At 30.7% G+C, this 57671-nt stretch carries 45 protein-coding genes (2 of these 45 cut by a window edge); 17 read left to right on the forward strand and 28 right to left on the reverse strand.

The window, feature by feature from the left end:
• Window positions 1–2058, reverse strand: partial view of a SusC/RagA family TonB-linked outer membrane protein gene (locus HXZ74_RS07240; RefSeq protein ID WP_084106867.1) — the 5' portion only. 744 nt of this gene lie to the left of the window's left edge; 2058 of the gene's 2802 nt are visible here — the first part of the coding sequence; the start codon lies at window positions 2056–2058; the stop codon falls past the left edge of the window.
• A 229-nt stretch (window positions 2059–2287) separates the two neighbouring features.
• Here HXZ74_RS07240 and susR point away from each other — a divergent pair, with 229 nt between their 5' ends.
• Window positions 2288–3931, forward strand: a complete 1644-nt coding sequence (gene susR, locus HXZ74_RS07245) for a SusR family glycan utilization regulator (RefSeq protein WP_286474627.1) — start codon at window positions 2288–2290, stop codon at window positions 3929–3931.
• Between the two features lie 24 nt (window positions 3932–3955).
• Here the strand turns inward: susR and bglX are convergent, their stop codons facing one another.
• The 4 genes from bglX to HXZ74_RS07265 form a co-directional block, all read right to left on the reverse strand.
• The gene (gene bglX / locus HXZ74_RS07250) at window positions 3956–6241 is read right to left on the reverse strand and encodes a beta-glucosidase BglX (protein ID WP_115002320.1); all 2286 of its coding nucleotides are present in this window, start codon (window positions 6239–6241) and stop codon (window positions 3956–3958) included.
• Between the two features lie 132 nt (window positions 6242–6373).
• Window positions 6374–6874: a YkgJ family cysteine cluster protein gene (locus HXZ74_RS07255; RefSeq protein ID WP_280061877.1), complete on the reverse strand. Its 501-nt coding sequence runs from the start codon at window positions 6872–6874 to the stop codon at window positions 6374–6376.
• Entirely contained in the window at window positions 6856–7287 is a 432-nt protein-coding gene (locus HXZ74_RS07260; protein ID WP_280061876.1) for a pyrimidine dimer DNA glycosylase/endonuclease V, read from the reverse strand. Before HXZ74_RS07260 ends, HXZ74_RS07255 begins: the two co-directional genes overlap by 19 nt.
• Before the next feature lie 8 nt (window positions 7288–7295).
• Entirely contained in the window at window positions 7296–8651 is a 1356-nt protein-coding gene (locus tag HXZ74_RS07265) for a hydroxymethylglutaryl-CoA reductase (protein WP_286474630.1), read from the reverse strand.
• A gap of 357 nt (window positions 8652–9008) precedes the next feature.
• Here HXZ74_RS07265 and HXZ74_RS07270 point away from each other — a divergent pair, with 357 nt between their 5' ends.
• From HXZ74_RS07270 to HXZ74_RS07280, 3 genes are all read left to right on the forward strand, one after another.
• The gene (locus tag HXZ74_RS07270; RefSeq protein ID WP_280052017.1) at window positions 9009–9224 is read left to right on the forward strand and encodes a hypothetical protein; all 216 of its coding nucleotides are present in this window, start codon (window positions 9009–9011) and stop codon (window positions 9222–9224) included.
• A gap of 74 nt (window positions 9225–9298) precedes the next feature.
• Window positions 9299–10072: a GLPGLI family protein gene (locus tag HXZ74_RS07275; protein WP_286474633.1), complete on the forward strand. Its 774-nt coding sequence runs from the start codon at window positions 9299–9301 to the stop codon at window positions 10070–10072.
• 50 nt (window positions 10073–10122) lie between these two features.
• Window positions 10123–10839: a GLPGLI family protein gene (locus HXZ74_RS07280; RefSeq protein WP_115002331.1), complete on the forward strand. Its 717-nt coding sequence runs from the start codon at window positions 10123–10125 to the stop codon at window positions 10837–10839.
• A 68-nt stretch (window positions 10840–10907) separates the two neighbouring features.
• Here HXZ74_RS07280 and HXZ74_RS07285 read toward each other — a convergent pair whose 3' ends face one another.
• On the reverse strand, window positions 10908–12113 hold the full coding sequence (locus tag HXZ74_RS07285) for an IS256 family transposase (RefSeq protein WP_286474635.1): 1206 nt from the start codon (window positions 12111–12113) through the stop codon (window positions 10908–10910).
• Between the two features lie 1076 nt (window positions 12114–13189).
• Here HXZ74_RS07285 and HXZ74_RS07290 point away from each other — a divergent pair.
• From HXZ74_RS07290 to HXZ74_RS07305, 4 genes are all read left to right on the forward strand, one after another.
• Entirely contained in the window at window positions 13190–15349 is a 2160-nt protein-coding gene (locus tag HXZ74_RS07290; RefSeq protein ID WP_286474638.1) for a S9 family peptidase, read from the forward strand.
• A 171-nt stretch (window positions 15350–15520) separates the two neighbouring features.
• Window positions 15521–17005, forward strand: coding sequence for a peptide MFS transporter (locus tag HXZ74_RS07295; protein ID WP_286474640.1), 1485 nt, complete (start codon window positions 15521–15523; stop codon window positions 17003–17005).
• Window positions 17006–17034: 29 nt separating this feature from the next.
• The gene (locus tag HXZ74_RS07300; RefSeq protein ID WP_115002336.1) at window positions 17035–19119 is read left to right on the forward strand and encodes a peptide MFS transporter; all 2085 of its coding nucleotides are present in this window, start codon (window positions 17035–17037) and stop codon (window positions 19117–19119) included.
• A gap of 15 nt (window positions 19120–19134) precedes the next feature.
• Window positions 19135–19578, forward strand: coding sequence for a thioredoxin family protein (locus HXZ74_RS07305; RefSeq protein WP_125348917.1), 444 nt, complete (start codon window positions 19135–19137; stop codon window positions 19576–19578).
• Here HXZ74_RS07305 and HXZ74_RS07310 read toward each other — a convergent pair.
• Window positions 19568–21532 (reverse strand): ComEC/Rec2 family competence protein, encoded by a 1965-nt coding sequence (locus tag HXZ74_RS07310; RefSeq protein ID WP_280061872.1) that lies wholly within the window; start codon window positions 21530–21532, stop codon window positions 19568–19570. The genes HXZ74_RS07305 and HXZ74_RS07310 overlap by 11 nt on opposite strands.
• A 75-nt stretch (window positions 21533–21607) precedes the next feature.
• Between HXZ74_RS07310 and HXZ74_RS07315 the strand changes: the two genes are divergently transcribed.
• Entirely contained in the window at window positions 21608–22045 is a 438-nt protein-coding gene (locus HXZ74_RS07315; RefSeq protein ID WP_280061871.1) for a DUF2141 domain-containing protein, read from the forward strand.
• A gap of 16 nt (window positions 22046–22061) precedes the next feature.
• Here HXZ74_RS07315 and HXZ74_RS07320 read toward each other — a convergent pair whose 3' ends face one another.
• The 4 genes from HXZ74_RS07320 to lpxB all read right to left on the reverse strand — a co-directional run bounded on the left by HXZ74_RS07320 (window position 22062) and on the right by lpxB (window position 25778).
• Window positions 22062–23417 carry a porin family protein gene (locus HXZ74_RS07320; protein WP_115002342.1) on the reverse strand — a complete coding sequence of 452 codons (1356 nt, stop codon included), beginning with the start codon at window positions 23415–23417 and terminating at the stop codon, window positions 22062–22064.
• Window positions 23404–23961: an RNA polymerase sigma factor gene (locus tag HXZ74_RS07325; protein ID WP_115002344.1), complete on the reverse strand. Its 558-nt coding sequence runs from the start codon at window positions 23959–23961 to the stop codon at window positions 23404–23406. The genes HXZ74_RS07320 and HXZ74_RS07325 overlap by 14 nt, the downstream gene beginning before the upstream one ends.
• A 13-nt stretch (window positions 23962–23974) precedes the next feature.
• Window positions 23975–24418 (reverse strand): hypothetical protein, encoded by a 444-nt coding sequence (locus HXZ74_RS07330; protein WP_280061869.1) that lies wholly within the window; start codon window positions 24416–24418, stop codon window positions 23975–23977.
• Between the two features lie 247 nt (window positions 24419–24665).
• Window positions 24666–25778 (reverse strand): lipid-A-disaccharide synthase, encoded by a 1113-nt coding sequence (lpxB, locus tag HXZ74_RS07335; protein WP_286474641.1) that lies wholly within the window; start codon window positions 25776–25778, stop codon window positions 24666–24668.
• A 100-nt stretch (window positions 25779–25878) separates the two neighbouring features.
• Here lpxB and HXZ74_RS07340 point away from each other — a divergent pair, with 100 nt between their 5' ends.
• A complete protein-coding gene (locus HXZ74_RS07340) occupies window positions 25879–26388 on the forward strand; it encodes a DUF2480 family protein (protein ID WP_221855726.1) in 510 nt (169 codons plus the stop codon).
• Window positions 26389–26442: 54 nt separating this feature from the next.
• Here HXZ74_RS07340 and clpB read toward each other — a convergent pair whose 3' ends face one another.
• From clpB to epsC, 3 genes are all read right to left on the reverse strand, one after another.
• A complete protein-coding gene (gene clpB, locus HXZ74_RS07345) occupies window positions 26443–29055 on the reverse strand; it encodes an ATP-dependent chaperone ClpB (protein WP_286474643.1) in 2613 nt (870 codons plus the stop codon).
• Between the two features lie 157 nt (window positions 29056–29212).
• Complete coding sequence (cysK, locus tag HXZ74_RS07350; RefSeq protein ID WP_115002351.1) at window positions 29213–30121, reverse strand: cysteine synthase A; 909 nt, start codon at window positions 30119–30121, stop codon at window positions 29213–29215.
• Between the two features lie 12 nt (window positions 30122–30133).
• Window positions 30134–30907, reverse strand: coding sequence for a serine O-acetyltransferase EpsC (gene epsC / locus HXZ74_RS07355; protein WP_115002353.1), 774 nt, complete (start codon window positions 30905–30907; stop codon window positions 30134–30136).
• Between the two features lie 332 nt (window positions 30908–31239).
• On the opposite strand from epsC, the gene HXZ74_RS07360 reads away from it, so the two are divergent.
• Both HXZ74_RS07360 and HXZ74_RS07365 read left to right on the forward strand, forming a co-directional pair.
• Window positions 31240–31665 carry a DUF2147 domain-containing protein gene (locus HXZ74_RS07360; RefSeq protein ID WP_038333244.1) on the forward strand — a complete coding sequence of 142 codons (426 nt, stop codon included), beginning with the start codon at window positions 31240–31242 and terminating at the stop codon, window positions 31663–31665.
• Window positions 31666–31817: 152 nt separating this feature from the next.
• Window positions 31818–33653 (forward strand): ABC transporter ATP-binding protein, encoded by a 1836-nt coding sequence (locus tag HXZ74_RS07365; protein WP_286474645.1) that lies wholly within the window; start codon window positions 31818–31820, stop codon window positions 33651–33653.
• 58 nt (window positions 33654–33711) lie between these two features.
• Here HXZ74_RS07365 and HXZ74_RS07370 read toward each other — a convergent pair whose 3' ends face one another.
• The 11 genes from HXZ74_RS07370 to HXZ74_RS07420 form a co-directional block, all read right to left on the reverse strand.
• Window positions 33712–34941 carry a 3-phosphoshikimate 1-carboxyvinyltransferase gene (locus HXZ74_RS07370; RefSeq protein ID WP_286474647.1) on the reverse strand — a complete coding sequence of 410 codons (1230 nt, stop codon included), beginning with the start codon at window positions 34939–34941 and terminating at the stop codon, window positions 33712–33714.
• Window positions 34942–34943: 2 nt separating this feature from the next.
• On the reverse strand, window positions 34944–35270 hold the full coding sequence (locus tag HXZ74_RS07375) for a nucleotide pyrophosphohydrolase (RefSeq protein WP_038333238.1): 327 nt from the start codon (window positions 35268–35270) through the stop codon (window positions 34944–34946).
• Window positions 35271–35358: 88 nt separating this feature from the next.
• The gene (locus tag HXZ74_RS07380; RefSeq protein ID WP_286474650.1) at window positions 35359–37374 is read right to left on the reverse strand and encodes a transglutaminase family protein; all 2016 of its coding nucleotides are present in this window, start codon (window positions 37372–37374) and stop codon (window positions 35359–35361) included.
• A 7-nt stretch (window positions 37375–37381) separates the two neighbouring features.
• Entirely contained in the window at window positions 37382–39274 is a 1893-nt protein-coding gene (locus HXZ74_RS07385) for a DUF3857 domain-containing protein (RefSeq protein ID WP_038333234.1), read from the reverse strand.
• A gap of 19 nt (window positions 39275–39293) precedes the next feature.
• On the reverse strand, window positions 39294–39743 hold the full coding sequence (gene dtd, locus HXZ74_RS07390) for a D-aminoacyl-tRNA deacylase (RefSeq protein WP_286474653.1): 450 nt from the start codon (window positions 39741–39743) through the stop codon (window positions 39294–39296).
• Window positions 39744–39878: 135 nt separating this feature from the next.
• The gene (locus HXZ74_RS07395) at window positions 39879–40151 is read right to left on the reverse strand and encodes a hypothetical protein (protein ID WP_280061855.1); all 273 of its coding nucleotides are present in this window, start codon (window positions 40149–40151) and stop codon (window positions 39879–39881) included.
• 103 nt (window positions 40152–40254) lie between these two features.
• Complete coding sequence (gene rsgA / locus HXZ74_RS07400) at window positions 40255–41175, reverse strand: ribosome small subunit-dependent GTPase A (protein WP_280061854.1); 921 nt, start codon at window positions 41173–41175, stop codon at window positions 40255–40257.
• A gap of 6 nt (window positions 41176–41181) precedes the next feature.
• Window positions 41182–42261: a bifunctional 3-deoxy-7-phosphoheptulonate synthase/chorismate mutase type II gene (locus tag HXZ74_RS07405; protein ID WP_038333224.1), complete on the reverse strand. Its 1080-nt coding sequence runs from the start codon at window positions 42259–42261 to the stop codon at window positions 41182–41184.
• Window positions 42262–42307: 46 nt separating this feature from the next.
• Window positions 42308–43156, reverse strand: coding sequence for a prephenate dehydrogenase (locus HXZ74_RS07410; protein WP_286474656.1), 849 nt, complete (start codon window positions 43154–43156; stop codon window positions 42308–42310).
• Window positions 43153–44295 (reverse strand): pyridoxal phosphate-dependent aminotransferase, encoded by a 1143-nt coding sequence (locus HXZ74_RS07415; RefSeq protein WP_280061852.1) that lies wholly within the window; start codon window positions 44293–44295, stop codon window positions 43153–43155. Before HXZ74_RS07415 ends, HXZ74_RS07410 begins: the two co-directional genes overlap by 4 nt.
• Complete coding sequence (locus tag HXZ74_RS07420; RefSeq protein ID WP_038333218.1) at window positions 44292–45113, reverse strand: prephenate dehydratase; 822 nt, start codon at window positions 45111–45113, stop codon at window positions 44292–44294. The genes HXZ74_RS07415 and HXZ74_RS07420 overlap by 4 nt, the downstream gene beginning before the upstream one ends.
• A gap of 243 nt (window positions 45114–45356) precedes the next feature.
• Here HXZ74_RS07420 and HXZ74_RS07425 point away from each other — a divergent pair, with 243 nt between their 5' ends.
• A complete protein-coding gene (locus HXZ74_RS07425; protein WP_125348933.1) occupies window positions 45357–46052 on the forward strand; it encodes an ABC transporter ATP-binding protein in 696 nt (231 codons plus the stop codon).
• 912 nt (window positions 46053–46964) lie between these two features.
• On the opposite strand, the gene HXZ74_RS07430 is transcribed toward HXZ74_RS07425, so the two are convergent.
• Both HXZ74_RS07430 and HXZ74_RS07435 read right to left on the reverse strand, forming a co-directional pair.
• Window positions 46965–47408: a lipocalin-like domain-containing protein gene (locus HXZ74_RS07430; RefSeq protein ID WP_038333191.1), complete on the reverse strand. Its 444-nt coding sequence runs from the start codon at window positions 47406–47408 to the stop codon at window positions 46965–46967.
• A gap of 78 nt (window positions 47409–47486) precedes the next feature.
• Window positions 47487–49625, reverse strand: a complete 2139-nt coding sequence (locus HXZ74_RS07435; protein WP_280061851.1) for a TonB-dependent receptor — start codon at window positions 49623–49625, stop codon at window positions 47487–47489.
• A gap of 690 nt (window positions 49626–50315) precedes the next feature.
• Here HXZ74_RS07435 and HXZ74_RS07440 point away from each other — a divergent pair.
• From HXZ74_RS07440 to HXZ74_RS07450, 3 genes are read left to right on the forward strand one after another with little or no spacing between them, the layout of a single operon-like run.
• The gene (locus HXZ74_RS07440) at window positions 50316–51968 is read left to right on the forward strand and encodes a hypothetical protein (RefSeq protein WP_286474658.1); all 1653 of its coding nucleotides are present in this window, start codon (window positions 50316–50318) and stop codon (window positions 51966–51968) included.
• Between the two features lie 24 nt (window positions 51969–51992).
• On the forward strand, window positions 51993–53771 hold the full coding sequence (locus tag HXZ74_RS07445; protein WP_286474661.1) for a transcriptional regulator: 1779 nt from the start codon (window positions 51993–51995) through the stop codon (window positions 53769–53771).
• A 9-nt stretch (window positions 53772–53780) separates the two neighbouring features.
• Complete coding sequence (locus tag HXZ74_RS07450; RefSeq protein WP_286474663.1) at window positions 53781–55589, forward strand: tetratricopeptide repeat protein; 1809 nt, start codon at window positions 53781–53783, stop codon at window positions 55587–55589.
• A gap of 37 nt (window positions 55590–55626) precedes the next feature.
• On the opposite strand, the gene HXZ74_RS07455 is transcribed toward HXZ74_RS07450, so the two are convergent.
• Complete coding sequence (locus HXZ74_RS07455; protein WP_115002165.1) at window positions 55627–56568, reverse strand: endonuclease/exonuclease/phosphatase family protein; 942 nt, start codon at window positions 56566–56568, stop codon at window positions 55627–55629.
• A gap of 62 nt (window positions 56569–56630) precedes the next feature.
• Between HXZ74_RS07455 and HXZ74_RS07460 the strand changes: the two genes are divergently transcribed.
• Window positions 56631–57671 carry the 5' portion of a 5-(carboxyamino)imidazole ribonucleotide synthase gene (locus HXZ74_RS07460; RefSeq protein WP_115002166.1) on the forward strand. It continues 90 nt past the right edge of the window, so 1041 of the gene's 1131 nt are visible here — the first part of the coding sequence; the start codon lies at window positions 56631–56633; its stop codon lies beyond the right edge, outside the window.

Here is a 57671-nt window from a genome sequence, read left to right on the forward strand (position 1 = left end):
ATTGATGTTGATAGTACTTAAAGAGAATTCGAATCCTTTGTTAGTCATTTCTCCACCATTATATTGGTACGGGACTGGAATACCAGAGAATGATAAACTCATCAATAAATCTTTAGTATTTCTGTGGTAGTAATCTGCAGAAAATCTAATACGATCTTTTAAGAATCCAAAATCAATTCCGATGTTTTTATCCTCTGTTGTTTCCCATGTTAAATCAGAATTTTCTGTTTGTACAGGGTTTAAAACATCACTTCCTATATTAGCTTCTTTTCTTAAAGACCAATAAGAATATGCCGGAATTCCAGAAACATTTCCTGTAATACCCCATCCAGCTCTTAATTTTAAGTAATTGAATGCCTTACTTCCTTTAAGGAATTCTTCGTTAGAGATAACCCAAGCAGCAGAAACTCCAGGAAAATAACCCCATTTATTTCCTGGTGCTAATGATGAAGCTCCTGAAGCACGAATAACAGCCATTAATGAGTATTTATCGTTGTATGTATAATTTGCTTGTCCGAAGTAAGAAACATACCTTGTAATAGATTCGTCACGAGATTGTGTTCTACTATCTTCTCTAGCTAAATTATAATCAAATGAACGTACATCAACAGGGAAATTTCTACCCCAATATCCATGACGTTTATATTTATTTTCTTGTATCGAATTTCCAACTATAAAACCAAAGTCATGCTCATCTTGGTTTAATTTATAGTTCAATGTATTTTCGATATTATAGTTTTGATATAAGTAGTTGTCTAAACTTCCTGTTCCGCTTTCTTGTCTACCATAACTAGTTCTATATGGATCAATGAATTTTTCATTTTTCATGTTCATATAATCCAAAGTAAAAGCAGGTTTCCAAACTAAATTTTTTAATAAATTAACTTCAAAATTTAAGCTTGAAAGAAAACGATCAGTTACATTTTCATCTTTTTGAGATTGATAAGCGACTGGATTTTCCCAAGATGATTGATAAGGATTTTGAGCAAATTGCCCGTCTTTGTATCCATCAATGTATTGTCCTGTAGCAGGATCTGTTTCTCTAACTTTTAATTGTTCAGCATAAATAGGTAAAAAAGCAGGTGTATTTAAAGCAGCAAGTACAATTCCTCCTCTTGCAACACTCTTATTATCACTACTATTGTACATATTAGTTCTTGTATAACTAAAAGCACCGTTTACTTTAAGCCATTTTGCAATATCAGCATCAAAATTTACACGTGATGAAAAACGATTGTTTCGTGCTGGTTTAATGATTCCTTCAATACCTTGATAACCAAATGAACTATAAATTCTGAAGTTTTCTTCACCAAAACCATAGTTAACATTATAGTTTTGATCAATTCCAGTTTGAAATACTTCATTTCTCCAATTAGTATTAATTCCAGCATATTTTTCTGAATTTGCAGTTGCTAAATAACCAGGATTAATCTCATTCAATAACGTTTTGTATTGATCAAGGTTTAAAACATCAATGTTATCAGCGACTTTAGAAAAACCAGCATAAGCATTAAATCCGAAAGTTGTTTTGTTCTTTTTAGCTTTTTTAGTAGTTACGATAATAACACCACTACTTCCGTTAACACCATAAATTGCTGTAGAAGAGGCATCTTTTAAGACAACCATATCTACCACATCATCTGGGTTTATACTTGAAATATCATAGGTTTGTATACCATCAATAACATAAAGTGGTCGTGTACTTGAATTGATAGAGTTTATACCACGAATTCTAACTTCTAATCCAGAACCTGGTTTCCCAGAAGGTTGTACTACGTTAACACCTGCAGCATTTCCTTGTAAACCTTGTTCTAAATTATATATAGGACGATCTTCAAAAACGTCAGCTTTAACTTGCTCTACAGCACTTGTCAAATTTTGTTTTTTTACAGATCCATATCCAATAACTACAACTTCTTGTAAACTTCTCGCAAAATTATCATTGTTTTCTAAAACCAAAGAATCTTTTCTGTTTTTAGAAATGGTGTCTTCTTGAGAATAAGCTTTACTTAATAGTAATGTACCTACTATTCCAAGCAGGAAAAGTTTTAGCCTCATATTGTCTCATTTTTTTGTTTAACACAAATTTAACTTTAAGTTGGTGTAAATTCTACAATTAAGGGCTTAGTGAAATAAAAATGTAGAATATTAAAAACTTAAATTCTTTTATTTCAGTCAGATATTTGATTAAGTGGATATTAAAAAGTAGGTCTGTTTATGAACTATTTTCTATAATTTATGTTAATTTATTATCATTGTCTTAAGTTTTTTTTCATATTTTCGAAAGATGAATAAAGTACTTTTTTTAATCATTCTTTTGTCGCAAATTTCTCAATTTGCATTTGGAAATACTGTTGATTCCCTTCTTACAGAGTTGGATAGAACAATGCACAACCGTGTAGAATATGATTTAAAAAAAGAAAAAGCTTTATCAAATTTTAAAAAAGAGCTTTCATCTGAAAAAAATGAGTTAAAAAAATATTTTTTGATGAATGAGATTATCAAAGAATATATTCCTTATCAATTGGATTCTGCTTTGTTTTACATGAACAAGAATATTTATCTATCGTCTAAGTTTTCTGATAAAAAATACATAGATAAAGTAAAAATTGACTTAGCAGGGGTTTTATCTTCTACAGGAAATTACAAAGAATCAGTAGATATGTTAAATTCTATTGATGAAAGTAATTTGGATGAGGTAACAAAAAATCAATTCTACCATGAGTCAATGTGGACTTATTACCGCTTATTTTTTTACAGTCCTTTACCTGATTCTAAAAAAATATATGGTCAGTTGTATAATGATTATATGAATAAACTTTTAGCAAGGCTGGATAAAAATAGTACATTTTATTTATCAATTATTGAGAGAGTTTATAGAGAAAAAAATGATATTAAGAATAGTATAGCGACCAACAATGAGCTGCTAAAGCGTAATGGTATTGGAACTCGTGAATTTTCAATGATTGCTTTTTCTCAAGCCCTTAATTATAGAAATTTAGGTGATAGAGAGTCTGAGAAGAAATATTTAATTTTATCTTCTATTTCTGATATCAAAGCCTCTGTTAAGGATAATGCGGCTACAACCGAATTGGCCTTGATGTTATTCAGACAAGGTGATTTAGAAAGGGCACATCATAATATCAATTTTGCTTTTGAAGATGCTGCTTTTTTCAATTCAAAATTACGATTTGTATCGATTTCAAATATTTTACCTATTATCGATAAGGCCTACGAAACAGAAATTCATAAGAAGAATAGAAAACTTCAAATTAGCTTGATTGTTATTAGTATCCTTAGTTTGGTAGTTCTGTTTACCTTATTTTATATCTATAAACAATATCGAAACTTAGTAATAGCTCGAAAAAAATTAGAAGAAGTTAATAATAAACTAAAGCAGATTAATAAAGAATTGTCAGATTCTTACGATAAGATATCTGAAATTAATCAAGTTAAAGAGCATTACATTGTTAATTTATTGATCAATAATTCCGAAAACATTGATACTTTGGATGTATATGGAAAAACGGTTGTTAAATTGATTATTTCGAAGAAAACGGAAGAGTTATTAAAATTAACAAAGAGTAAAGATTTTCTAGATAAAGAATTAGCCAAGTTTTATTATAATTTTGACAATATTTTCTTGAATATCTATCCTGATTTTGTAGAAAAGTTTAACAATTTATTAAGTGATGAAGAACGAATAATATTGAAACGAGATGAATTATTAAATACAGAATTACGAATTTTTGCTTTAATTCGATTAGGAATAAATGACAGTTCTAAGATTGCAAAAATTCTTCGATATTCTGTTACAACAATCTACAATTATCGTGTTAAAACAAAAAATAAAACCAAGATTAATCGAGATGAGTTTGAGAAAGAAGTGATGAAGATTGGATCTTTAACAAACAAAACCCAAGTAGAATAATTCGACTTGGGTTTTTTGATATGATTAGTTCAAAGTAAATTTTGAGGTCAAATCAGCATTCGAAGAATTACCAACATACACTTCAAAATCTCCTGGTTCTGAAACAAATTTTAGTTCAGAATTATAAAACTTTAAATCGTCAGGTTTTATCGTAAAAGTAACTTGTTTAGATTCGCCTTTTTTCAAGAATATTTTTTGAAAACCTTTTAATTCTCTAACCGGTCTTACAGTACTTCCGAAAACATCTTTAATATATAATTGCACAACTTCTGCGCCGTCATAATCTCCATTGTTTTTTAGTTGAACTGTAGCTGTTAGCGATTCATTTTGGTTGATAGAAACTTTGTTTAACTTAAGATCAGAGATAGTAAATGTTGTATATGATAGTCCATAGCCAAATGGATAAAGAGGTGTATTACATTGATCTAAATAATTAGAACGATATTTTTCGAATTTACAATTATCATTTGCATCTTTACTAATCGGACGACCTGTGTTGTAATGTGCGTAATAAATTGGGATTTGACCAACACTACGAGGAAATGTAATAGGCAATTTTCCGCTTGGATTAACATCACCAAATAAAACATCCGCAATTGCATCTCCAGCTTCAGTACCACCAAACCAAGTGTTTAATATGGCTGTTGCTTTCTCGTTTTCTTCTCCAATAGTCATTGCTCGACCTGTGAAAAGAACTACGACGACAGGTTTTCCTGTATCATACAAAGCTTGTAGTAATTTTTTTTGAGTTGAAGAGATGTCTAAGTTTGTTTTACTACTACTTTCACCGCTCATTTCAGATGATTCTCCAACAGCAGCTACAATTACATCTGATTTTTTAGCAGCTTCAACAGCTTCTTTTATTAAGACGTCTGCATTTCTTTCGTCCCATTTTGGCTTTTTTCCAAAGATTGTGGCATTGTCAAAATCAACTTTATTTTCAACTAAATTAGCTCCTTGTGCGTAAATGATATTTTTATTTGATAACGCTTTTTTCAAAGAAATTGCATCATTGTATCTTGCTGCGATTGCCCAAGTTCCAGGCATATTATCAGATGCATCCGCCATAGGTCCAACTAACGCAATTTTAGTATCTTTTTTTAGTGGTAAAACTTGTTTGTCATTTTTCAATAAAACCATAGATCCAGCAGCTACTTTTCTTGCTTCTGATCTATTCTCTTTTGTAAATATTTCTGTCTTTGCACGTTTAGGATCTGTATAACGATATGGATCTTCAAATAAACCTAGTTTATATTTCGCTTCTAAAACTCGCTTTACAGCTTGATCAATTGTTCCAATTTTTACTTTACCTTCATCTAATGATTTTTTGGTTGTAGTTAAAAATCCTTCACCAACCATGTCCATATCTGATCCTGCATTTAAAGACATTGCCGAAACTGTTTGTAAATCTCCAATTCCGTGATTAATCATTTCATTAATCGCTGTATAATCCGTTACAACTAATCCTTTGAAACCCCATTGATTTCTCAAAACTTCTGTCATTAACCATTTATTCCCAGAGGCAGGTATCCCATCAACCACGTTAAAAGAGGTCATTACAGAGCCTACTCCTGCATCAACTGCGGCTTTATATGGAGGAAAATATGTGTTGTACATTGCCCAACGACTCATATCTACATGATTGTAATCTCTTCCAGCTTCAGATGCTCCGTATAAAGCAAAATGTTTTACTGTAGCCATCATAGTGTTTTTAAGAGAAAGATCATTTCCTTGATAACCTTTAATCATTGCTTCACCTGATCTACTTGCTAAATATGGATCTTCACCTGCGCTTTCCGCAATTCGTCCCCAACGCGGATCACGACTAACATCTACCATTGGCGAAAAAGTCCATTGTATTCCGTCAGCAGTTCCTTCTTTAGCAGATATTCGAGCAGACTTTTCAATTGCGTTCATATCAAATGTAGCAGATAAAGCAAGTGGAATAGGGAAAACGGTTTCATATCCATGAATAATATCCATTCCAAATAATAAAGGAATTCCTAAACGACTTTTCTCAATAGCGATGCGTTGCATCTCTTTTATTTTATCAACGCCTTTTATATTAAATAGTCCTCCAACTAAACTAGATTCAATTTTTTTTCCAACATCAGTACTCTGTGCTGATCCTGTTATAAAATCATTAGAAGTGGGGAAATTTAGTTGTCCCAATTTTTCTTCTAAAGTCATTTGACTCATGATTTCAGAAATAAACTGATCTTGAGTTTTTTTTGAATCAAATTTAATTTTTTGACCAAATGAAAAAGACATTCCTAAAGCAGTCACCAATAAGATGAAGTTTTTTCTCATAATGTAATTTTTGTTTTTTTGTGGTAATGTGCTTAATAAAAAGCAAAGAATAGAAAAATAGAATTTCTATTGTTGAGGTAAATTCACTTAACGTGAAAAACCAAATAAGATTCTAATTTAAAAAAAAGAATCTTATTTGATGTTAATTTCTTTCTGCATTTGTTCCACAACTTCATAAGTTGCAGGACAAATTAGCGTATTTTTTAGGGTAAGATGATTAATTTGATAAAACTTTTTGCGATCTGTATGTGGATATTCACGGCAAGCTTTCGGGCGATCTTCGTAAACCAAACAATAATTTTCACTATCCAAAAATGGACAAGGAACTTGTTGCAAAACGTAATCATTGTCCTCATCAATTCGTAAATATTTATCAATAAATTGACTTGGTTTGATGCGAAAAACATGCGCTAAACGCTCAATATCTTTTTGCGTAAAAAGCGGACCAGTTGTTTTGCAACAATTCGCGCAAGAAAGACAATCGATGCGATTGAAAACATCTTCGTGAATTTCTTCCATTTTTTGATCCAAGTTTTTTGGTGGTTTCTTTTTCAACTTTTCCAAAAACTTTTTGTGCTCACGTTGTTTTTCTTTTGCTTTCGCAAAATATTCTTCTAAGAAATGATCTCCCATTTTTCTATTTCTCCTTCTTTTACTTCGAAAATCTCCGCGCAATCAACCATTTTGAGGTTTTCAAATTGTTTGAATCGCTCTGGATCTCTTTGTTCTAACTTCTTTAATAAATGGTTGAATTCATATTGCATTTGACCTATTGTGACCTCAATTTTAATCTTTTTGAAATCAAAATCAATTTTATTTCGGTCAAAGCTATAACCTCGTCTTGTGGCTTCGTCCCAAACTTCTGCCAAATATTGATTAATCGCTTCAAGCGGCTTTTTGACAGCTTTGAAGCGAATTAATTGCGGATGATTTTTATAACCTTTAGTATTGCCTTCCAAAACATTTTTTGCCAAAAGCGTTTCGCGCCAAAGCGCTACAATTCCTTTTGCATCGAGATATTTTGGATGAACAGACCAAATTCGCATTTGTTAGTTTATTTATCTTTTTTGATGTCTTCTACATTTTTTACACCACGTAATCTGCAAAACTCCTCGATAACATTGTGATGTGAAACCGTTTTATCTTTGAAATAATTGACAAAATATTTCTTTTCTTCTTCGGTTGCTTCTAACTGATTTAAGATATTCATTAAGTGCATCTTCATGTGACCTTTCTGAATTCCAGTTGTAACCAAAGAACGCAATGCACCAAAGTTTTGCGCTAATCCAGCAACAGCAACAAATCCCATCAATTCTTTAGCATTCGGTTTTCCAAGAATTCCCATCGCTAATTTTACTAAAGGATGTAAAGCTGTCAATCCACCAATTGTTCCAAGCGCAGTTGGTAAATCAATCCAAAAACGGAAAATTCCATCTTTTACTTCGCAATGTGTTAATGAAGAATATTGACCATCTTTTGCGGCATACGTATGCGCACAAGCCTCTACAGCACGAAAATCGTTGCCTGTTGCAATGACAACAGCATCAATTCCGTTCATAATTCCTTTGTTGTGCGTTGTTGCACGATAAGGCTCTATTTCTGCAATTCGAACAGCGCGAGAAAATTTCTCCACAAACTCTTCTGATGTTACATTTCCTTCTGCTAATTGCTCAACTGGACAAGAAACTTCTGCACGAACAATACAATCTGGCGTATAATTCGATAAAATACACATCACGATTTGAATTGAATCTTTTTCATCATCTGTAAAAGTAGAATCAGCTTCGATTTCGTTTCGTAATGTTTTGGCGAATTGCTCTAAACATGAATTGATGAAGTTAGCACCCATCGAATCCATCGTTTCGAAAGAAGCTTTTATTTGATAATAGTTCTCTAAATTAGCAGTTTTATCAATTAGTTCTAAAGCCAAAATACCACCACCACGCGCACGCATGTTTTTTGTGATATCATTTGTCGTTTCGATTAATTGATTTTTAATCGTTGTTTCAAACGCATTTTGCAATTTTTCTTTATCACCCTCGTACATAAAATGAACGTGACCTAATTTTGTTGTAGATAAAATAGTTGTTTTGAAACCACCACGAGTTTGCCAAAACTTCGCAGCCTTAGAAGCCGCAGCAACAACAGACGACTCTTCAACTGCCATTGGAATAGCATATAATTCGTCGTTGATTAAAAAGTTTGGCGCTAAACCAAACGGCATATAGAAATTAGAAACTGTATTTTCTGAAAATTCGTCGTGCAGTTTTTGTAAATCTGCATCATCATTCCAATATTGTTTCATGATTTGAATTGCTTTTTCATCGCCATTCAAATATTCATTGACAACCCATTCAATTTTTCCTTCTTTCGATAATTTCGAAAAACCTTCTACTGCTTGATGCTTCATATTGGATATTTTTTTATAAGACAAAAGTACAAACGTTTTGAATGTTATAAGATACTTCTTCTGTTTTTTGATTAATTTTTAACGATTTAGTAGAATAGCAAATTAAGGGAGTGCAATAAATAGAGGCTTGTTGTGTGGATTCAATCCTTTTTTTGAAGGCAAATAGCTACGAAATAAGATTGATATTTTTAAACACGTTAAAACACCTTTTACTTAACATAAAAGGTGTTATAGAGTTTGATTAAATCACAATTCTAATGTAAAAATGTTTCATTCTAATAATTAAGTACTTAAAATTTGATTATATAAATATTAATATTTAGTTTAGTAAAGATTAACAAATTAAACTAAGTAAAAATGAAGAAAATTTTATTATTAGGAGCTTTTGCTTTATTAGGAGCATCTTCTGCATTCGCTGGAACAGGGAATTTTACAAAAATTGTTAAAACTGATTTTGGATCTTGCGAAATTAGTGTTTATAAAAATGGTAAATTAGTAGGGTACACTATTGTATATGCTTCTTCTGAATCAGATTGTAATAATAAAGCTAGAGAATACGCTTCTCAATTTTAATAAAAAAAATTGCATCAAAAAAAATCAATGTATACGTATACATTGATTTTTTTTGATGCAATTGGTCATAAAAAATGAATACAAAACAACATAAAATGAAGAACTTTTTAATTGTTATTTTAGTAACTTTAATAAATACGAATTTATTTGGGCAGGTTTATAAATTGGAATATAAATTTGGTGATAATATGCCAATGGTAGGATATTCTAGTTATAATGCTATTTTAGAGTATAATACAAAAACAAAAGAAAGTGTATACACTGTTTTAAAAAAAGGTATAAAAACAGAAAATTCAACGGATGATAATATGATAATGTTAGGAGATGATATAATAGATGATATAGTTATTTATAACAATTTTAAAGACTCATTAACTTTGACACAAGATCAAATAGATATAGAGATGATGATATTTAAAGAAAAAACACCCAAAATAAAATGGCTTCTAACTGATGAAACAAAAATAAAAAATAATCTTAATTTAAAAAAAGCAACATCAAATTTTAGAGGACGAAACTATGAAGTTTGGTACACTTTAGATATACCTGTTAGTATAGGTCCATGGAAACTTAATGGATTACCTGGAGCTATTGTAGAAGCAAAAGAAAATATTAATAGATACTCTTGGGAATTAGTAAAATTTAGTAAATTAAAAGAAGATGAATTTAAAAAATTTTATAAAAATCCAAAATACAAAGAATACGATATAAAGTTTTATCCTAAATATAAATTTTCGACACCAGAAAGAATAAAAGAAAAATTAAGAAAAATAGATAGTAATTTTCAGTTTCCAGAACCAGAAAGAGATGATATTGAACTGAAATTTGAATGGGAAAATAATTTATGATTCAATTAACTATCCAAAGCCACAGAAATTAGAAAAAAATAAGAATCTATATGAAAAATATACTTTCATTTGTAATGTTATTGTGTTTTGTAAATACATTTTGTCAAGAAAAAATACAAATAGAATACGAATTTCGAAATGAATTTGATATTGAAAATGCAAAAGATGCTGTTGTCAAAGAACGATTAAAAAACAGTAACGAAAATAGATTGTATTTTGAGTTTTTAAGTTCTGATAAAGAATCGCTTTTCCAAAGAATAGATAGAATTGATAACTCTCAGGGTAGATCAGGAGTCTCAATTTCCTTTATAAGTGGACCAGGAGGAATTTATTATAAAAATTTAGTTGACAAATCAACTCTTTCTGAAGTGAACTATAACGGAAAAAAAATGTTAATAACCGATTCTATAACAACCAAAAATTGGATATTAGCAAAAGATAAAGATAAAATTTTAGGGTTCGATGTTAAAAAAGCAACTTTACAAGTTTCTGAAAATTCATTTGTTGAAGCTTGGTATGCGTCAACAATTAAAATAAAAAATGGACCTTCTAATTATGAAGGATTACCAGGAATTATTCTAAAATTAATTTTGACGAATAAAGAAGAAAATTCCGTAAACAAACAAATTTATTTAGCAACAAAAGTTGAAGTGAGTGATAAATTAAAAATAAATAAACCAACAAAAGGTAAATCGATAACTCAAGTAGAATTTGATGAAATGATGAAAGAGGAGGAGAGAAAATTTAATGAATTATTTAAACAATAATTAAAAAACATATAAAAAGACACTGTCCAAAATTTTGTGTAAATATATTTCAGGTGGGTTTGACTTTTTTATAGTTGAACCCTTTTTTCAAATATAGTTAAAAATTGATTTAAAATTATTCCCCAATTATGAATTGGTTGTGTCCATTTTTTTGAGATTTGCATTAACGATAGATAAACTGACTTTTTGAGCGCGTCATCTGTTGGGAATACTAGTTTATTTTTGGTATATTTTCGGACTTTTCCATTCAAATTTTCGATAAGGTTGGTGGTGTAAATAATTTTTCTGATTTCAATAGGAAAGTCAAAAAATACAGTTAATTCGTCCCAATTATTTCTCCAAGATTGCATTGCGTAGGGATATTTTTGAATCCATTTTTCTGCAAAACGATCTAATTCTAAAGCAGCCATCTCTCTGTTTGGCGCATTGTAAATGAGTTTCATGTCTGAGGTAAATTCTTTTTTATCCTTCCAGACTACGTATCGAGCAGAGTTTCTAATCTGGTGAACCACGCAAATTTGTGTGTTCGCTTGAGGGAAAATATTGGTTATAGATTGTGTAAATCCGTTTAAATTATCAGTTACTGTAACCAAAATATCTTCTACGCCACGCGCTTTTAAATCCGTCATCACACCTTGCCAAAAAGCAGCAGATTCGTTCTCTTCAAGCCACATTCCAAGGATTTCTTTGTGACCTTCACGGTTTAAACCAACAGCTAGATAAATCGTTTTATTGATTACTTTTCCGCCTTGATGAACTTTAAACACAATGCCATCCATCCAAACAATGCAATAAATAGATTCTAGAGGACGATTTTGCCAATCCAAAACTTGACTATTTACTTTATCAGTAATGATGGATATTGCTGATGTAGAGAGTTTATAGCCGTATAATTCGTAAAGTTCCTGCTCAATATCCGAAACACTTAGACCTTTAGCGTATAACGAAATAACCATATTTTCAACAGAAACTGATTTGGATTGATGTTTTGGGACAATAATTGGATCAAAACTTCCTTCTCGATCTCGAGGAACCTCTATTGTAGATTCCCCATATTCGCTTTTTAAACGTTTTGAAGTTGTGCCATTACGTGCATTGGAATTGTCACTTTTCTCATTTTTTGAGTAACCTAAATGGGCTTCAAGTTCGCCTTGTAGCATGGCTTCTAATAAATCAGAATGCAATTCTTTTAATAATTTACTTAGATCTTCTTGGGTTTTGATCCCTTCTAAATGACCTTGATCTTGGATGAATTGGGCTACAGATTTTTTCATAATAAACTGTGTTTTATAAATTTAATAAAATAAATAAGGTGAGTTACTAAACCCACCTTAATTTATGTTTACACAGTTTTTTGGATATTGCCTATAAAAAGGATTTTGTTTTAAAAATCCTTTTTTTATATCTATCAAATTGATAAAATTAGTTTATTAATCGACCCTATTACGTGTTGAATAAAAGTATTGGCAACTGTGTTCGTTTGTCAATTCATTCTTCTTCCATCATTTGTTTCATCTTGATTTGGAAATCCTAAAAAAAATACAGTATAAGAAAAGGTATAAGACTTATTTATCTTAACATGATGAAAGGAATAAGAAATCATTTTTCAAATAGAAAATAAACAATATTTACATTATTAAGGTCTATTAAACATAATCATTATTATACACCTAAGATTTTTAGGTTAAAACACTGATTGCGTGAGAGTGCAGTTTTGAATAAACAAATTTGTAATTTAAAATGCTCTGAAAGACGCATTTTATCGTTGAGTGAAGGTATTCATATCAGACAAAATTATTTTTCTTTCGTACTAATTTTTTACTGCAACATTATTATTTTTTTTTATAAATCTCTACAGAGTTTATTCGTGTTTTCTTCGACCGTTCTTCGACCATTGTCCTCGCAAAGGTGCATTTTTCCGCAAGTTTGTCGAACGATGGTCGAACAAGAGTAAAATGAGCTATTTTTCGAGATGATGTGAAACATAGATATACAGAGGTTTGTATAGGAGTTTCAATTAACTAAAACATATTGTTGATAAAAATACTGGAGGACAGAAGTGGACAAAACCGGACATTTGTGGTCACTTTTTGTAAAAAATGTAATTTGTATTGTTTAAATGATTAAATTACAAATATTTGATTAATTTAAGTATTTTTTTTTTGAATAAAAAATATTTTTGATAAGAATGATGAAATACGATTATCTGTAAATTGTTTAAAATATAAAATAGTGAAGAGTTTTTCGTTTATATGAACGATTATAATGGATTATTCGAGGAAATGTGTTATTTGAGAAAATAGAATTGTTTATATTTGATTGTTTGAACTCACATGATTAGAAAATTAATATGAAAAAATTTATTTTAAGTTTGGCTGTCCTTGCGATGGGCGCTTATTCTTATGCACAACAAATAACCATTGAAGGGATATATGGCGGAAAATACCGCGAAAATTCATTGTACGGTGTGAACTCATTGAACGATGGAGAAAATTATACTATTCTGACAAAAGACGGATTGGTAAAACGTTCGTACGAATCGACATTGAAAAAAGGTCAGACTTCTGATATTGTTGTCGTTCCAGGAAAGTTTGAAGGTTATGAATTTAGTTCTGATGAGCGTTACGTTTTATTGCAAACTAATCCGCACCAAATTTATCGTCATTCGTTTACAGCAAAGTTTGAGGTGTATGATACGCAAACAAAATCGAAAGTATTGTTATTTGATGGAAAAGGAATTCAAGAGCCTTTGTTTTCGCCAGATGCTTCTAAGGTAGCTTTTGCTTTTGAGAATAATTTATACATTCAAGACTTAAAATCGAACAAGGTAACGCAAGTTACGACTGATGGTAAAAAGAATAATATTATCAACGGGATTAATGATTGGGTTTATGAAGAAGAATTTGGTTTCGTAAGAAATTTTGATTGGAATGCTGATGGAACATCTTTGGCTTATGTTCGTTTTGACGAATCGAAAGTGAAAGAAATTAATATTCCGATTTACCACAACAATCTTTATCCACAAGAATTACGTTACAAATATCCAAAGGCAGGGCAAGATAATTCGGAAGTTTCGTTACATGTTTTTGATACGAAGAATAACTCAACTGCAAATGTTAATTTAGGCGGAGTTCAGAATTATTATATTCCTAAAATTAAGTTCTCTACAAAAGCGAATTTATTAACGGTTGTAACGTCTAACCGTCATCAAAATAATGTAGATGTTTCGTTTTATGATATCAACACGAAAAAAGTAAATAAATTATTTACTGAAACAAATAAAGCGTGGATAGAAACGGATAATTTAACGTTAGAGTTTTTAGCAGATAATTCGTTCTTATGGACTTCTGAGCGCGATGGAAATAACCATATTTACCATTATGCAGATAACGGAAAGCTAATTAACCAAGTGACGAAAGGAGATTGGGAGGTAACGAATTACTATGGGTATAATCCTGGTAATAAAACACTTTATTATCAATCTAACTCGAATAATGGAAAACGTATTTCGACAGAAAGACAAATTTCTTCGGTTAGTTTAGATGGTAAGAAAACTACAATGTTGACGAAAAATAATGGAACAAATTCGGCTGCTTTCAGTAAGAATTTTACTTATTTCATTAATACTTTTTCGAATACAACGACTCCAAAAACAATTAGTTTAGTAGAATCTAAATCTGGTAAAGATTTGGGTGTTATTGTTGAGAATACTTCTTTAAAAGATAAATTGAATACAGATAATATTGGAACAAAAGAATTATTTGTGTTGAAAACTGCGGCTGGAAATGAGTTGAATGCTTATGTAATCAAACCAAAGAACTTTGATCCAACTAAAAAATACCCAGTTTTGATGTATCAATATTCTGGACCGGGTTCTCAGAATGTAAACAATGCGTATTTCAACTCAAATGATTATTGGCACATGATGTTGGCCCAAGAAGGTTACATTGTTTTCTGTGTTGACGGTCGTGGAACGGGATACAAAGGAGAAGCTTTCAAGAAACAAACATATTTACAATTAGGAAAATATGAGGTAGAGGATCAAATTGCTGCGGCGAAAGAGATTGGTAATTTACCTTATGTAGATAAATCTCGTATCGGAATTTGGGGGTGGTCTTACGGAGGTTTCATGGCTTCGAATGTATTATTCAAAGGGAATGATGTGTTCAAAGCGGCAATTGCTGTTGCTCCTGTAACAAACTGGCGTTATTATGATTCTGTTTATACAGAGCGTTTTATGCGTACACCAGAAGAAAATGCAGCTGGTTATGATGACAATTCACCAATTAATTATGCAAACGAGTTGAAAGGTAATTTCTTATTAATTTCTGGTTCTGCTGATGATAATGTACATCCACAAAACACATTCGAATTATCGGAAGCGTTGGTACAAGCGAATAAAGATTTTGATATGGCAATTTATACCGATAAAGATCATGGGATTTATGGTGGAAACACGCGTATTCAGCTTTACCGTAAAATGACAAACTTTATCAAGAAGAATTTGTAAGAAAAAAGCTGTATTTATTAGAATACGCCAATGAATAAGATGAAACATTATTCAAATTGACAAAAATCATACATTAAACAAAAAAAACCTCTGCATTGTCGGAGGTTTTTTTTATTTTCGTTGATTGCTAATAAAATCTAAATGATATATTAGCGCTTAGTTAAAGAAATTATGAGTCAAAAATTAACTTTAGAGCAAATTCAAAACTTTGAAGGGAAATACCCAAAACAGCTTTGGCATTTGTTTATGGTAGAAATGTGGGAGCGTTTCTGCTTCTATGGAATGAGAGGAGTTCTTGCCATTTTTATGGTAGATATGTTGGGATTAACGGATGCAGAATCAAATTTAAAATATGGAGCAATCCAAGCCTTTGTTTACGCATTTACTTTTATCGGAGGTATTTTTGCAGATAGAATCTTAGGGTTCAAAAAATCATTAGTCTTCGGAGGGTTGGTAATGGTTGCAGGAAACTTATTAATTGCAACAGATCCTCATCAATTTTTCTATTACGGAATTACATTAAGTATTATTGGAACAGGTTTTTTCAAACCAAATATTTCTTCGATGGTTGGAGAACTGTACAAAGCAGATGATCCAAGACGTGATGCCGGATTCGGTTTATTTTATTCAGGAATCAACATTGGTGCTTTTTTAGGAGGTATCGTTTGTGTTTATTTAGGTAAACAAGTTGGTTGGAATTATGCTTTCTTAGCAGCTGGTATCGTAATGATAATTGGAGTTGTTTTATTCTTATTTATCCGTAACGAGCTGGGACCAATCGGAGATTCTCCATTAGAAAAGATGGATCCTAAGAAAAGATTAATTAGAGAAGTCGCAGTATATGTAGGAGCATTGGTTTGTATTCCTTTAATTTTTATCATGATTCATAATACAGCATATACAGATATGTTTATGTTTACTGTAGGACCATTGGCTATTATTTATTATTTAATTCAATTATATAAAATACCAAGTTCTAAAGAAAAAAGTAAGTTTATTGCTGCTTTTATCATGATTACGTTCTCTATTTTATTCTTTGCAATTTTTGAGCAAGCAGGAGGTTCTTTAGCTTTGTTTGCAAACAAAAACTTACATTCAACTTTATTTAGCGTCCCATTAGATCCAAACATTGTGAATAATAGTGCAAACTCATTGTATGTTATTATTTTCTCACCTTTATTGGGATTAGTTTGGTTATGGATGGCGAAAAAGAAAATTGAGCCAAACACAGTTGTAAAATTTGGTTTAGCTTTCTTGATGTTAGCAGGGGCTTATTATATCTTCTATTCATTAAGATTCTTTGCTGACGAAAATGGATTATCATCATTAGAAATATTTGCATTAGCATATTTTGCAGTTACAATTGCAGAGTTGTGTTTATCACCAATTGGATTATCAATGGTAACAAAATTATCTCCAAAACACTTAGGAGGAATGATGATGGGATTATGGTTCTTAGCATCTGCTTACGGGCAATATTTAGCAGGAATCTTAGGAGCTGGAATGTCAGATCCTAGTCCAACAGCATCTTTAACAGATAAATTAATGGCTTACACAGATGGTTATCAACAATTGGCAATTTACTCTTTAGTTGCAGGTGTTATTGTCATCGTATTGTCTCCATTTATTCGCAAATTAATGCAAGACGTAAAATAACTTTTAAGATATACTTTTAACAAACAAACATGAGTTCAAAATCGGAAAATTTCTTTGATTCAAAAGTACTAGGACATCCGTCGGGATTGTTCGTGCTTTTCTTTACAGAGATGTGGGAGCGTTTTTCATTCTACGGAATGCGCGTTTTATTAATTCAGTTTTTAACAGCTGCAGTTATTGGGTTAAATCCAGGTTGGGAATGGTCTATAGAAAAAGCAACCGCTTTATATGGAACATACGCAATGTTACTTTACATTACGCCCATCTTTGGAGGTATTATTGCTGATAAATACATAGGCTATCGTTGGGCAGTTGTAATTGGTGCGATTATTATGACTCTTGGTCACGCATTCATGGCTTTTGATACACCTATCTTTTTATATTTAGGATTGGCGTGTTTGGTTATCGGAACAGGATTCTTTAAACCAAATATGACATCTATCTTATCAGAAATGTACAAAGATTTTCCTGAGAAAAAGGATGGTGCTTATACAATATTCTACATGGGAGTTAACGCTGGTGCATTCTTCGGAATGATGTTGTGTGGATTCTTAGCAGAAAAAGTAGGATGGCACTGGGGATTCGGTTTAGCTGGAATCTTCATGTTATTGGGTACATTACAGTTCTGGTTAGCAAAACCATTATTTGGGCATATCGGTGAGGTTCCTTCAAAAACAGGAAATCAAATTACGGCTGACGATGATACACCAAAATACGAACCAGGAGAAAAACCAAATCCATTTACAGTTTTAGATCAAATCTTAATCGTTATTATGACGCTTTTAGGATTAGGCTATGCGTTCAATGATCCGTTAAATGCAATTGGTGGAATTAACTTATTCCCATTCTCTATCGGAGGTTTATCAGGACAAAATGTTGTTATTTTAGTAGCATTATTCTTGTTCTTCTTTGTGGTAATTCGTCGTTTGGCAAATTACACAAAAGTGGTTCGCGACCGTATGATTGCGGTAATTATCTTTGCATTCTTCGTTATCTTCTTCTGGATGTCTTTCGAGCAAGGAGCTACATCATTGGTAATCTTTGCGCGTGATAATACAGAACGTAACTTGATTGGAGGTGCTGCAATGGCATTCAATGTTTTCAATACATTATTAACAGTTGTTCCATTATTGTTTATCTCGTATGTATTGATTTTATTAGCAAAACAAACATTCAAAAAAGCGGCTGCATCTAATATTGTTTTAGCATTTACTTTCTTAGGAATTTGGGCTGCTGCAATTTGGATGTTAAACTATAACTGGACTTCTCACTCTTACGATGTTTCTTACCAAGCAATTGAAACGGCTAAATTAGACGATGCTGGTAAACAAGTTATGAACGAAGAAGGTCAACCTGTTTTTGATAAAACACCAGTTACGGCTTCTTATGTGGCAAACTCTACAGATAAAATTGTTACTGAAACAATTAATTTAGCTTCTCAAGACGCTTTAACAAAAGGATCTGATATTAATATTCACAAAGAAGGGGACAAATTTGTATTAGTTTCTCCAGAAAGTTTAGTGAAATTAGATACTGAATATAAAAATCAAAATAAACCATCTGAAGTTGTTCCTGCGAAAGTAGCAGAGATTAAAGATTCTCAAGTAGAAATTACCGTTTCTTGGTTCTCTACATTAAACTCATTCTTCATCATTGCATTAGCATCATTAGTTTCTCGTGTTTGGGATTCTAAATATAATCCATCAGCTTCTGTAAAATATGGTTTAGGATTAATTATTATGGCAATCGGATTCGGATTCTTAGCTTTCGGTTCTTACGGAATTTCAGAAGGCGTGCGCGTTTCTATCATCTGGTTAGTTTTAGCTTATTTATTCCACACATTGGGCGAGCTCTGCTTATCTCCAGTTGGACTTTCGTACGTATCGAAATTAGTTCCAGCTCGTATGATTGCATTTATGTTCGGAATGTGGTACCTTGCAATTGCAATTGGTAACAAATTGGCAGCCATTTTAGGAGGTCAAATCGAAAATATTACAAAAGAATATTCGTTATCAACTTTCTTCTTAATTTTTACAATTGTACCAATTGTAGCAGGTTTAATCGTTATCGCATTAAATCCAATCATGAAGAAATTGATGCACGGAGTTAAATAATAAAGATTGAAATTTATGAAATCAAGCTTAGCAATCGCTGCCCTAATTTTATCATCATTTCTTTTCGGACAAGAAATTAAATGGTTATCATTAGACGAAGCAACAAAGGAAATAAAAGCACATCCAGAAAAACCTGTATTGATTAATTTCTACACAACTTGGTGTGGATTCTGTAAGCGTTTGGACAAAGAAACTTTTACAGATAATAAAGTCGCAGATTATGTGAACAAAAATTACATTGCGGTAAAATTTGATGCAGAGACAAAGGATATGGTAAAATTTATGGGAATTCAGTACACGTACATTGCGCCTGCTAAAGCGAATTACATGGCGTATGCCTTTACAAACGGACAATTGAGCTATCCTGCAACTGTTTTGATGAACGGAAAAGGAGATATCAACAAAGTTGTTTTGGGTTATCGCAGTTCGACAGATTTCATAAACGATATCAAAATTTAATCGAGAAATAACCTTGTTGAGAGGTTTTCCATAAAACAGAATCAGAAGTTTCTTCAAGTTCTGTAACAATAGAAGGGTAGTTGCTGGCATCAGCAATTACCCTTTTTAATTTGTTATTATTTTCGAAAGGATAAAGCTTTGATTGATGAATTAACACATAAAAAGGAAGTGTTGAATCTTCTTCATTTAATAAGAGTTTAAATGACTTCGTTTCGATAGAATTTGGATGTTTGATAAAATGTTGATGTTTAAAGTCTGAATCATAAGAGTAGAAACTAACATTTTTTATTCGATCATGGATTTTATAGGGTTTAATCGTAAAATTATAAGTTTTTTCATCCAAAGGATTTTCGCTTAAAATTGCTAAACTTCGTTGATTTCTTATCCCGATAATACTATTCTTATATTGATTAAAAACGATTAATTCATTCGAATGATTGAGTTCATAAATTTGATAATATCGTTCAGATTCAATTAGAAATAAAGATATTAGACAAACGAATAAGGCTAGTTTAGATTTTTTCAAGAATAATGGTTTCGACATATATAAAATAACGCCAATCAAAATAGCAGTGAACAAACTGATATAAACATCTTTCGCAATAAACTTGAAACTTGCTAACCAATAAATATATTGATTTGAATAATAGATAAAATGATTGAAAAGCCACGTATAAATTGGAATATTAAGATCAAAAATGATGAGAAGAATACTAATTATTCCACCGCAAATCATCAAAAAAGAAGCTGGAATCAAGACTAAATTTCCGAATAAAAACAATCCAGAAAATTGATTAAAATACAAGACCGAAATTGGTAAAGTACCCAATTGAGCAGATAAACTTGTTTCAATCATAATCTTGATTTTCTTCAGAAAACTATTTTTTACTTTCCAATAATGCTCGAAAATTGGATTGAGCCAAACAATGAAAAAGACTGCTGAAAAACTTAGTTGAAAGCCAACATCAAACAAATAATTAGGTTGAAAAACTAGAATGATAAAAGCAGAAAGCGAAAGTGTATGAAAAATATTTTTTGGACGATTGAGTAATTCACTGATATAATAAATGGTAATCATCAACGCAGAACGAAAAACTGGCGGTTCCAATTCGACATAAAAAGCAAAAATCCAGATAAATATTAAGCTAATAATTATTCTAATTTTTCGACCATGTTTTAACTTCAATAATGGTTGTAAAACGAATTGTAAAATCATGTAAATCATCATCACATGCAAACCAGAAATAGATAAAATATGAACAACTCCGGTCGCCACATAACTTTGATTTAGTTCTTGAGAAAGCTCTGTTCTATCCCCCAAAAGCATAGACGAAATAATTGCTCTACTTTCGAGCGAATAACCTTGTTCTGTTAACTTTTCTCGAATTTTCACTTTCGATTTTGCAACCCAATTCCTAAAACCATTTCCTTCTTTGTGAATAGAAATAATTTCATCTGTAAAGATTTGAGAATAAATTCTTTTTCTGTTTAAGAAACGTTTGTAATCAAATTGATATGGATTAAATGGTTCTTGAATTTCTCTTTTTTCTCCGAAAATGATGATTTCATCATTAGGATATAAAGTTTGTTGTTGAGATTTTATATGAAGTAATATTTGCTCATTCGTTTCGATATCTTTTACAACGTAATTGGTATATTTTTCAGTTGAATTAGAACTATAAACGACTTTTAGCAAATGAATTTTTGAAACAGATTCGAAGTCAATTCTTGAATGTCGATTATAATTTTGATGAATATAGTAGCCTAAAATCATCGAAATGCCTAAAAAAGCGATGATATTTTGACGATAATTATTTTTTAACAAAGAGATAAAAAGTAGAATAATTAGTAAAAAAAATATAATTCGTAAATTTGTAGCAGGAATTAATAATTCGGATAAAATTATTCCGATTGAGAAACAAATTGTTAGGGTAAAAAAGAGATACTTTTTCATCCTAATAATTTATAATTTTATTTACAAATAGTTGGTTTTAATTATTTGTAAATGAATTAATTTAAAAATAGAGAAATGAAGAAGATTCTTATATTAGTTGTGTTGTTTTTTACGCAAATGGCAATGGCTCAAATTGATGTAAAACTATCAATCACAAACCTTAAGAAAATGAAAGGAAATTTGGCTATAGAGTTTTATAGAAATGTAGAAAATTATACAAAAGGTCAAAATGCATTCAAGAAATTGTACGTTCCAGTTGCTGATATAGATAAGTATGAAACGGTATTTAAAGATATTGAACCAACATTTTATGCGGTAAAAGTATTTTTGGATACGAACAATAATAAACAGCTTGATAAAAGTTTTTTGGGTGTGCGTAAAGAACCGTATGGTTTTTCTAAGAATTTAGATCCTATTTTGCGTGAGCCAACTTTTGAGGAAGCTAAAGTGGAAATGACTGAAGAAAATAATACAATTCTAATCAAACTAAACAATAACAAAGGCGAAGAATAATCTTCGTCTTTTTTTGTTAAAATTTAATTGAAAAACCTAAATTCAATCCTAATAAAGAAGGATTTTTAGCATCTACATTTTTCAATGGATTTAGCATATATCTATAATTTGGTTCCAAATTTATACTTGATTTATTTGATAAATTATATTCTAACTTAACCCCAGCGTTAGCGCTATAACTCGAATTATTTAAGTTATTTGCTTCGCCTAATTTATAATTTGATCTTGTATTAGTATCAGCCAATGAAATAGAATTTTTCGTTACAGCATAATAACTTCCTCCCGCTATTGCTAGAATATTGAATTTATCAAAACTTGCCAATTTATATTCAACTTCTAATGGAACTTCGATATAATGAACTTTTTGTTCCATAGTATTGGTTTCAGAAGACAACATGGTCATTACAGCATTTTGGTTTGATTGGTCGGGAATAACTCTAATATTACTATGATAAGTAATGTTGTTGGCAGTTTTCGGATTGCTTGCAGAAAGCGCGTAAACACCCATGTTGATGCCCGAATTAATATTTGTTGTATTTTGTTCTAACTCAACTTTTGAAATTCCCGAACGGACATTTATCTTATCATTTATACGGACAGAAATCTTTGCACCGTAAGCGACAGTCAAATTATTTTTGATAGTATGATCGTTAAATTCATCCGCTAAAATAGATTTAGAATCTAACATTTTTGTAGGATTGATGTACGAAGAGACCGTCAGAAGTGGAGATTTCTGTTTGATTTCTACTTTCTCTTTTTCCTTCTTTTTTTCTTCTTGAAGAACTAATTCTAATGGTTTTTCCTCTAAAATGTTAGGTTTAACTTCTTTCTCAGAAACTTCATTTTTTGGAGTATTTATAGAATTATTTTGAACAAAATTATCTTTTTGAGTTGATCTCGTTTGACCTAATTCTTGTGTTTTATCTTCTTTTTGATTTGGAATTATATTCGAAAATAAAGATGATTCTCCAATTACATTTTCAAAATATGAATTTGAATGTTGAATTGTTTTTTGATTTGATTCAGTCGAATTTTTTACAGAAGAAACAATCTTTTTATCAGAAGAATTTTCATTCGTATGATCAATATTATTCCAATTTTTTTCGATAGATTCTTTAGAAGTCGATTTCGTTTTTACAACTTCATTCGTTGGAATATGATTAACGTTAACCGCATCATTTTGATTAAAATAATAAATAGAAATCCCAGCAACTAAACATGCGGCAGTAGAACCAATCCAATAAAATAAAGGAATGATTCGTTTTTTCTTCTCTTTCTCGTCTAATTTCTCCTGAATATTTTTCCAAGCATCCATCGGAGGAAGCTGTGGTTGCGAGAGTTTATCTTTAATATGTTGATCAAATTTGTTCATCTTCTGTGACAGTTTTTAATTGATTGAGTTTTTGTTTTAATAAATTTCGTGCTCTTGATAAGTTTGATTTTGAAGTTCCAACCGAAATGGTCAGCATTTCTGCAATTTCTTGGTGCGAATATTCTTCAAAAACGTAGAGGTTAAAAACTTGCCTGTATTGTGGTGGAAGATTATGAACGGCTTCTAACAATTGTTGATAATCAAAATCTTCTTCAACTTCGTTGTCGTCTTCTTGTGTTATAATGAGATTTTCGAAATCTTCAAAAGGTAAATTATTCTTCTTTTTTAGTTTTTCTAAATTAAGATTTACCATTATCCGTTTCATCCAACCTTCAAAAGATCCTTCGAACTTGAATTGATTTATTTTATTGAAGATATGAATAAAACCCTCTTGAAAAATATCTTGCGCATCTTCGTAATTTTCGGCATAACGAAGACAGATCGAGAACAAAACAGGCGAAAACTCAACATAAATTTCTTCTTGAGCTTTTCTATTTTGTTCTTGACATTGCTTGATTAAAATTTCAAGAGAGTCACTATTCAAAACTTATTGGACTTTATTTTTCTTTAATGTTTAAGACAATAGAATCGTTAAAAGTATCTTTATTTTCTGAGTTTTTACCAGTCCAAAACTTTAATGTATATTTTCCTGCTTTTTTAGGAGTAAATTTTAAAGTTTTAGATTCGATAGTTGTTGCAGGTAAACATGATTGTCCATTTCCTTGAGAACCTAAAACTCCAATGTAATGTACAGAATCGTTGCTGCCTTGTAATAAACTAAATTGTATAAATTCTTGACAAGAATTTGTTTTTGAATAATTTACTTTAACATTTGTTGTTTGGTTTATAGGCATAATAGAATCTTGATTAACAGTAACTCCTTCTGTTGTAAAATAACCATAGTTTACAAAATCTGAGTCATCATTATTTAAACAACTAAATGTTGATAAACCTAAAATACCTACCAAAGCAAACATGCTTAATCTTTTCATTAATTTCATTGTATGAGTTTTAATCGTTATAAAAATAAGATATAGATTTTAGAAAAGGTTGCGTGAAAGAATAAGAAATTAATATATAGAATAAGAAAACCCCTTGAAAATCAAGAGGATTACTTTGTTAGAATAGGTGTAAACTTTAATTAAGTCAATCCTGAAACATTTTAATAATTAGATCTGAATGACATCTATAGCTTACAAGATTTAAAAAACAATAAAAGGTTGCGTCAAACTTTTACTTTTTTTAAAATTATTTTTTTAAGTCCTCAATAATTAGCGAAGCGGTTCTTTCTGAAGCACCAATTCCACCAAGTTTATGATACAATTCTTCATAGCTTTTCATGATTTTTTCTCGTTTAGGAGAATTTAAAATTAAATCTAACTCTCGTTTGATATTTTCGTAAGTTAAATCATATTGAATCAGCTCTTTCACCACTTCTTCGTCCATAATCAAGTTTACTAAAGAAATAAAACGAATGTTTTTTACAACACGTTTTCCGATCTCGTACGAAATAGCATTTCCTTTGTAGCAAACAACTTCTGGAATTTTCAGTAAAGCAGTTTCTAATGTCGCTGTTCCTGATGTAACCAGAGCTGCATGAGAAACGCGCAATAAATCGTAGGTTTTATTCTCTACAATTTTCAAATCATTTCCAGCGATTTTTTTATAATTATTGATTGGTTGAGAAGGTGCTCCAGCCACAACAAATTGATAATCGGGAAAATCTTTTTCAACAGAAAGCATCAAAGGTAATTTGACTTTAATCTCTTGAGTTCGGCTTCCAGGAAGTAAAGCAATAATTGGTCTTTCGTCTAAATTATGATCTTTTCTAAATTGCTGTTCATCAATTGGTGGTAGATTATTCAACGAATCCAATAATGGATTTCCAACAAAATCTACTTTGTAATTGTAACGTTGATAAAATTCTTCTTCGAACGGAAGAATCACAAACATTTTGTCGACAACTTTTTTGATTTTATGAACTCGACCAGTTTTCCAAGCCCAAATTTGTGGCGAAATATAATAATAAACTTTAATTCCAAGACTTTTTACAAATTCAGCAATTCTGAGATTAAAACCAGGATAATCAACTAAAATAACTGCATCTGGCTGATAAGTTTCGATGTCTTTTTTAGCAACCGAAATATTTCCTAAAATCGTTCTTAAATTCATTACAACTTCAGCAAAACCCATAAACGCCAAATCTCTGTAATGTTTGACTAAAGTTCCGCCTTGCATTTGCATCAAATCTCCTCCCCAAAATCTGAATTCAGCTTGTGGATCTTTTAATTTTAATTTTTTCATTAAGTTCGATGCGTGCAAATCGCCCGAAGCTTCACCTGCAATGATATAGTATTTCAATGGAAATCATTTTTCTTCTTACAAAGATAGGAGAAATCTATAAGTGGAGTAGATTTCAATGTTTTTTATTGCGTAAATTTACTCTTTCAAACAAAGAAAAATGTCAGACGAAATTATAAATAAAGTTGCCAATAGTAGTTTAGTAACAATTGATTTACAGGATTATTACCCTGATGGAGATCGTGTTGTTTTTGACTTGAAAGATTGGTTATATGAAGAATTGATTCTTAGAGAAAAGGATTTTAGAGAAAATCTGAAAAATCATGATTGGACACAATATCAAGATAAATATGTAGCGTTAACGTGTACTGCGGATGCGATTGTTCCGTCTTGGGCTTATTTGTTGGTCGCAACCTATTTGTCGCCAATTGCGAAACGAATTGTACATGGAAGTTTACAAGATTTGGATACGATTTTGTACACAGAAATTGTAGATCATTTGCCTTATGAAGATTATGTTGATGGAAAAATAATTGTGAAAGGTTGCTCTCACAAACCTGTACCAGAATCAGCTTATATTCAGTTGATTGAACGTTTACAACCAATTGTAAGTTCGTTAATGTTTGGTGAAGCGTGTAGCACTGTTCCGCTTTATAAAAAGAAGAAATAAAAAAATCCGCTCAACGAGCGGATTTTTTTACACATGAATAAAATCGTAATATACTTATTGATTAGTTCTGAAAACTAATTTATTATCTCCAGATTTTTCTTCGAAATAATCGATTAAAACCGCATCATTATCATTTATTGTTCCTTTTAAAATTTCTTTTGAAAGTTCATTTAATACATCTTGTTGAATAACTCGTTTCAATGGTCGTGCTCCGAATTGTGGATCGTAGCCTTTTCTTGCTAAATAATCGACAGCTTCTGGCGTAATATCTAATGTAATATCACGTTGTGCTAATTTCTTAGCAACTCCGCTTAAATAGATATTCACGATTCCAGAAATTTGATTTTCACTCAATGGACGGAACAAAATAATTTCATCAATACGATTCAAAAATTCTGGTCTAAAGTTTTGTTTCAATTCCTCAAAAACGACATCTTTTGTTTCATCATAAACTTGCGCCACATTATTTTCGTCAATATTCGAGAATTTATCCAAAATCGTATGAGAACCAAAATTCGATGTCATAATGATAATCGTATTTTTAAAGTTAACCACACGACCTTTGTTGTCTGTCAAACGTCCGTCATCCAAAACTTGTAACAAAATATTGAAAACATCTGGATGCGCTTTCTCAATTTCGTCCAACAAAATAACTGAATAAGGACGACGACGAACTGCTTCTGTTAACTGACCACCTTCGTCGTAACCAACGTAACCCGGAGGTGCCCCAACCAAGCGAGAAACTGCATGTCGCTCCTGATATTCGGACATGTCGATACGAGTCATTGCATTTTCATCATCGAATAAAAATTCAGCCAAAGCTTTTGCTAACTCAGTTTTCCCAACACCAGTCGAACCTAAGAATAAGAACGAACCAATTGGTTTTCCTTCGTCACTAAGACCTGCGCGAGAACGACGAATTGCATCAGAAACAGCCGTAATTGCTTCTTCTTGTCCAAGTACACGTTTGTGTAATTCGCTTTCTAAATTCAATAATTTTTCGCGGTCAGATTGCATCATTTTCTGAGCTGGAACTCCAGTCCATTTTGATACAACTTCTGCAATATCATCTGCATCAACAAACTCTTTTACTAGTTTGTTTTGTTTATTCTGTTCAAGATTATGTTCAGCTTCTTCTAAATTATTTTTTGCATTTACTAAATCTTCAAACTCTAATTTTGAGGCTTTTGCATAATCATAATCACGTTTTGCACGCTCAATTTCGAATTTGATATTTTCGATAGATTTTCTTAAATCTTGAACTTCATCGGCACGATTTCTTTCCGCTTCCCATTTTGAATTCAATTGATTTCTTTCGTCTTGAAGATTAGATAATTCTTCTTTCAAAAGATTCAATTTTTTCTCATCATTTTCACGTTTTATCGCTTCAATTTCTATTTCCAACTGAATAATTCTACGATCTAATTTATCTAAATCTTCTGGTTTAGAATTCATTTCCATTCTCAACTTAGAAGCCGCTTCGTCCATCAAATCGATGGCCTTATCTGGTAAAAAACGATCTGTAATATAACGTGTTGATAATTTTACAGCCGCAATAATTGCTTCGTCTTTGATTCCAATTTTATGGTGTTGCTCATATTTATCTTTGATTCCACGCAGAATAGAAATTGCAGATTCTTCATCTGGCTCTTCAACCATTACTTTCTGGAAACGACGCTCTAAAGCTTTATCTTTTTCAAAATATTTTTGATATTCATTCAAAGTTGTAGCACCAATCGAACGTAATTCGCCACGAGCCAAAGCAGGTTTTAGGATGTTTGCTGCATCCATTGCGCCTTCTCCGCCACCGCCAGCACCAACAAGCGTGTGAATCTCATCGATGAATAAAATAATTTCTCCATTCGAAGCAGTTACCTCTTTTACAACGGCTTTCAAACGCTCTTCGAACTCACCTTTGTATTTTGCACCCGCAACCAAAGCTCCCATATCCAATGAAAAAATTTGTTTATTCAAAAGATTTTCAGGAACATCTCCATTGATGATACGATGAGCTAAACCTTCTGCTATAGCAGTTTTACCAACACCTGGTTCACCAATAAGGATTGGGTTATTTTTTGTACGACGAGATAGAATTTGTAAAACACGACGAATTTCTTCGTCACGTCCAATTACAGGATCTAATTTTCCTTCTTTTGCTAAATCTGTTAAATTTTTAGCGTATTTATTTAATGAATTATATGTTCCTTCTGCGTTTTCAGAAGTTACTCTTTCTCCGTTTCTCAATTCTGTTACTAATTTTTTTGTGTTGTCGAATGTAACACCTCTATTTTTTAATAACTGACTTACAGGTGATACATTCTTGATTATACCTAATAATAAATGCTCTAATGTGATAAAATCATCGTTCATCTCTTTTGCAATTTCTTGTGCAGATTGCAAAATTTGGTTAGATGAATTGGAAAGATGATTTCCTTGTTGACCTTCAATTTTTGGATATTTATTGATTTCTAAATCCAGCTCTGGTTTCAACATATCCATTTTTACACCTTGTTTTTCCAAGATTAATGATAACACGTTTTCATCAACATCTATCATTCCGCCTAAAATATGAGCTGGTTCTATTGCTTGATTTTTTTTAGCAACTGCAATTTGCTGCGCTGCTTGAATCGCCTCACGACCCTTTATTGTAAATTGATTAAAATCCATTGGTTTTTAGTTTTTTATATTGGTTTTGTTTGTTGTACTTCATCAAAAAAAATTCCAAAGTAGAAATAAAACCTAAAAACTGACTTTTTGACTATATTGAATAAAAAAAGGAGACATTTTGACAACATCTCCTCTCGTTTAAAAATTTTTATAGTATTTAAAATAAACCTTCTACTGATAAATAGCGTTCGCCAGTATCGTAGTTGACAGTTAATATTTTTGCTTCTTTGTCTACTTCATTCAATGTTTTTGCAACTGCAGCCAGCGAAGCTCCTGTCGAAATTCCAACAAATAAACCTTCTACTTTAGCCACTTTTTTTGCAAATTCATATGCTTCTTCTTTTGTAATTTGAATAGAAGAATCAACAATTGAAGTATCTAAATTAGTTGGAATAAAGCCTGCTCCAATTCCTTGAATCGCGTGTGGACCAGGATTTCCTCCTGAAATGACAGGAGAATCGGTTGGTTCTACAGCGATAACTTTTGTTGAAGAATTAATTTCTTTCAATGCTTTTCCAATTCCAGAAAGATGTCCACCTGTTCCAACTCCTGTGATTAAATAATCTACTCCTTGTGGAAAATCAGAAAGAATTTCTTTTGCAGTTGTATTATAATGAACTGTCGGATTCGAACTATTCTCAAATTGTTGCGGAACCCAAGCGCCTTCTATTGTTTCGGCTAATTCTTGTGCTTTTGCAATAGCGCCTTTCATTCCTAATTCTTTTGGCGTTAAAACAAATTCAGCACCATAAGCTTCCATAATTTTTCGACGCTCAATTGACATTGATTCTGGCATTGTGATAATCATTTTGTAACCTTTTACAGCTGCAACAAATGATAAGCCAATTCCTGTATTACCCGAAGTAGGTTCTATAATTGTTCCTCCAGGTTTTAAAATTCCAGCTTTTTCCGCATCTTCAATCATTGCTAAAGCAATACGATCTTTAATTGATCCACCTGGATTTTGTTTTTCTACTTTAATATAAACATTATGGTTGGGAAATAATTTATTCAGTTTAATAATTGGTGTATTTCCAATAGTTTCTAATACGTTATTGTAAATCATTGTTGTAAGGTTTTAGATGATATAATTGATATGTTGTTCTTTTTTTTGTTTTTTTATTTGCGGTTGATTCTCTTGATAGACAACAGAATCTTCTTCTATACTTTCTGTAATCCAAACATTTCCACCGATTACAGAATTTTCTCCAATTACAGTTGTTCCTCCCAAAATAGTGGCTCCAGCATAAATCGTGACATTGTTTTCTATTGTTGGATGACGTTTTTTATCAGCCAAATTTTTCGAAACATAAAACGCTCCTAATGTTACGCCTTGGTAAATTTTTACATGATCACCAATCAATGTTGTTTCTCCAATCACAATTCCTGTACCATGATCGATATAAAAATTTTTTCCAATTGTAGCACCAGGATGAATATCAATTCCAGTTTTAGAATGTGCATATTCAGAAAAAAAACGGGGAAGAATTGGCGTATTTAATTTATAGAGAATATGTGCTAAACGGTGAATTGCAATCGCAAAAAAACCTGGATAAGCTAAAATGATTTCAATTTCTGATTTAGATGCAGGATCATTTGCATAAAAAACAAAAATCAGTTCTTCTAATTCTTGTCTAAGTTGTTTGAATTGTTCAAAAAAGTATAAACTAATTTGATTCGACTTCTCCTCAGGAACAATTTTTAACAAGATAGAATTGAATTGATTGAGTAAATCTTCTTTCTTATACAAAGGATTTGGTTGTTGAAAAATCTCATCATAAATAATGGATTCTATCAACGGTTCTACTTCTTGTTTTCTAAATGGTAAACTGTATTTCGTAAGCTGATTCATTCTTAAATCTATAAACTCTATAAAAATAGTAGACAAATGTATTCATTTTTTTATTCTTGAAGAAGAAATTGTCGAAAAAATGACAAAACCCATAAAAATGCTTTCTCTTTTATTATTGCTATGTAAGCATAATAATACACTGTTTTGACTTTTATGAATAAAATCTATTTTTATTTATTTAAAATTATTTATCAAATTAAATAACTAGTAATCAATATTATAAAAGGGTTTATGTGTTTAAAAAAGATTATTTTTATAAAAAATAAAGCATAGTGTTTTATTTACACTAAAAAATAGTTATTTTAGTGAAATAAATTTTAAAGGATAAAAATATGAAAAAATCAATTTTATTCGGATTATTCTTTATGTTGACATCTTTAATGTATGCGCAATCACCAATTGGAACTTGGAAAACAATTGATGATGAGACAAAACAGGCGAAGTCTTACGTAGAGATTTTCGAAAAAGATGGAAAACTTTATGGTAAAGTCACTAAGATTTTAACAAAAGGAAAAGAAGATGCAAAATGTACAGATTGTTCAGGCGCATTAAAAAATAAACCAATTTTAGGAATGCAAATTCTTTCTGGTCTTAAAAAAGATGGAAAAGAATGGAATGGTGGAAAAATCATTGATCCTAATAGTGGAAAGGAATACAAAGCAAAAATGTCTCTTAACGGAAATGATAAATTAGACGTAAGAGGTTTTATCGGGATTTCTCTTGTAGGAAGAACGCAAACTTGGCAACGAGTTAAATAAAAATCAAAACAAAAACGAAAAGGTTACTCTGAGTAATCAAACCCACAAAATTTTACTCTATAATGACTATTTCTAAAAGAATAGTCATTATTTTTTTTGCTTAAATTTGTAACTTCAAAACTTTAGTTTTTGATTATTTCTAAAATAAATTAATGAGTTCATATAAAAACAGAGCGTTTGCTTATATAAAACCTTACAAATCTTCATTTGTTGCAGCAATTTTTTTTAATTTAATGTATGCATTATTTAATATTGTTGCATTAGCATTCATGATGCCTATATTGAGTGTGCTTTTCGGAGAAGATAAAAAACACATTACAGTCAAACCGATTTATTCAGGTCATTTAGTTGATTTGAAACAATTTTTTTCTGATTATTCGGGCTATTATATGAATCAATTGTCGCAAACCGAAGGTCCAGTTTATGTATTAGCAATTTCGTGTGTTGTATTTATTATTGCATTTTTGTTTCGTAATATTTTCAGTTTTCTTTCAGAAACTTGTTTGGTCGATTTACGTTCTGGGGTTACACGCGATTTGCGAGTGGATATTCATAATAAAATTATCGATTTACCAGTTGCTTATTTTACAGAAAAACGAAAAGGCGATATGATAAATCGTATGTCAAGTGATGTAAATGAAGTTGAATCGAATATCTTAAATTCTTTTGTAGAACTTGTGCGTTCACCAATTATGATTATTGTTTTTGTGATATTCTTATTTACTGTAAGTTATCAATTAACGATTTTTGCTATTTTGGTTTTCCCGATTATGGGAACAATTATTTCGTTGATTGGAAAAAGTCTCAAAAAAGCTGCTACTCATGCGCAAGACGAATTATCTAATATTATTACTTATGTAGACGAAACACTTTCTTCTCTTAAGATTATCAAAATTTTTAATGCTGAAGATCAAGTAAAAGGTCGTTTTGATGAATCGATTAATCGTTATCGAAAATATCTTCAAAAAGTAATGAAAAAACGTGCTTTAGCTTCACCAACAAGTGAATTTTTAGGTGCTGTTACAATTGGATTAATTGTTTTTTTTGGAGGTAAGTTATCGTTAGAAGGAAATGGTTTAACAGGTTCACAATTCATCTTTTATATCGCAACATTTTATACATTATTAGATCCGATTAAACGCTTTTCGAAAGCATTATCAGATGTACAAAAAGGAGAAGTTTCTGCAAAGAGAATTTTTGAAGTTTTGGATGCTGACGTTTCGATAAAAGATGTTCCAGATGCTAAAGGAATTGATGCGTTTGAAGATAAAATTGAGTTTAGAAATGTGACATTTGCTTATGGAAAACATAATGTAATTGAGAATTTTAATTTAACAATTAACAAAGGAGAAACGGTTGCTTTAGTTGGGCAGTCTGGTTCTGGAAAATCAACTTTGGCTAATTTAATTACTCGTTTTTGGGATGTAAAATCTGGTCAAATTTTGATTGATGGAATTGATATCAAACATATAAAATTACATGATTATCGCTTGTTATTTGGTTTGGTTACGCAAGATTCGATTCTGTTTAATGATACAATTTTTAATAATATTTCATTAGGGGATAAATCTCCAAATTTAGAAAAAGTAGAACATGCAGCGCAAATTGCAAATGCGGAAGAGTTTATTGTAAAAATGCCAGAAAAGTATCAAGAGTCAGTAGGTGAGGGAGGAAGTAAACTTTCTGGTGGACAAAAACAACGTTTAAGTATTGCGCGTGCGGTTTATAAAAATCCACCGATTATGGTTTTGGATGAAGCAACTTCTGCTTTGGATACTAAATCTGAAAAATTGGTGCAAGTTGCTTTGAATAATATGATGCAAAATCGTACTTCTTTGGTTATTGCGCACCGTTTATCAACCATTCAGAATGCAGATAAAATTGTGGTAATGGAAGCAGGAAGAATTATTGAAGAAGGAAATCATCATTCCCTTATCGAGAAAAAAGGCGTTTATGCTAATTTGGTAAATATGCAGAATTTTGAATAAAACTTAACTTTATAAACTAAAAAAATCCGCTTATTAAGCGGATTTTTTAGTTTATATTTTAAATCGATTTAATTTCAAAACCAAGTTTTTTCCAATCTTCCCAAAATGTTGGATATGATTTTTCTACGACCATCTCATTCTCAATTCGAATTGGGTAAATTTGAGCCAAAGGCGCCATACACATTGCCATTCTATGATCATTGTAAGTCGCTAAAGTTGGCGTTTCTGTATAATTATTATAACCCTCAATTGTTAAAGAATCGTTTGTAATTGTAATAATTGCTCCAAATTTTTCCAACTCATTTTTAAGTGCAACCAAACGATCGGTTTCTTTAATTTTTAGTGTTTCCAAACCTGTTAAATGACATTTTACTTTCAATCCCACACAGGTTGCCGAAATAGTTTGCGCAATATCAGGAGTGTTGATTAAATTTAATTCGATGATAGATTTTGGAGTGAAATTTTCATCATTTTTCAATGTTAAAACTCCATTTTCAAAAGTTGAAATTACACCAAAATTTTCTGCATAAATATGTTGTAAAGCTGAATCTCCTTGTAAAGAATCTTCGAAATAAGTAGAAATTTTCACTTCCGAATTTTTAGATAAAGCAATCAAACTATAATAATATGAAGCTGAACTCCAATCTGATTCTACTTGTAAAGTTTGAGCTTTGATGTTTTCAGTAAAAGGAATTTTGATTGTATTTCCTTCGAAAATTGCATTAATTCCGACTTTATTCAACAACTGAATTGTCATTTGAATATAAGGAACAGAAATAATTTTTCCATCAAGATTTATCGTTAATCCATTTTCTAATTTTGTTCCTATCAAACATAAAGCTGAGATATATTGAGAACTAATATTAGAAGGAATTGTAATAGAATCTTTCGTTATTTTTTTTCCTACAATCGATAAAGGTGGATAACCTTCGTTTTCTTGATACGAAATTTCTGCACCCAACTCATTCAAGGCGTCAACCAAAACTTTTATTGGTCGTTGTTTCATTCTTTCAGAGCCTGTTAACGTTATTTTTCGTCCATCTTGAATAGAAAAATAAGCCGTTAAAAATCGCATTGCAGTTCCCGCATGGTGAATATCAACTAAATCAGTTTTGTTCGCTAACGCTTTTTGCATTAATTGAGAATCTTCTGAATTTGAAACATTTTCTAATGTCAAAACATTCTCAAATAATTGACTTAATAACAACAAACGATTGCTTTCGCTTTTAGAACCTGTGATGGCTAATTGATTATTTATCGGAGATTTTAGAGCAGAAATTTCAATCATATTTATTTTAATTTATCATTATTTTGATGACGATCGTGGTCACGTTTTGTTTTGTAATCTAATTTTTTGTAAAAAGCTGATTCTAAATCAACACCTGTTTGATTCGCCAAACAAAGTGCTACAAAAATAACATCTGCCAATTCTTCGCCAAGATCTTTGTTTTTATCTGATTCTTTCTCCGATTGTTCACCGTAACGACGCGCAATAATACGAGCAACTTCTCCAACCTCTTCGGTTAGTTGTGCCATATTTGTTAACTCGTTAAAATAGCGAACACCATGTTCTTTGATCCAATTATCAACGTCTGTTTGTGCTTGTTTAAGGCTCATCTTATCTTAAATTTTAAAAGTTAAAGGTACAAAAATAAAAAGCCAACTCGTATTTGGAGTTGGCTTTATTCGATGTTTAGAATATTTTTTATTGTTTTACCAAAATCACTTGCTGACTTTCTGCATTAATAATATTTGTTAAAAATTCTTTCAATGGTTTGTAATATTGCGCAGGTAAAATACTATATGGAATGACTTTTTGGGCTTCAGCGATAATAAAACCATCTTTCTCAATTACTTTATACGCATAACCACCAGCTTGATCGGGCATTGTAAATTGTTTTTCTGTTGGCAAAGATTCGACTTTGTAACCTTCTGGAATTTTAATTTTAACTGTATTTGTATTCGTAGTTGGTGCTCCAAATTCAATGTTATAATTACGTTGATCTAGATTTAAATTATGTTTTGTATTCGCAACAAATAAAAATGGATTGAATAATATTTTATTTCCAGCCACATCTACTTTAATATCATCAAATTTGAATTGATGACGAATTAAATTTTGCTTGTTGTCTTGTGTTTTAAATTCTGAAATTTCAAAATTATAATCTTCTATAAATTCTTTTTCGAACGCTTTTGGATCATCTGCGATTTCACTTTTATCAAACATATAAAAATAATTATCGCGAACATTCGAAAAATTTCCAGTTAATGTTCCGTCTGCTTTTAAATCAGCTGTAATTGATTTTTTATCATTGGTCATAACCGAATTACGCAAAGGAACTTCTTTGATTCCTTTATCATTTACCATAAATCCGCGATCGTTAATTGCTCGAATTGGTAACAAATTAATTTGAGCATTTTTATCAGTTGCATCCATCAAATAAAACTCATTATCTATAGTTGTTCCAACAATTACATAATTCAATTTGCTACGAGAAGGAAACGAATAATTGATTAAACCATTTTGCAACGTACTCAAAACAATTGGATTTGCGTCTAATCCAGCTTTACGCAACATAGTTGTAAGCATAAGATTAATATCAGCAGAATTCCCAGATTTTTCGTTAAAAGTTTTTCTCAACCCTTTTTCTGTTGTTACACCATGATATTCATTCCAAGTAAAATTATTTTTCACATATTCAAAAATAGCAGACACTTTTTCGTTGTTTGTTGCTTTACCAGCAATTATAGCGTTTACAGTTTCATCTAAGAAATTATTTCCATTCAATTGTCTACCAAAATCCTCTTGATCCATTAAATCTTTTCCAATTCGATCCCAAGTTGTTGCATAATTTTCTGAAGTTCTTCCTGGTGCAATAAAAGAAGCTAATTCGAACTGTACACTTGCTAACATATTTCTTGGATTAAGTACATATGCTTCGCGAGAATAAGAAGGTAAATTAGTTAATGAATAGGTTAGTGTATTGATTTTTAATTTTATATTTTCTGTTGTGGCTCCTTGTTTACCAATACCTCCGTTAAATGTAGCTCCTCTTTGTCCAAATGAAGTACTTGTAAACGTATCTTCCTTTGAATTTTTTGAAATTTTCGGAGCAAATCCACCTCTCAAATCTTGTTGATAATTAAAGTATTCCTGATTTTGGAACGTAAAATTACTTGTAACTACAGGAATAGATCCTTGAAAATACCACGTATCAGTTTGTCGAACAAATGGAGAAACTATTTCGTAGGTGTATTCTAAAATAGATCCATTTTTTACATTAGGAAACGTAAAAGTTTGTTTGTCTAAAAAACGATGTACTTTATCTAAGAAAATATCTTTTTTCTCAACTTTTTGTTCAACAATTTTACCATTTTCTAAGTTATAAGTAATAGCTTTTAAGGAGATTAATTTATCTTGATCCGATCCTGAACTTTTGTAAAGAGGAATTTCAACTTTCAAAACATCATCTGGTGTTTTATCTTTATCAAATACAATTATTCTATAAAATACTTTCTTTGTTTGCTCAACACCTCCTTGATTGGTATTAAAACTAACTTTATAATTTCCGTCAGCATATAAAACTTCTGCTGGAGCATCAGTTTGAATTGTACTTTTTGTTTTCTCGAAATCTTGTTTAGATAGTTTTCCAAATTTTACATCTTGTGCAAAACTCGAAACAGTTGCAACTGTCGCAACAATCGTAAATATTGTTTTCATATTAGTGTTATAATTTTTCTAAAAGTAGTTTTGTGTTGTCGTAACCCGAAATCTGTCTACGAAATTCTACATATTCGTTGTATTTTTCTTTCGAAAAAGTTCCAGAAAATTGTTTGTAAATACGTTTTATTTCGAATGCATTATTTTCTTTCGGATTGATTTCTAATTGATATTCTCCAAAAGCAGATTTCACGGTTATAGCATCAAATTTTTGTGGTAATTTATAACCAGAAGGAAGTGTCAATGTATACGAAACTTCGTCAACATATCCTGTCTCGATGTTGAAATCAAACTTTCTATCTTTCATTTTTTTGACAGAAGTCTCTTCTTTATTCACTGGAATAATATTCAGAATGATGTTATTTCCTTGAATTTTAGCATAATTTGGTGCTGAAAACTCGAAATTTGAAGTAAAAACAGCATTTTTCCAATCATTATTAAATTCTTTCTTTTTGAATGATATTCCTTGTAAGTAAGAAAATCGATTTTTTAAACGAACATCAAGATCTTTTTCGCTTAATTGATTAAATCTTGCAAAATTCTCATAAATCAAACCTTTGGAAGTTTCAGAAAAATCAAAATTTAATGTTCCATCTGCTAAAAGTGTTGCATTTCCATTGACGAATAATTGATTATCTTCTGTTTTGAATTGTTGCGAAGGAATAATTTTTCCGCCTTTTTCATCAACAATTAATACTTTTCTATTTCCTGCAAAATCACCTAAATAATTATAAGGAGCTGTTTGACTTGTTGCTTCTAACCAAATATCTTTTCCATTTAGAGGTATATAAACAATCATGTGATTTCCTTGTTGATACATCATTTGTTCATCAATATCAATTGGATTTCCAGCAAATAATATGGTGTGATACGATTTGATATTCACTGCATCTAACATTCCAATCATATAATTAGATAAGGCTTTGCAATCGCCATAACTTTTGCTCTCAACATAAGAATTTGGAAAAGGCGAAAGTCCTCCAATTCCCAGTTGTACGCCAATATATCGAACTTTATTTTGCAAATGTTTGTACAAAATCTGAACTTTTTCTTCGTCCGATTTTGCATCTTTGACCATATTTTGAAAAGTTAATTTTTGAGATGGAGTAAAATCTAATTTTGAACGAATTAAATTATCAAAAGTCCATTTTCCGTAATCATTCCAATTGTCAAAATTTCCTTTAACACCATCGATATTAATTTGATTTGAAGCTAAAATAGCGCGAGGAAATATTTTTTGACTTCCAACCATTTGATCTTCTTCATTAAATGCCAAAACATTGTTTAATGAATAGCTCAAATTATTGTTATCTCCTGTTTTTGCAATGTCAAAACCTTTAAAATTATCTTCTTTCAATCGAATAGTTGAAGATGTTTTATTTACAAATTGATAAGACGATTTTTCGATTGATAAATTCGCTGCTCGTATAGGTGACCAACGCGGAATCCAAAGTGTATTTTTGTTCGTTGTAACAATTTTATAATGTATCGTGTAAGGATAATTTGTTGGAGTATAATTCAAATATTTTATGCGATCATCCGTGTACATTTGTCCACCTGTTACATAACTTTGGTCACCAAAATCTTTGGTCTTGAATTTTTTAATTTCTTTTCCATTTGCATCATACAAAGTTGCCTCGAATAAGTCAATTTTTGTATTTGCATCATAATTCGCTTGCGCACCAACATAATTATCGCCCGCTTTACTCAAAACCGTTACGACAACGTCTTCCGTATATTTTAATTCATCAACTTTGAGAAGTTCTATTTTTTCTTCATTTTTTCGTACAATAGCGTAAGCATCTTTTATCAAATCGGATGGAATTTGATCGACTGCATAGTTTTGCGCAAAAGAAAATGAACTAATTAAAAAAGTTGAAAAAAGTAGAGTTTGTTTCATTCAATATCTGTTAATCAAGTTATTCTTTATTTTTTGAATCGATAAAAATGGTTACTGGACCATCATTCAACAATTCGACTTTCATATCTGCACCAAAAATTCCTCTTTGTACAGGTTTAAAATTTGATTCTAAAACGTTCAAAAATGTTTCATATTGTACGTTTGCTATGTCTGGTTTTGACGCTTTGATATATGACGGACGATTTCCTTTTTTCGTAGAAGCATGCAACGTAAATTGAGACACAACCAAAATATCTCCATTTGTTTGCTGTACATCCAAATTCATCACGTCATTTTCATCATTGAAAATTCGGAGTTGAATTATTTTTTTCGAAATCCATTCAAAATCATCCTCCGTATCATCAGGTTCAAAACCAACCAGAGCTAAAATTCCGTTTTCTATTTTCCCAGTTATTTCTCCATCTACCTTTACAGAAGCATGTTGCACACGCTGTAAAATCACTCGCATAAATATTGTTTTAATTGGTATTAAACTGATTGAAATTTATGAAAAATTTAACAAATAAAAAAGCGTTAAAACTCATCTTTTAAATGTGCAATAACGCTTGTTGTAATTTAAGTTTAGAAAGCAATCGCTATAGGTTTAAGTTAGTTGGTTAAAATAGATTTCCTCATCTGCAATTATCGCATAATCTAACTCATAGAGCTTTGATATTTCTTTTGCTTTGATGATTTCTTGTTCTATATTTTTTAGTTTATTTTCTTTATTTTCAGAATTATCAAATTTAGCAATCCACAATTTATTTGGATTTAATGGTTTCCAATTTAAATCTTCTAAATGCAACAAAAATCTTTCTTTTTGTTCCTTTGTACATTCCACAAAATCTAAAGCGATTTGTACATATAAATTGCTCATTCAATTAATTTTAACAAAAATAAAATGAGAAATTGAATTATTTTTACGGGAAACCGTAATTTGATAAAATAAAAAAGCCATTTCATAAGAAACGGCTCAAATTTTATTTTTCGGTATAAATATCTTCTTCTAAAAAAGTGAGATAATTTTCGTAGCGAGAAACTGCGATTTCACCATTTTCTACTGCATCACGCACAGCACATTTTGGCTCGTTCACGTGAATACAATTATCAAATTTACAATTGTGTTTCAGTTCTAAAATTTCAGGAAAATAACCTTGTAATTCTGTTTTGTCGATATGAACCAAACCAAATTCTTTAATTCCAGGCGTATCGATAATGAAACCTCCAAAAGGCCATTCGTACATCTGGGCAAAAGTTGTGGTATGTTGTCCTTTGCTATTAAAATCAGAAACTTCGTGCGTTTTTAAGTTTAAATCAGGATTTAACGTATTCAATAAAGTTGATTTTCCAACACCAGAATGTCCCGAAACCAAGCTTACTTTATCTTTCATTCGATCTTTTACAAGGTCTAAATTTAGTCCTGTTTCAGCAGAAATATCAAGACTTTCGTAACCGATAGAATTGTAAATTGATTTATAAATTTCTAACTCAGCCATTTCATCTTCCGTGTACGAATCCATTTTATTAAATAAAATCACAACGGGAATATGATAAGCCTCGGCAGTAATCAAAAAACGGTCAATAAAACCAAACGAAGTTTTGGGATTAGAAAGCGTTACAACCAAAAATGCAACATCAATGTTAGACGCAATAATGTGCGTTTTTTTGGATAGATTAACAGATTTTCGAATGATGTAATTTTTGCGATCATGAATTTTTGTAATGACAGCAATATCATCTTTGTCAATCTCAAACTCAACCTCATCTCCAACAGCAATTGGATTGGTATGTTTGATATTAGCTATTCTAAATTTTCCTCTAATTCTTGCCTGATAAGTTGTACCATCTTTGGTTAAAAGATGATACCAACTACCAGTAGATTTTATGACAATTCCTTTCAATATTGTTTAAATTTTTTCTTCTTTTTTTACCATAATTTGGTTTTGTTGCGCAACAGATTCTTGGTGAATTGCTTGCAATAATTTGTCAACAAAATCCTCAGATAAACCTAAAGAAACTCCTGCTTTTACAGAATTATCTTTGATTTGTTTCCAACGATCTGGCTGAAAAACTGCCACATTATGTTCTTTTTTTAATTCTCCGATAGAGTTTGCAACTTTCATACGTTGAGCAATTGCATCTAAAATAGAATTATCTAATTCATCAATTTGATGACGTAAATTCTGAATTCCAGTTTTGTAAATTGCATCTGGATCATCAGAAACACGAATTTCTAAATCTTTCAAGATTTCTAATAAACGCGCTGGTGTTACTTGTTGAGCTGCATCAGACCAAGCTTCATCAGGATTGTTATGCGTTTCGATCATCAATCCATTATATTCGAAGTTGAAGGCTTGCTGCGCAACATCAAATAATCCTGTTCTGTTTCCACAAATGTGTGATGGATCACAAATAATAGGAATATTTGGTAATTTATTTTTGAAATCTAATGCGATTTGCCATTGTGGGTCATTACGGTATTTTGTCTTTTTGTAAGAAGAGAAACCACGGTGAATAGCACCTAAATTTTTGATTCCTTGCCCTTCTAAACGCTCCAAAGCACCAATCCATAAATCTAAATCTGGATTTACAGGATTTTTAACCAAAACAGTTTTATCGGTATCACGTAAAGCTTCTGCAATTTCTTGTACTGTAAAAGGGTTTACCGTAGAACGAGCACCAATCCATAAAACGTCAACATCATATTCTAACGCTAATTTTGCGTGATTTGCATTGGCGATTTCAGTTGCGATTTTCATTCCGAATTCGTCTTTTACTTTTTTCAACCAGTTTAACCCGATTGCTCCAACTCCTTCAAAACAGTTTGGTTTAGTACGAGGTTTCCAAATTCCCGCACGGAAAACTTGCACATAATCTTTGTCCAAATCTTCGGCGATTGTCATCATTTGTTTTTCACTTTCTGCACTACAAGGTCCAGCGATGATCATTGGTTTGTCGTATTCTTTTATCCAGTTATTGTTTTCCATAACATTTACAAATTTAAGGTTTAATATTTATTTTATTTGAGAGTAATTATTTATTTAATATTCGACGTATGTCGTTTGTGTTTTTTAAATATTGATGAATATCTTCTGCATCTTTTTCTTCGATCATTTTTCTGATTTTAGAAATTTGTGTTTGATAAGCATCAATAGCATTGAGTAAATTTTCTCGATTCTGAATCAAAATTGGCGTCCACATATCTGGTGAACTTTTTGCCAAACGAACTGTAGATTCGAAACCAGATCCAGCCATATCAAAAATTGCATCTTCATTCTTTTCTTCTTCCAAAACTGTTTGTCCTAAAGCGAAAGATGTAATATGTGAAAGATGAGAAACGTACGCAATGTGCGCATCATGCGCATCCGAAGTCATTGTTTTGACATTCATCCAAAGCGATTGATAAATTTTTCTCACTTTTTTTACTGCTTCTTTTTCGCTTTGTTCAACATCACACAAAATCGCAACTTTGTTTAAAAACAATTCAGGAAAAGCTGCTTTTGGCCCAGAATTTTCCGTTCCTGAGATTGGATGTGTAGCAACAAATTGTTTTCTTTTGAGGTGATTTGCTACTTTTTTACAAATTCCAGCTTTTGTCGATCCCATGTCCATTACAATTGTTTTATCATTAATTTGATCTAAAATTTCTGGTAAAACATTTTGAATTGAATTAATTGGAACTGCAATTACCACTAAATCTGATTGAGAAAGCGCTTCATTCAAAGGAGCAATTTCATCTACAATTCCTAATTCTAAAGCTTGTATTTGATGTTCAATATTTTGATCAACACCGATTATTTTTTCGGCAACACCAACTTTTTTTAACGCTAAAGCAAAAGAACCTCCGATTAATCCTAAACCGATTACTGAAATTGTTTTCATGCTTCTAATCTTTTCTTTACTTCAATCAACTTCTCGACGGGTGCGCAAAGTGAGAATCGAATAAATCCTTCACCATTACTTCCGAAAATACTTCCTGGCGTGATAAATACTTTTTTATCGTATAAAATTTCATCAATAAATTCTTTATCATCTTTTCCTTCTGGAAGCTTCGCCCAAATAAACATTCCTGCTGCATTGGGATTATATTTTACATTTAAGAGATCAGCGATTTCCCAAATAATTTTTCGTCTTTCTGCGTAAACTTTTGTCAACTCATCGTACCAAGAATCATCAACTAAAAGAGCTTTTGTAGCGGCTTTTTGTATAGCAAAATTCATTCCCGAATCCATATTTGATTTCACTTTTAAAATAGAATTGATGAAACTTTCTTTTCCGATCACCATTCCTACTCGCCAACCTGCAATATTAAAGGTTTTGCTTAATGAATTCAGTTCTATACAAACATCTTTTGCACCTTCAATTTCTAAAATACTTGTTGGTTCATCGTTCAAAATAAAACTATACGGATTATCATTAACGATTAAAATATTGTGACGAGTTGCAAACTCTACTAATTTTCTAAGAACGTCTTTTGGAGCTTTGGCTCCTGTTGGCATATGTGGATAATTGAGCCACATAATTTTTGGTTTTTGTTCTGCTAGTTTTTCTAACTGATCAAAATCTGGAAGCCAATCATTTTCATTTTTTAAATCGTAAAACAACGGTTCTGCTTGAACTAATTCTGTAACCGACGAATATGTTGGATAACCAGGATTTGGAATTAAAACTTTATCACCTTCATTCAGAAAAGCCATAGAAATGTGCATAATTCCTTCTTTAGAACCCATTAATGGCAAAATTTCTGTAGAAGGATTGGCGTCTACATCAAACTTGTTTTTGTAAAAACTTGCCATAGCTTCGCGCATTTCTGGAATTCCACGATAACTTTGATAGCCATTGATTCCGCTTTGCGAGCTTTTGATTAATTCCTCGATCACATCTGGATGAGGTTGTAAATCTGGACTTCCAATTCCTAATGAAATGATTGGAATGTCGGTTTTCATGTTCGCTATTTCTTGTAATTTTTTCGAGAAATAATATTCCTGAACACTTTGTAATCGTTGGGCTTCTGCTATCATTTTTTTCCCAGTTTATATTCGCCTAATATTTCTAAATCCGTTAATTTTCGTGCAATTTTTCCAAGCAATTCATAATATTGTTCTTTTTGCTCGAACGTAATATCAATGTGGAAAGAGTATTCCCAAGGTTTTTCAATAATCGGAACAGATTGTATTTTGTCCATATTTATTCCACATTCTGCAATTTGATTTAACACGTCAACCAAAGCACCAGACTGGTGTGGAACAGAAAAACGCATCGAAACTTTGTTGAAATCTTCGTAATCGTTATGCTCGCGTTGCAATACAAAAAAGCGAGTGAAATTATCTTGAAACGTCTGAATACTCGAAGCTAAAATATCTAATCCATAAACTTCTGCCGCTTTTCTTGAGGCAATTGCAGCTACATCATGTAAATCTTGCTCCACAATATCTTTGGCTGTTAATGCGGTATCGATATCATTTACAACGCGCCAAGTTGGATGTTTTTCAAGGAACTTATCACATTGTAACAATGCCATTTGGTGCGAACGAACTTCTTTTACATCGTCTAAAGTTTGTCCTTTTTTGACCATCAATTGATGTTGGATTGATAAATAAATTTCTCCAACAACTTTCAAATTATATTTCGTTAGCAACGCATAGTTTGGTAAAATTGCTCCAGCAATTGTATTTTCTATTGCCATAATTGCTGTGTCTACTTTTCCCTTTGTAAGTGACTTTGCTAAAGTTTTGAACGTGTCGCATTCTACAATTTCGATGTCATTTCCTAAATAATTATTGGCAGCTTCGTGATGATATGAACCAATGTAACCTTGTATTGCAACTCTATTTTTCATTTTTTTCCACAAAAAAAGTCCCACAAATTGCGGGACTTTATATTATCTTATTATGAATGTTAACAATCAATTTTGACAACGCAGTCCCTGCTCTCCTGGATAATACCCAAAAAAGTAAAAAAAGAATGCGTTAAAATAATTGAATGTTGCCATTTCGTTTTTCTAATTGTTCTACAAATCTAAAAAATAATTTTTCAGTTATCCAAATCTTTTTTGCTAATTTTATCGAAAATTTTTCATCAAATGGGAATAATCATTACAGATTTAGTAAAAAAATACGGTGAACAAGTGGCTTTAGACAAAGTTTCGTTTTCGATAAATAATGGCGAAGTTGTTGGCTTACTTGGACCAAATGGAGCAGGAAAATCGACATTGATGAAAAGTATTACCAATGCAATAAATGCAGATTCTGGTGAAATTTCTGTGAATGATTTTAATGTTTCGACACAACCAATTGAATCGAAAAAGTTGATTGGATTTTTGCAAGAAAATAATCCATTGTACATGGATATGTATGTAAAAGAGTATTTGGAATTTGTCACAAATATTCGAAATGTGCCTAAATCAAAAATTGATGAAGTCATCGAAAAAGTAGGTTTATCGCCTGAGAAACATAAGAAAATTCATCAATTATCAAAAGGATATAAACAACGTGTCGGATTGGCGCAAGCGATTATCTCGAGTCCAGAAATTTTGATTTTAGATGAACCTACAAATGGTTTGGATCCAAATCAGATTATTGAAATTAGAGAGGTAATTAAAGAGATTGGAAAGGAAAAAACGGTGATTCTTTCTACACATATTATGCAAGAAGTGGAAGCGCTTTGTTCACGTGTAATCTTGTTGAATAAAGGAAAAATTGTGGCAGATCAACCGATAGAAGAGTTTAAAGGACAATATAAAAACTTGGAAGAAGCTTTTCATGTTTTAACACAATAAAAAAGGCACTATTTAAATAAACAACTATTTAGACCAAAATTTTATCTTTACAAAAATTAAAGGAGTTTTACTTTGTTAAAGTATCTTGTGTAGCCTCAGTTTTTACTGAGGTTACTTTATTATAATCAGTATCAAAAATTGTATAATTCCCATAAAGTATAATTTCAAACTAACAGTTTTTGCTGACTTGCCCTATCATTCTTGATGTATTTTTATCATTTATTTTGGTATAAACTTCCTTCATTATTAGGTTAAATCTACAAGCTCCCATAAATGGAAAATATATGGTATTACGGATATATCTGTTGCCTTTTTTTAGATATTTTTGTTTGCTCTTTTACTGATGTTCCTAATTCTCTTCTCATAAAATTATAATCTGCAAAACTCGAAAATTGCTTTATTTTTTTTAACATTTAAAACACATCGTTTCAGTAAGCATCGTTGCGATAGTCATTAATCCAGTACCTTTAATGGTTAGTAGTTTTGAACTTTATTATTCAGATATTCATCCGATTTTATAAGTTTTTCTATTTTTAATTTACAATGAGTAATTTGTTTATTTAATTAAGGAATTAGTTGTTTATTAGTCTTTTAGAATAAACTCCCGTAATTTCCTTAAGAAATACTAATTTAGCTTTCTTAATTATTCACCCATCTTAAAAACTTATTAAAAACCAGTTTATCATGAGAAAAGGTAACATTTTTAGAAAACTCGAATTCTCCTAATACTATAAATCCTTGACTTGCGTCATGGAAAATTGTTCCTTTGTCCTTTAATAGTAAATATATTGTTTTATCTCCTTCTTTAGATATTTAATTTAAATGCAAAATCATATTTTACTCTTCTTTTCATAAAAATACCCCCAAATTGTTTCTAACTTTTTGGGGGTAGTGTTAAATTATTGAGCTTTTTTATTTTATAAAAGTAACAATAACTTTAGAATCAACTTTTCCATCTAAATCTACATCTTCTTCAAGAAGTAAAACCATTTTATTAGATGAAATTTCTTGAATTTTAAAAATAGTTTCGTCATCTATTATGTGTAAGTTTCCTTTTTCTATTTTATATATACCTCCATAAACCTCATTGATACATTTATCAGTTTGATAATCGGTATAATACTCATCACTTTTATACGTATTGTCTTTATTAAAAGTTGTTGTAGACTTTTTAGCACAATCATCAGGATATTCTACTTCATCTGGTGTACCTGTCTCCTGATAAACTGTTTTTTCAAGTTTCCAGATTCCGACAATTTTATCATCTAAAGATTTTCCTGAGTCATCATCATCTTTACAACTAAAGAAGTTCAATGATAAAGCTCCTATTGTTAAAAGACTTAATAATTTTTTCATATTATTGAAATTTACATTGTTAATTAACAAAAATATAATTATCATCTAAAAAAAACAATAACTATTAAAAGAAAATAACTACAAACGAATTCCAACTCCGCCCAAAACATTAATTCCGGCTTGAGGGAAATAATATCCACCTTCGTAATAGTAACCATTCGATTCGTATTTCACATCAAATAAATTATTAATCAAAAACGAAAATTCAAGGTTTTTAATTCCTTTTACTTTGGGCGAATATCGAATCAAAAGATCCGAAACCAAATAACTATCTAATTTTCCATCTGCGGGTTCTGTATTTGATAAATATTGTTCACCAACATATTTATTCGTCAAATTAATCAACAGGTTTTTGAAAGGAATAACTTCAAAACCAAAAGCCGAAATCACATCTGGTGAAAGCGCAATTTTTGTCTTTCCGTACTCTTTGACAGAAGAATTTCCATCAGTATCCCAAACTTCTTCTTTGTAATTATCGTGTTTGTTTTCGCTAAACGTAATATTTCCAAAAACATTCAAACGATTCGGAATAATCTTATAGTTTGCATCAAATTCTACTCCTCGTCTATAACTTTTTCCTGAATTTTCGCGAATCGGCGTTCCTACATCATTCAATTTCCCAGTTGGGACCAATTGATTTTTGTACGCCATATAATACACATTTGCGCTCAATGATAACTGTCCTGACTTTTTATAACCCAATTCATAATCTTGTAAAAATTCAGCCGTCGGACGCTTGCCATTATTCTCATAATCTACACGAAGTGGCTCACGATGCGAAATTCCATAAGAAGCATACATCATATTTGAAGAATTAATTTTAAAATTTATCCCAGCTTTTGGATTCACAAAATTGAATTTATCCGAAAATGGTCTGAAATCTTCGTCATCATTTTCTCCATTTGGCAAATATTTCGCATCATAATCAACATAACGATATTGCAAATCACCAAATAATTCAAACTTATTCAATTGATACAACACTTTCGCATATGCAGCCAATTGTTTTTTCACAGAACGATTGTTGTAATATTTGAAATCCTTATCCTTAAAATCTGTTCCTTTTACCCATAAGACATTTCCATAATGATCGCCATCATATTCGTTTGCAGATAATCCGAAAAACACTTTAAAATCGTTTAATTTTTGATTTTCAACTTCAAGATTAAAACCATAAAAATCATTATCAAGATATTCTCGATTGATTAAATTTCTTTTATCTGAAGTTAAATAATCCAATTTATAGCGTTTCAAACCGCGATCATTTTTATAGCTCTCGTAATAACCTTTACCTTTTGTGTAATGAACTGTTAAATTTGATTTCCAATTATTCCCAAAATCTTGTAACCACGAAAGAAAATAATGATTTTGACGATAATTATCAGTGTGATTTTTATAAAAACCTTCAACCTTTCCATTTTCGTCTAAAATCTCTCCTTCAAAATTATATGTTCTATCATTTTTTAAAGTTTTAGCATCTACACCACTCCATGCTTGATACGTTTGTTCTTTTCCAAACATGTTCTGAAATCTAAACTTTGTTTTTTCATTCAATTCATATAGAGCTGTAAAATCATAAGAGATTAAATCTGACCAAGATCTGTCTACATATCCATCCGAATTTATCTTAGAAAAACGTCCATCAATACTCAATTTATTATTTAGTATTTTTCCCGTACCAGCCTGAACTGTATATTTTTGCGTTTTATAATTTCCGAAAGAAACATTTGCTTCTGCAAAAGGAACAGTAGAAGGATTTTGAGATTCGATGTTAACACTTGCTCCAAAAGAAGCCATTCCATTTGATGAAGTTCCAACTCCTCTCTGAATCATCATAGAGCTTGTAGACGAAGCCAAATCTGGCATATTCACCCAAAAAACACCTTGAGATTCAGGATTATTAAGCGGAATTCCATTTAATGTAACGTTGATAGATTGTTCATTAAGTCCACGAATTTTGATAGACGAATAACCAATTCCAGTTCCTGTATCGGAAGTTATAGAAACAGACGTAGCAGAATTTAACAAAGTTGGAACATCTTGCCCCAAATTCTTCTTTTGTAACATTTTATCAGTTACCTTTTCAACTGTAATTGGAAGTTTTTCGACAATTGAAACTTCTCCTAATTGAATTTCTTCTTTTTGAATAGAATCTTTTTCTTGTGCATAAAGAATAGATGCACCAAATAATGACAATAAAAAAATCGACCTTTTCATAATTAATTTTAAAATATATTATGAAAGGAGCCATCTTACACTTTTATAATTTACGCGCGAATGTAATTTGGTGAAGTACCAGTTCCCTTAGCAGCATTACCTGCCCAGGTTCTTTGGGTATAATCTCAGCCTCTTGTAAAGAAGCACCCCTTTCGATTGAATTTCAAAGGTAATCTTTTTTTTGAAATTTAAAAATTTCTTCATTTTTGATTATCTTTAGAAACTTTCGGGCATAAAAAAACCTTCTGGTTGGTATGCCGAAGGTTTTTTTGGGTTTAGTAATAGAAGATAGATTGATTGACTTTTAATAAAAATCAACTGGTCTAGTTGGTATGAATTAGATTTATTGGTTATTAAATCTGAAGCAAAGAAACAGTAGAAATTAGTTTTCACAAAAAAATCGACGCCTCATAATGTCTACAGACAAAAAAAAAAAGCGTCTACGAATTGTCTACAAACTATTTTATTGTATCTTTACTCATTAATTTTAAACTCTTTACCTAAAACCAAAACTGCAAATTTATAAATCATAAACTGCAAATTTTAAAACCTTTTTTATCCTTTTTTATCCTTTTCATTGGAATTTTTCCCGTTTTTGCTCAAAAAAAATTCTCTGAAAGTATTTTAAAAGTAGAAAATCTAATTATTGATGGTGATTATAATAATGCAACTAATAGTTTAAATAAATTATTGGAAGAAAATTCTAATCAGCAATTAAATAAAGTAATTATTTATATAAATTATGTTAATCTATATGCCAATAGGAGTGATTTTAAAAATGCATTAAAGTATACAAATTTAGCGAAAGAAATTTCTGATAAAACAACTGATAAACTAGACGATGTATATACGTTATATGCACTAGCTAAACTACAAATTATCAGTCAACAGTATGACAAAACAATTTATTATTCGAATAAGGCATTAAAAATACTTAATGGTTATTCAGAAGAATATTTATTAAAGTCTAAGATTTATCAATTAATGTCTGTAGTACATTCTTATAATGGTATTTATTCAGAAGAATATGAAAATTACATTAACAAGGCATTCTATTATGCTAAAAAAAGTGGATCTATTTCTGAGCTAATTTCCGTTTACTCTGCTTATATGGTAATGTATTTTAATAAATATCAAAAAACAAATGATCCTAAAGATCTGGACAAAATTTTTGAGAATGCAGAAAATAGCATTAATTATATCAATCAAAATACAATCAATATAATACCTGTAAAAGCTGCATCTATTTCATATAATAATTTAGCCTCGGTCATTAATAATTATCCCTTTAAAAACTTAAGTAATAGTGAGCGATACAATTTAGCTGAAAAGTACATAAATATTGCACTTAATTATGCAAATAAAATTAATAATACTGCATTATTAGCTACTTGTTATGCTACTTATGCAGAAATTATGGAGAATAAAGGCAATGATAAACAAGCTGAAAAGTATTATTTGAAAGCCTATCAAATTATTAAATCTGAAAAGAAAACAAACGATATTAGTTCTTTAAATATCGTTGTCAAAACCATTTCAAATTTTTACGATAAAAATAATGAGCCATCAAAAGCTTTGAAATTTAACAAAGAAGCTTTGATCTATACACAAAAAGCGTATGAAAAAGCATATGAAAATAAGCGAAATTCATTAGAGGCTTTTTATAATTTTGAACGTAAAAATGAAGAAATTAAGCAATTAACAGAAAAGAATAAAATTTTCACAAAACAGCGTATTTTGTATTTGGTTCTTATTGCGATTTCTATAATTGGGATTGTTTTTATGGTTTATATGTTTATCTACAAACAAAAATTGAATAAACAGAAAACTAATTTATTAGAAGCCGAAAAACAGGAAACGGCATTAACTTTAAAATTAGAATTAGAAGAAAAAGCTAGGCTAACTGCCGAACGCAAGTTAATGGATATTCAACAAGAACAATTGCAGAAAAAAGCATTGGCGACATCTTTACAACTCAATAACAAAAATTCTTTCATTACCGAATTAAAAGAGAAAATAAAAGAAGACAAGAATTTTAATATCAATAAAGTTTTAAAAGACGAACGTCTTACAGATAGTAATTTCACCGGATTACAAACCATTGTACAAGATATTCATCCTAATTTTTTCAAGAAAATGAATGAAATATCTCAAAACAGACTCTCTACTCAAGATTTAAATTACGCAGCCTTCATCTACCTTAATATGGACAATCAACAGATTTCCAATTTATTAAAAGTTGAAAATAAAACTGTACGAATGACTAAATATCGTTTGAAACAGAAACTTGGCTTAGGTAAAGATGTCGATTTGCAGAAATTTATTCAATCATTAGAATTATAATTATTAAAGTGGATCATTTACAAAATGAAGAGAAAAGTTTGGGTATTATTATTGGTCTTTTTTAGCCAATATTTATCTGCACAAAGTGATTTAGATAAGGATCAACAATTGGTTTACACCTATTTGTATAGCAAAGATTTTGAAAAAGCGAAGCAAATTTTAGAGGAAAAATTTATCAGAAATGATTTTCCAAGCAAGCAAATTATCGGATATGTTTATTTAGCAGATTACTATAATGCTACTAAAGACGAAACTAAGAAGAGCGAAGCTTTAAGTAAGGCAAAAAGCATTTCCGCAAAAACAAAATCTCCTATCGATGATGCGTATGTTAAATTTGGATATGCTCGTTATTATGAAAATCTAAATAAAAATGATCTATTCATTAAATACATTAATGAAAGTATTAACGAATTTTCAAAACATCCGAATGAGAACTTTATTTTAACACAATTATATTTTTTACGATTTAATTTCAATTCGAAAAATCCTTTAGAAAATAACACAAGAAGGGATGCAATTCTTTCTAATAAACATGCTATTGAGTCTAAAAATAACCTATTAATTAATTTTACATACAGTAACTTAGGCTACTTTTATAAACAGAAATACAACGAAACACAAGATAAAAATTATATTGATTCTGCAACAACAAGCTATAAAGAATCATATAACTATGCTCAAAAAATAACATATTCTTACGCCAAAAAAAGATCTACAATTGTTTATTATCTTAATTACGGAAGTTTGGTTACCACAATCAATCAAGGAAACACTTTTGATGAGACAATGAAGAATTATCAAACCATTCTGAATTTAACAGAAAATGATAAGAAATTCAATGAAATAACAGCTTTTACTTATAATAACATAGGTTCTGCCTACGAAAATTCTGAAAATATTGATTTGGCTGAAAAATTTTATTTAAAATCTTATGCTTTAGCAAAAGATAATAACGATATTTTTTCTCGTGTAAAAGTGGTAATATTAGGAAATATAGCTCGAATTTATGAGAAAAAGAATGACTTAAAAAAAGCTTTACAATATGAACGTCAAGCTAAAGATTTAATCTCAACATCAGATCAAGAGCAATTTGATAACAATACTAAGTCATTAGAAATTTTTTACAATACTGAGCAAAAAAATCAGCAAATAAAACAGTTAGAAGAAAAGAATCAAATTTATTCAAAACAAAAGTTTCTTTATATAGGTATAACATTACTTGCTATTGCTGGTTTGATTTTCTTAATGTACATGTTGTATTATAAACTAAAATCAAACAAACAGAAAACCGATTTATTAGAAGCTGAACGCTATGAAGCAGAGCTGAATCTTGAACTTGAAAAAGAAGAAAAGGCTCGTATTAAAGCCGAACAAGAGTTATTAGCTTTACAGCAAGAACAATTGAACAAGCAAGCTTTAGCAACTTCTTTGCAATTAAAACAAAAGAATTCTTTCTTGAATGATTTGAAGGAAAAAGTAAAAGACAAAGAAGCAATTAATTTGGACAGAATCCTAAAAGATGAACGTTTAATGGACGATGATTTTAATGAAATACAAAATATTATAAAAGAAGTTCATCCAAACTTTTTCAATAAACTAAGTGAAGTTTCGAAAAGTAAATTAACTAATCAAGACATGAAATATGCCGCATATTTGTATCTAAATATGGATAATGTACAAATCGCAAATGTGATGAAAGTAGAAACAAAAACGGTACGTATGGCAAAATATCGTTTAAAGCAGAAAATTGGACTTTCAAAAGAACAAGACTTGCAAATTTTTATTCGAAATTTAGAATTATAACAACTAATAATGAGAAAAATAAAACTCTATTCAGGAATTGTAATCTACTTTTTTATTACCTCAATTTGTTATGCTCAGAATGAAATAAATCAAAAACTTTACGGAATCGAATTATTATTTGTTGATGAAAAATTTGATCAAGCAGAAAAAGAATTATTAAAAGCTGAGAAATTATATGGCAATGATGATCTGAATAAAGTGAAAATATTCGCACGATTCTCGATGCTCTATCTTCTTGAAAATAAGATTGAAAAAGCTTATAATTATGCAGAATCGAGCAAAGAAATAGCCGCTTATACATCTGATAAACTTGATGATGCTTATAATTTAGAATCTTTTGCTCGTATTTATTTAAACAATCAACTCCCAGAAAAAACTGTTGAATTTGCAAATGAAGCATTAAAAATTTTAGATAAATATCCGAAAGAATATTTCTTGAAATCAAGAATATATTCATTGTTAACAATGATGCATACTCGCAACGGAGTTTATTCTGTCGAATACGAAAACTATATGAATAATGCATTGAAAAATGCATTGTTATCTAAAAATCCATTGCAGATTTATAATTCACTAACCGAAAAATCCTTGGTGAGTTACGCAAAATATAATCAAACTCATAAACAAGAGGATATTGAAAATGCGATAAAATATACAGAAGAAGCTCTGCATTTTGTTGAAGAAAATACGAAAACGCTTTATGCAAGTACGCCGAGAATATTGTTATATAATAATTATTCGTCTTTACTATTTAATTATCCAAACAAAAAATTCAATACAGCACAACGTCTAAAGCTTGCAGAAGAATATACACTAAAAGGCTTAAAACTATCAGAACAAAGTAATATTAAAGGAATGCAGATGGCAACTTATGCTTCTTATGCTCAGATATTAGAAACTAAAAACCTAACCAAACAAGCAGAAGATTACTATATTAAGGCTTATAATTTGGCAAAAGATGATAAAATAAATCGTGAATTACGAGTTGCTGCAAATATCTCAGATATAGTCGCACGTTTTTATGAAAAAGAAGGTCAATTAGAAAAATCCCTTTTTTATACACAAGAAAATTTACGATTTACAAAAGAATCTTTCAAGCAATTAACTGAGAATAAACGAAAATTCTTGGAAATCTATTTTAGTACTGAGCAAAAAAATCAGCAAATAAAACAGTTAGAAGAAAAGAATCAAATTTATTCAAAACAAAAGTTTCTTTATATAGGTATAACATTACTTGCTATTGCTGGTTTGATTTTCTTAATGTACATGTTGTATTATAAACTAAAATCAAACAAACAGAAAACCGATTTATTAGAAGCTGAACGCTATGAAGCAGAGCTGAATCTTGAACTTGAAAAAGAAGAAAAGGCTCGTATTAAAGCCGAACAAGAGTTATTAGCTTTACAGCAAGAACAATTGAACAAGCAAGCTTTAGCAACTTCTTTGCAATTAAAACAAAAGAATTCTTTCTTGAATGATTTGAAGGAAAAAGTAAAAGACAAAGAAGCAATTAATTTGGACAGAATCCTAAAAGATGAACGTTTAATGGACGATGATTTTAATGAAATACAAAATATTATAAAAGAAGTTCATCCAAACTTTTTCAATAAACTAAGTGAAGTTTCGAAAAGTAAATTAACTAATCAAGACATGAAGTACGCAGCATATTTGTATCTAAATATGGATAATGTACAAATCGCAAATGTGATGAAAGTAGAAACGAAAACTGTACGTATGGCAAAATATCGTTTAAAACAGAAAATTGGTTTAGAAAAAGAAGCTGATTTACAAACATTTATTCAAAGTTTATTTTCATAAAAAAATCTGTAGACACTTGTCTACAGATTTTTTGTTCTTATTCTATCTTAAGTTCTGCAACAATTGGAAAATGATCCGATTTTATATCATCTCCACGATAAAAATTGGTCACTTTTATTTTCTTCGAAACCCAACATTGGTCAATATTTGTGCGGAAAATCGGAATGAAAGCATTCCAAGAATTATTCAATCCAAAACCAGAACGAGCATCTTTCATTTTATCTGATTGCACCAATTTGAAATTCGGTGAATAAACCGTAGAATTCAAATCTCCAACTAAAATGATATTTTCATTCGGTAAAGCATCAATTTCCTGCTTCATCAATTCGTATTGTTTATTTCGTCTTTCAAAACGAGCCTGATTTGGTAAAGGCGGAACAGGATGCGTTGCCAAAATACTTAATGGTTTAGCGTCTACAATAATTTCCGCTAAAATAGACGGATGCATCTCATCAATATAATTTTTTGTAGACACTTTAGAGAATGGAATTTTAGAATAAATCGCAATTCCAAAATTGTTACTTCTTACTTCTTCTTTATAATATGGATATTCTTTTCGGATAAACTCTACATGTTTTTGCCAAGCTGGCGTTAATTCTTGTAAAACAATTACATCACTTTTATCTTTAGTCAAATAATCTTTTAGATGTTGAAATTCTTCATTCTGAGAAAAAATATTGATTGATGTAATTTTAAAATTAGATTTTTCTCCTTTCGCATTTTCTCCAAAATAGAAATTTCCTAAGTTTTTGTACGTAATAATTGGAATCGCAACCAAAGGAATCAACCATAAAATATTTTTCTTTTCTTCTTTTCGAATTGAATAATTGTAAATCAAACACAAGAAAAAAGCAATAATCAGCGCATAAATAGAATATTGCACCAACATATCGAATACAAAATATTGATAAAAACTCTTGCTCGTTAAATAAATTCCAGCAAATACAAAAAATAAAATTCTACTCCATTTTGTTAACATCTCGTCAATACTTTTTTAATTCTCGTAAAAATAGAAATTATATTATTCATTAACTTCGCAATATGATAAAAATCGGAATTTTAGGAGGAGGACAATTGGGATATATGTTTTTGCAAAATGCATTGCAATATCCTTGCGAGATTAGTATTTTAGATCCAGCTGCTGATGCACCTTGCGCACCACATGCACATCATTTTGTACAAGGCGATTTCAAAGATTATGAAACGGTTGTTGCATTTGGAAAAGGTTTAGATGCTATCGGAATAGAAATTGAGCATGTAAATGTTGAGGCGTTACGTTATCTAAAATCAATTGGAAAACGCGTTGTTCCAGATCCTGAAGCTTTAGCGATTATTCAAGACAAAGGAGTTCAGAAAGAATTTTATGTCAAAAATAATATTCCGACTGCGCCTTATTTTGGATTAGATGATTGGAAAGATTTAAAATCGAAACAAGATATCAATTATCCGATTTTTCAAAAATCTCGAAAAGATGGTTATGATGGAAAAGGTGTTCAGTTCCTAAAATCTGAAGTTGATTTAGACAAAATGCTTCAAGCTCCTTCAATTTTCGAAACGCCAGCCGATTTAGATCGTGAAATTGCGGTTGTTACGGTTGCCGATCATTTAGGAAATATTGTCACTTATCCAACGGTAGAATTTGTCATCAACGAAGAATATAATTTGTTAGATTATTTATTGATGCCTTCTACACTTCCGAAAGAAATCACTGATCGAGCTGAACAAATTGCGAGTGATGTTGTAAAAGCATTGAAATCTCCAGGAGTTTTCGCAGTTGAATTATTCTTGAACAAAGATCAATCGATTTGGGTAAACGAAACCGCTTCTCGTGTTCACAATTCTGGACATTCAACAATTGAAGCAGCTTATTCATCACAATTTGATCAAATGTTAAGAACCTTAATGCAATTGCCACTTGGCTCTACAAAATTGTTTACAACTTCTGCAATGGTCAATTTGATTGGAGCTGAAGGACAAACTGGACAAGCAGAAATCGAAAATATTGAAGAATTATTGACGATTCCAGGAACATTTTTGCATTGGTACGCAAAAACTATCACAAAACCAGGTCGAAAAATGGGG

It is taken from the genome of Empedobacter sp. R750 (genome assembly GCF_030324345.1).
Lineage (GTDB): Bacteria > Bacteroidota > Bacteroidia > Flavobacteriales > Weeksellaceae > Empedobacter > Empedobacter falsenii_C.

What these genes read in the sequence shown, in the direction of transcription:
- HXZ74_RS07330 (WP_280061869.1), bottom strand. Translation starts at nt 24,418, where the DNA reads ATGAAATTAATGAAAAGATTAAGCATGTTTGCTTTGGTAGGTATTTTA.
- HXZ74_RS07315 (WP_280061871.1), top strand. Translation starts at nt 21,608, where the DNA reads ATGAAGAAGATTCTTATATTAGTTGTGTTGTTTTTTACGCAAATGGCA.
- HXZ74_RS07300 (WP_115002336.1), top strand. Translation starts at nt 17,035, where the DNA reads ATGAGTTCAAAATCGGAAAATTTCTTTGATTCAAAAGTACTAGGACAT.
- dtd (WP_286474653.1), bottom strand. Translation starts at nt 39,743, where the DNA reads ATGCGAGTGATTTTACAGCGTGTGCAACATGCTTCTGTAAAGGTAGAT.
- susR (WP_286474627.1), top strand. Translation starts at nt 2,288, where the DNA reads ATGAATAAAGTACTTTTTTTAATCATTCTTTTGTCGCAAATTTCTCAA.
- clpB (WP_286474643.1), bottom strand. Translation starts at nt 29,055, where the DNA reads ATGGATTTTAATCAATTTACAATAAAGGGTCGTGAGGCGATTCAAGCA.
- HXZ74_RS07405 (WP_038333224.1), bottom strand. Translation starts at nt 42,261, where the DNA reads ATGGAAAACAATAACTGGATAAAAGAATACGACAAACCAATGATCATC.
- HXZ74_RS07410 (WP_286474656.1), bottom strand. Translation starts at nt 43,156, where the DNA reads ATGAAAACAATTTCAGTAATCGGTTTAGGATTAATCGGAGGTTCTTTT.
- HXZ74_RS07455 (WP_115002165.1), bottom strand. Translation starts at nt 56,568, where the DNA reads ATGTTAACAAAATGGAGTAGAATTTTATTTTTTGTATTTGCTGGAATT.
- HXZ74_RS07370 (WP_286474647.1), bottom strand. Translation starts at nt 34,941, where the DNA reads ATGATTGAAATTTCTGCTCTAAAATCTCCGATAAATAATCAATTAGCC.
- cysK (WP_115002351.1), bottom strand. Translation starts at nt 30,121, where the DNA reads ATGATTTACAATAACGTATTAGAAACTATTGGAAATACACCAATTATT.
- HXZ74_RS07365 (WP_286474645.1), top strand. Translation starts at nt 31,818, where the DNA reads ATGAGTTCATATAAAAACAGAGCGTTTGCTTATATAAAACCTTACAAA.
- bglX (WP_115002320.1), bottom strand. Translation starts at nt 6,241, where the DNA reads ATGAGAAAAAACTTCATCTTATTGGTGACTGCTTTAGGAATGTCTTTT.
- HXZ74_RS07265 (WP_286474630.1), bottom strand. Translation starts at nt 8,651, where the DNA reads ATGAAGCATCAAGCAGTAGAAGGTTTTTCGAAATTATCGAAAGAAGGA.
- HXZ74_RS07385 (WP_038333234.1), bottom strand. Translation starts at nt 39,274, where the DNA reads ATGAAACAAACTCTACTTTTTTCAACTTTTTTAATTAGTTCATTTTCT.
- HXZ74_RS07310 (WP_280061872.1), bottom strand. Translation starts at nt 21,532, where the DNA reads ATGAAAAAGTATCTCTTTTTTACCCTAACAATTTGTTTCTCAATCGGA.
- HXZ74_RS07450 (WP_286474663.1), top strand. Translation starts at nt 53,781, where the DNA reads ATGAGAAAAATAAAACTCTATTCAGGAATTGTAATCTACTTTTTTATT.
- HXZ74_RS07320 (WP_115002342.1), bottom strand. Translation starts at nt 23,417, where the DNA reads ATGAACAAATTTGATCAACATATTAAAGATAAACTCTCGCAACCACAG.
- HXZ74_RS07415 (WP_280061852.1), bottom strand. Translation starts at nt 44,295, where the DNA reads ATGATAGCAGAAGCCCAACGATTACAAAGTGTTCAGGAATATTATTTC.
- HXZ74_RS07280 (WP_115002331.1), top strand. Translation starts at nt 10,123, where the DNA reads ATGAAAAATATACTTTCATTTGTAATGTTATTGTGTTTTGTAAATACA.
- HXZ74_RS07285 (WP_286474635.1), bottom strand. Translation starts at nt 12,113, where the DNA reads ATGAAAAAATCTGTAGCCCAATTCATCCAAGATCAAGGTCATTTAGAA.
- HXZ74_RS07290 (WP_286474638.1), top strand. Translation starts at nt 13,190, where the DNA reads ATGAAAAAATTTATTTTAAGTTTGGCTGTCCTTGCGATGGGCGCTTAT.
- HXZ74_RS07380 (WP_286474650.1), bottom strand. Translation starts at nt 37,374, where the DNA reads ATGAAAACAATATTTACGATTGTTGCGACAGTTGCAACTGTTTCGAGT.
- HXZ74_RS07375 (WP_038333238.1), bottom strand. Translation starts at nt 35,270, where the DNA reads ATGAGCCTTAAACAAGCACAAACAGACGTTGATAATTGGATCAAAGAA.
- HXZ74_RS07270 (WP_280052017.1), top strand. Translation starts at nt 9,009, where the DNA reads ATGAAGAAAATTTTATTATTAGGAGCTTTTGCTTTATTAGGAGCATCT.
- HXZ74_RS07305 (WP_125348917.1), top strand. Translation starts at nt 19,135, where the DNA reads ATGAAATCAAGCTTAGCAATCGCTGCCCTAATTTTATCATCATTTCTT.
- HXZ74_RS07435 (WP_280061851.1), bottom strand. Translation starts at nt 49,625, where the DNA reads ATGAAAAGGTCGATTTTTTTATTGTCATTATTTGGTGCATCTATTCTT.
- HXZ74_RS07260 (WP_280061876.1), bottom strand. Translation starts at nt 7,287, where the DNA reads ATGCGAATTTGGTCTGTTCATCCAAAATATCTCGATGCAAAAGGAATT.
- HXZ74_RS07275 (WP_286474633.1), top strand. Translation starts at nt 9,299, where the DNA reads ATGAATACAAAACAACATAAAATGAAGAACTTTTTAATTGTTATTTTA.
- HXZ74_RS07395 (WP_280061855.1), bottom strand. Translation starts at nt 40,151, where the DNA reads ATGAGCAATTTATATGTACAAATCGCTTTAGATTTTGTGGAATGTACA.
- HXZ74_RS07425 (WP_125348933.1), top strand. Translation starts at nt 45,357, where the DNA reads ATGGGAATAATCATTACAGATTTAGTAAAAAAATACGGTGAACAAGTG.
- HXZ74_RS07255 (WP_280061877.1), bottom strand. Translation starts at nt 6,874, where the DNA reads ATGGGAGATCATTTCTTAGAAGAATATTTTGCGAAAGCAAAAGAAAAA.
- HXZ74_RS07445 (WP_286474661.1), top strand. Translation starts at nt 51,993, where the DNA reads ATGAAGAGAAAAGTTTGGGTATTATTATTGGTCTTTTTTAGCCAATAT.
- HXZ74_RS07340 (WP_221855726.1), top strand. Translation starts at nt 25,879, where the DNA reads ATGTCAGACGAAATTATAAATAAAGTTGCCAATAGTAGTTTAGTAACA.
- HXZ74_RS07360 (WP_038333244.1), top strand. Translation starts at nt 31,240, where the DNA reads ATGAAAAAATCAATTTTATTCGGATTATTCTTTATGTTGACATCTTTA.
- epsC (WP_115002353.1), bottom strand. Translation starts at nt 30,907, where the DNA reads ATGAATCAGCTTACGAAATACAGTTTACCATTTAGAAAACAAGAAGTA.
- HXZ74_RS07430 (WP_038333191.1), bottom strand. Translation starts at nt 47,408, where the DNA reads ATGAAAAAATTATTAAGTCTTTTAACAATAGGAGCTTTATCATTGAAC.
- HXZ74_RS07420 (WP_038333218.1), bottom strand. Translation starts at nt 45,113, where the DNA reads ATGAAAAATAGAGTTGCAATACAAGGTTACATTGGTTCATATCATCAC.
- HXZ74_RS07295 (WP_286474640.1), top strand. Translation starts at nt 15,521, where the DNA reads ATGAGTCAAAAATTAACTTTAGAGCAAATTCAAAACTTTGAAGGGAAA.